The 56,755-nt window shown below is 68.2% G+C and carries 54 protein-coding genes and 1 pseudogene (1 of these 55 only partly in view); 39 read left to right on the forward strand and 16 right to left on the reverse strand.

Going from position 1 to position 56,755, the window contains the following annotated elements; all coding sequences use genetic code 11:
- Positions 1-60: 60 nt before the first annotated feature.
- The 6 genes from atpA to AC0VYP_RS04165 all read left to right on the forward strand — a co-directional run bounded on the left by atpA (position 61) and on the right by AC0VYP_RS04165 (position 5,431).
- The gene (gene atpA, locus AC0VYP_RS04140) at positions 61-1,704 is read left to right on the forward strand and encodes a F0F1 ATP synthase subunit alpha (protein ID WP_475472576.1); all 1,644 of its coding nucleotides are present in this window, start codon (positions 61-63) and stop codon (positions 1,702-1,704) included.
- A 3-nt stretch (positions 1,705-1,707) separates the two neighbouring features.
- The gene (locus tag AC0VYP_RS04145) at positions 1,708-2,625 is read left to right on the forward strand and encodes a F0F1 ATP synthase subunit gamma (protein ID WP_475472578.1); all 918 of its coding nucleotides are present in this window, start codon (positions 1,708-1,710) and stop codon (positions 2,623-2,625) included.
- 5 nt (positions 2,626-2,630) lie between these two features.
- Positions 2,631-4,073, forward strand: coding sequence for a F0F1 ATP synthase subunit beta (atpD, locus tag AC0VYP_RS04150; protein ID WP_475472580.1), 1,443 nt, complete (start codon positions 2,631-2,633; stop codon positions 4,071-4,073).
- A 95-nt stretch (positions 4,074-4,168) separates the two neighbouring features.
- Positions 4,169-4,570: a F0F1 ATP synthase subunit epsilon gene (locus AC0VYP_RS04155; RefSeq protein WP_475472581.1), complete on the forward strand. Its 402-nt coding sequence runs from the start codon at positions 4,169-4,171 to the stop codon at positions 4,568-4,570.
- Between the two features lie 22 nt (positions 4,571-4,592).
- Positions 4,593-5,078 carry a DUF2550 domain-containing protein gene (locus tag AC0VYP_RS04160; RefSeq protein WP_285761935.1) on the forward strand — a complete coding sequence of 162 codons (486 nt, stop codon included), beginning with the start codon at positions 4,593-4,595 and terminating at the stop codon, positions 5,076-5,078.
- Between the two features lie 56 nt (positions 5,079-5,134).
- Positions 5,135-5,431 (forward strand): MTH1187 family thiamine-binding protein, encoded by a 297-nt coding sequence (locus AC0VYP_RS04165; RefSeq protein WP_285761936.1) that lies wholly within the window; start codon positions 5,135-5,137, stop codon positions 5,429-5,431.
- 45 nt (positions 5,432-5,476) lie between these two features.
- Here AC0VYP_RS04165 and AC0VYP_RS04170 read toward each other — a convergent pair whose 3' ends face one another.
- On the reverse strand, positions 5,477-6,073 hold the full coding sequence (locus AC0VYP_RS04170) for a cob(I)yrinic acid a,c-diamide adenosyltransferase (protein WP_285761937.1): 597 nt from the start codon (positions 6,071-6,073) through the stop codon (positions 5,477-5,479).
- A gap of 457 nt (positions 6,074-6,530) precedes the next feature.
- Here AC0VYP_RS04170 and AC0VYP_RS04175 point away from each other — a divergent pair, with 457 nt between their 5' ends.
- Complete coding sequence (locus tag AC0VYP_RS04175; protein WP_285761938.1) at positions 6,531-7,484, forward strand: peptidoglycan recognition protein family protein; 954 nt, start codon at positions 6,531-6,533, stop codon at positions 7,482-7,484.
- A gap of 125 nt (positions 7,485-7,609) precedes the next feature.
- On the opposite strand, the gene AC0VYP_RS04180 is transcribed toward AC0VYP_RS04175, so the two are convergent.
- Together AC0VYP_RS04180 and AC0VYP_RS04185 are read right to left on the reverse strand one after the other, a co-directional pair.
- Positions 7,610-9,100 (reverse strand): carboxyl transferase domain-containing protein, encoded by a 1,491-nt coding sequence (locus AC0VYP_RS04180; RefSeq protein ID WP_285761939.1) that lies wholly within the window; start codon positions 9,098-9,100, stop codon positions 7,610-7,612.
- A gap of 33 nt (positions 9,101-9,133) precedes the next feature.
- Positions 9,134-10,468 (reverse strand): SLC13 family permease, encoded by a 1,335-nt coding sequence (locus AC0VYP_RS04185; protein WP_475472583.1) that lies wholly within the window; start codon positions 10,466-10,468, stop codon positions 9,134-9,136.
- A 143-nt stretch (positions 10,469-10,611) separates the two neighbouring features.
- On the opposite strand from AC0VYP_RS04185, the gene AC0VYP_RS04190 reads away from it, so the two are divergent.
- Positions 10,612-11,307, forward strand: coding sequence for a FadR/GntR family transcriptional regulator (locus AC0VYP_RS04190; protein WP_285761941.1), 696 nt, complete (start codon positions 10,612-10,614; stop codon positions 11,305-11,307).
- A 345-nt stretch (positions 11,308-11,652) separates the two neighbouring features.
- On the opposite strand, the gene AC0VYP_RS04195 is transcribed toward AC0VYP_RS04190, so the two are convergent.
- From AC0VYP_RS04195 to nucS, 3 genes are all read right to left on the reverse strand, one after another.
- Complete coding sequence (locus AC0VYP_RS04195) at positions 11,653-13,206, reverse strand: M20/M25/M40 family metallo-hydrolase (protein WP_349497234.1); 1,554 nt, start codon at positions 13,204-13,206, stop codon at positions 11,653-11,655.
- Between the two features lie 221 nt (positions 13,207-13,427).
- Positions 13,428-14,093: a DUF1707 SHOCT-like domain-containing protein gene (locus tag AC0VYP_RS04200; RefSeq protein ID WP_285761942.1), complete on the reverse strand. Its 666-nt coding sequence runs from the start codon at positions 14,091-14,093 to the stop codon at positions 13,428-13,430.
- Between the two features lie 341 nt (positions 14,094-14,434).
- The gene (gene nucS, locus AC0VYP_RS04205; protein WP_285761943.1) at positions 14,435-15,112 is read right to left on the reverse strand and encodes an endonuclease NucS; all 678 of its coding nucleotides are present in this window, start codon (positions 15,110-15,112) and stop codon (positions 14,435-14,437) included.
- Positions 15,113-15,242: 130 nt separating this feature from the next.
- Between nucS and AC0VYP_RS04210 the strand changes: the two genes are divergently transcribed.
- Positions 15,243-16,448 (forward strand): 3-hydroxyacyl-CoA dehydrogenase, encoded by a 1,206-nt coding sequence (locus tag AC0VYP_RS04210; protein WP_285761944.1) that lies wholly within the window; start codon positions 15,243-15,245, stop codon positions 16,446-16,448.
- A gap of 460 nt (positions 16,449-16,908) precedes the next feature.
- The gene (locus tag AC0VYP_RS04215) at positions 16,909-17,643 is read left to right on the forward strand and encodes an alpha/beta hydrolase (protein WP_285761946.1); all 735 of its coding nucleotides are present in this window, start codon (positions 16,909-16,911) and stop codon (positions 17,641-17,643) included.
- Between the two features lie 372 nt (positions 17,644-18,015).
- Here AC0VYP_RS04215 and AC0VYP_RS04220 read toward each other — a convergent pair whose 3' ends face one another.
- Positions 18,016-19,338 carry a DivIVA domain-containing protein gene (locus AC0VYP_RS04220; protein WP_475472587.1) on the reverse strand — a complete coding sequence of 441 codons (1,323 nt, stop codon included), beginning with the start codon at positions 19,336-19,338 and terminating at the stop codon, positions 18,016-18,018.
- Positions 19,339-19,903: 565 nt separating this feature from the next.
- Positions 19,904-20,332, reverse strand: a complete 429-nt coding sequence (mce, locus tag AC0VYP_RS04225) for a methylmalonyl-CoA epimerase (RefSeq protein WP_285761949.1) — start codon at positions 20,330-20,332, stop codon at positions 19,904-19,906.
- 86 nt (positions 20,333-20,418) lie between these two features.
- Between mce and AC0VYP_RS04230 the strand changes: the two genes are divergently transcribed.
- Entirely contained in the window at positions 20,419-21,606 is a 1,188-nt protein-coding gene (locus AC0VYP_RS04230) for an acetyl-CoA C-acetyltransferase (RefSeq protein ID WP_285761950.1), read from the forward strand.
- Positions 21,607-21,974: 368 nt separating this feature from the next.
- Here AC0VYP_RS04230 and AC0VYP_RS04235 read toward each other — a convergent pair whose 3' ends face one another.
- The gene (locus AC0VYP_RS04235; RefSeq protein WP_475472589.1) at positions 21,975-23,933 is read right to left on the reverse strand and encodes a glycosyl hydrolase family 18 protein; all 1,959 of its coding nucleotides are present in this window, start codon (positions 23,931-23,933) and stop codon (positions 21,975-21,977) included.
- 453 nt (positions 23,934-24,386) lie between these two features.
- Between AC0VYP_RS04235 and AC0VYP_RS04240 the strand changes: the two genes are divergently transcribed.
- The 6 genes from AC0VYP_RS04240 (at position 24,387) to AC0VYP_RS04265 (ending at position 29,424) form a co-directional block, all read left to right on the forward strand.
- Positions 24,387-24,899 carry a MarR family winged helix-turn-helix transcriptional regulator gene (locus AC0VYP_RS04240; protein WP_285761951.1) on the forward strand — a complete coding sequence of 171 codons (513 nt, stop codon included), beginning with the start codon at positions 24,387-24,389 and terminating at the stop codon, positions 24,897-24,899.
- Between the two features lie 198 nt (positions 24,900-25,097).
- A complete protein-coding gene (locus tag AC0VYP_RS04245; protein WP_475472591.1) occupies positions 25,098-26,042 on the forward strand; it encodes a co-chaperone YbbN in 945 nt (314 codons plus the stop codon).
- Positions 26,043-26,160: 118 nt separating this feature from the next.
- Positions 26,161-26,859: a cytidylate kinase-like family protein gene (locus tag AC0VYP_RS04250; protein ID WP_475472592.1), complete on the forward strand. Its 699-nt coding sequence runs from the start codon at positions 26,161-26,163 to the stop codon at positions 26,857-26,859.
- Positions 26,860-27,082: 223 nt separating this feature from the next.
- The gene (locus AC0VYP_RS04255) at positions 27,083-28,474 is read left to right on the forward strand and encodes an NAD-dependent malic enzyme (RefSeq protein ID WP_475472593.1); all 1,392 of its coding nucleotides are present in this window, start codon (positions 27,083-27,085) and stop codon (positions 28,472-28,474) included.
- A gap of 71 nt (positions 28,475-28,545) precedes the next feature.
- The gene (locus AC0VYP_RS04260) at positions 28,546-29,127 is read left to right on the forward strand and encodes a YqgE/AlgH family protein (protein ID WP_475472594.1); all 582 of its coding nucleotides are present in this window, start codon (positions 28,546-28,548) and stop codon (positions 29,125-29,127) included.
- A gap of 54 nt (positions 29,128-29,181) precedes the next feature.
- Positions 29,182-29,424, forward strand: a complete 243-nt coding sequence (locus AC0VYP_RS04265) for a DUF3039 domain-containing protein (RefSeq protein ID WP_285761957.1) — start codon at positions 29,182-29,184, stop codon at positions 29,422-29,424.
- Positions 29,425-29,474: 50 nt separating this feature from the next.
- Here the strand turns inward: AC0VYP_RS04265 and AC0VYP_RS04270 are convergent.
- The 3 genes and pseudogenes from AC0VYP_RS04270 to AC0VYP_RS04280 all read right to left on the reverse strand — a co-directional run bounded on the left by AC0VYP_RS04270 (position 29,475) and on the right by AC0VYP_RS04280 (position 32,419).
- Positions 29,475-30,296, reverse strand: a pseudogene (locus tag AC0VYP_RS04270) (HtaA domain-containing protein).
- 51 nt (positions 30,297-30,347) lie between these two features.
- Entirely contained in the window at positions 30,348-31,679 is a 1,332-nt protein-coding gene (locus AC0VYP_RS04275; RefSeq protein WP_475472596.1) for a cell wall protein, read from the reverse strand.
- A 32-nt stretch (positions 31,680-31,711) separates the two neighbouring features.
- Positions 31,712-32,419, reverse strand: a complete 708-nt coding sequence (locus AC0VYP_RS04280; protein ID WP_475472598.1) for a hypothetical protein — start codon at positions 32,417-32,419, stop codon at positions 31,712-31,714.
- A gap of 408 nt (positions 32,420-32,827) precedes the next feature.
- On the opposite strand from AC0VYP_RS04280, the gene AC0VYP_RS04285 reads away from it, so the two are divergent.
- The 13 genes from AC0VYP_RS04285 (at position 32,828) to AC0VYP_RS04345 (ending at position 47,139) form a co-directional block, all read left to right on the forward strand.
- Entirely contained in the window at positions 32,828-33,835 is a 1,008-nt protein-coding gene (locus AC0VYP_RS04285) for a heme/hemin ABC transporter substrate-binding protein (RefSeq protein WP_475472600.1), read from the forward strand.
- Positions 33,832-34,950 (forward strand): FecCD family ABC transporter permease, encoded by a 1,119-nt coding sequence (locus tag AC0VYP_RS04290; RefSeq protein ID WP_432707529.1) that lies wholly within the window; start codon positions 33,832-33,834, stop codon positions 34,948-34,950. The genes AC0VYP_RS04285 and AC0VYP_RS04290 overlap by 4 nt, the downstream gene beginning before the upstream one ends.
- On the forward strand, positions 34,941-35,801 hold the full coding sequence (locus AC0VYP_RS04295; RefSeq protein WP_432707530.1) for a heme ABC transporter ATP-binding protein: 861 nt from the start codon (positions 34,941-34,943) through the stop codon (positions 35,799-35,801). The genes AC0VYP_RS04290 and AC0VYP_RS04295 overlap by 10 nt, the downstream gene beginning before the upstream one ends.
- A 39-nt stretch (positions 35,802-35,840) precedes the next feature.
- Positions 35,841-36,644, forward strand: coding sequence for a class E sortase (locus AC0VYP_RS04300; protein ID WP_285761961.1), 804 nt, complete (start codon positions 35,841-35,843; stop codon positions 36,642-36,644).
- Positions 36,645-36,651: 7 nt separating this feature from the next.
- Complete coding sequence (locus AC0VYP_RS04305; RefSeq protein ID WP_475472603.1) at positions 36,652-36,849, forward strand: hypothetical protein; 198 nt, start codon at positions 36,652-36,654, stop codon at positions 36,847-36,849.
- A gap of 105 nt (positions 36,850-36,954) precedes the next feature.
- Positions 36,955-38,673, forward strand: coding sequence for a DEAD/DEAH box helicase (locus AC0VYP_RS04310; protein WP_285761963.1), 1,719 nt, complete (start codon positions 36,955-36,957; stop codon positions 38,671-38,673).
- Positions 38,674-39,033: 360 nt separating this feature from the next.
- Positions 39,034-39,975: a WxL domain-containing protein gene (locus AC0VYP_RS04315; protein ID WP_285761964.1), complete on the forward strand. Its 942-nt coding sequence runs from the start codon at positions 39,034-39,036 to the stop codon at positions 39,973-39,975.
- A gap of 212 nt (positions 39,976-40,187) precedes the next feature.
- Positions 40,188-41,309 carry an HtaA domain-containing protein gene (locus tag AC0VYP_RS04320; protein ID WP_475472605.1) on the forward strand — a complete coding sequence of 374 codons (1,122 nt, stop codon included), beginning with the start codon at positions 40,188-40,190 and terminating at the stop codon, positions 41,307-41,309.
- A gap of 113 nt (positions 41,310-41,422) precedes the next feature.
- Positions 41,423-42,769 (forward strand): WxL domain-containing protein, encoded by a 1,347-nt coding sequence (locus AC0VYP_RS04325; RefSeq protein WP_285761966.1) that lies wholly within the window; start codon positions 41,423-41,425, stop codon positions 42,767-42,769.
- A 110-nt stretch (positions 42,770-42,879) separates the two neighbouring features.
- Positions 42,880-44,037: a WxL protein peptidoglycan domain-containing protein gene (locus tag AC0VYP_RS04330; RefSeq protein ID WP_475472607.1), complete on the forward strand. Its 1,158-nt coding sequence runs from the start codon at positions 42,880-42,882 to the stop codon at positions 44,035-44,037.
- 2 nt (positions 44,038-44,039) lie between these two features.
- Positions 44,040-44,987 (forward strand): hypothetical protein, encoded by a 948-nt coding sequence (locus AC0VYP_RS04335; protein ID WP_475472608.1) that lies wholly within the window; start codon positions 44,040-44,042, stop codon positions 44,985-44,987.
- A 126-nt stretch (positions 44,988-45,113) separates the two neighbouring features.
- Positions 45,114-46,040 (forward strand): zinc metalloprotease, encoded by a 927-nt coding sequence (locus AC0VYP_RS04340; RefSeq protein WP_285761970.1) that lies wholly within the window; start codon positions 45,114-45,116, stop codon positions 46,038-46,040.
- Positions 46,041-46,128: 88 nt separating this feature from the next.
- Positions 46,129-47,139, forward strand: a complete 1,011-nt coding sequence (locus tag AC0VYP_RS04345) for a tryptophan--tRNA ligase (RefSeq protein ID WP_285761971.1) — start codon at positions 46,129-46,131, stop codon at positions 47,137-47,139.
- A 90-nt stretch (positions 47,140-47,229) separates the two neighbouring features.
- Here the strand turns inward: AC0VYP_RS04345 and AC0VYP_RS04350 are convergent, their stop codons facing one another.
- A complete protein-coding gene (locus AC0VYP_RS04350) occupies positions 47,230-47,802 on the reverse strand; it encodes a nicotinamidase (protein WP_285761972.1) in 573 nt (190 codons plus the stop codon).
- A 26-nt stretch (positions 47,803-47,828) separates the two neighbouring features.
- Positions 47,829-49,145: a nicotinate phosphoribosyltransferase gene (locus AC0VYP_RS04355; RefSeq protein WP_285761973.1), complete on the reverse strand. Its 1,317-nt coding sequence runs from the start codon at positions 49,143-49,145 to the stop codon at positions 47,829-47,831.
- 149 nt (positions 49,146-49,294) lie between these two features.
- Between AC0VYP_RS04355 and clpS the strand changes: the two genes are divergently transcribed.
- From clpS to AC0VYP_RS04390, 7 genes are all read left to right on the forward strand, one after another.
- Complete coding sequence (gene clpS / locus AC0VYP_RS04360; RefSeq protein ID WP_285761974.1) at positions 49,295-49,585, forward strand: ATP-dependent Clp protease adapter ClpS; 291 nt, start codon at positions 49,295-49,297, stop codon at positions 49,583-49,585.
- Positions 49,586-49,627: 42 nt separating this feature from the next.
- Positions 49,628-50,170, forward strand: a complete 543-nt coding sequence (locus AC0VYP_RS04365; protein ID WP_475472611.1) for a DUF2017 domain-containing protein — start codon at positions 49,628-49,630, stop codon at positions 50,168-50,170.
- Positions 50,171-50,248: 78 nt separating this feature from the next.
- Complete coding sequence (locus AC0VYP_RS04370; protein ID WP_285761977.1) at positions 50,249-50,662, forward strand: M67 family metallopeptidase; 414 nt, start codon at positions 50,249-50,251, stop codon at positions 50,660-50,662.
- 109 nt (positions 50,663-50,771) lie between these two features.
- On the forward strand, positions 50,772-51,050 hold the full coding sequence (locus tag AC0VYP_RS04375; protein WP_475472613.1) for a MoaD/ThiS family protein: 279 nt from the start codon (positions 50,772-50,774) through the stop codon (positions 51,048-51,050).
- 5 nt (positions 51,051-51,055) lie between these two features.
- A complete protein-coding gene (locus tag AC0VYP_RS04380; protein WP_285761980.1) occupies positions 51,056-52,003 on the forward strand; it encodes a PLP-dependent cysteine synthase family protein in 948 nt (315 codons plus the stop codon).
- Positions 52,004-52,118: 115 nt separating this feature from the next.
- On the forward strand, positions 52,119-52,925 hold the full coding sequence (locus AC0VYP_RS04385; RefSeq protein WP_475472616.1) for a thioesterase family protein: 807 nt from the start codon (positions 52,119-52,121) through the stop codon (positions 52,923-52,925).
- Positions 52,926-53,182: 257 nt separating this feature from the next.
- The gene (locus AC0VYP_RS04390) at positions 53,183-53,944 is read left to right on the forward strand and encodes an MBL fold metallo-hydrolase (RefSeq protein WP_285761982.1); all 762 of its coding nucleotides are present in this window, start codon (positions 53,183-53,185) and stop codon (positions 53,942-53,944) included.
- A 20-nt stretch (positions 53,945-53,964) separates the two neighbouring features.
- Here the strand turns inward: AC0VYP_RS04390 and AC0VYP_RS04395 are convergent, their stop codons facing one another.
- A complete protein-coding gene (locus tag AC0VYP_RS04395) occupies positions 53,965-54,564 on the reverse strand; it encodes a hypothetical protein (protein WP_285761983.1) in 600 nt (199 codons plus the stop codon).
- A gap of 235 nt (positions 54,565-54,799) precedes the next feature.
- Between AC0VYP_RS04395 and rph the strand changes: the two genes are divergently transcribed.
- Complete coding sequence (gene rph, locus AC0VYP_RS04400) at positions 54,800-55,519, forward strand: ribonuclease PH (RefSeq protein WP_475472618.1); 720 nt, start codon at positions 54,800-54,802, stop codon at positions 55,517-55,519.
- The gene (rdgB, locus tag AC0VYP_RS04405; RefSeq protein WP_285761986.1) at positions 55,516-56,139 is read left to right on the forward strand and encodes an RdgB/HAM1 family non-canonical purine NTP pyrophosphatase; all 624 of its coding nucleotides are present in this window, start codon (positions 55,516-55,518) and stop codon (positions 56,137-56,139) included. Before rph ends, rdgB begins: the two co-directional genes overlap by 4 nt.
- A 51-nt stretch (positions 56,140-56,190) precedes the next feature.
- Here rdgB and AC0VYP_RS04410 read toward each other — a convergent pair whose 3' ends face one another.
- Positions 56,191-56,755, reverse strand: partial view of an Nramp family divalent metal transporter gene (locus AC0VYP_RS04410; RefSeq protein ID WP_475472621.1) — the 3' portion only. Its footprint extends 686 nt past the window's final position; the window shows 565 of its 1,251 coding nt (coding positions 687-1,251); the start codon falls outside the window, past its right edge; its stop codon occupies positions 56,191-56,193.

Raw genomic sequence — 56,755 nt, forward strand, 5'->3', positions numbered from 1 at the left:
CGAGAGCTACGCGGCGCCGGCAGGTTGGCCGTGTAACGGAGAACAAAGGACATACGTGAGATGGCGGAGCTGACGATCCGACCGGAGGAAATCCGGGACGCGCTGCAGCGCTTCGTCCAATCGTACGAGCCGGATGCCGCCGCACGCGAGGAGATCGGGACCGTCACCTACTCCGGTGACGGCATCGCCCGCGTCGGTGGCCTTCCCTCTGCGATGGCGAACGAGCTGCTGGAATTCGAGGACGGCACTCTGGGTATCGCCCAGAACCTGGAGATCGGCGAGATCGGTGTCGTCGTCCTCGGTGACTTCACCAAGATCGCGGAGGGCCAGCCGGTGCGCCGCACCGGTCAGGTTCTCTCGGTGCCGGTAGGCGACGCCTACCTGGGCCGCGTGGTCAACCCCCTCGGCCGTCCCATCGACGGCCAGGGTGAGATCGAGACGTCACAGCGTCGCGAGCTCGAACTGCAGGCACCCACGGTCATGCAGCGCCAGCCGGTCGGCGAGCCGCTGCAGACCGGCATCAAGGCCATCGACGCGATGACCCCCATCGGTCGTGGCCAGCGCCAGCTGATCATCGGTGACCGCCAGACCGGCAAGACCGCGGTCTGCATCGACACGATCATCAACCAGAAGGCCAACTGGGAGTCCGGCGACCCCACCAAGCAGGTGCGTTGCATCTACGTGGCGGTGGGCCAGAAGGGCTCGACCATCGCGAGCGTGCGCGGTGCGCTGGCCGAGGCCGGCGCGCTGGAGTACACCACGATCGTGGCGGCTCCCGCTTCGGACCCCGCGGGCTTCAAGTACATCGCCCCCTACACCGGTTCGGCCATCGGCCAGCACTGGATGTACGAGGGCAAGCACGTCCTCATCGTCTTCGACGACCTGACCAAGCAGGCCGAGGCCTACCGTGCGGTCTCGCTGCTGCTGCGCCGCCCGCCGGGCCGTGAGGCCTACCCGGGTGACGTCTTCTACCTGCACTCCCGTCTGCTGGAGCGCTGCGCGAAGCTGTCCGACGAGCTGGGCGCGGGTTCGATGACCGGTCTGCCGATCATCGAGACCAAGGCCAACGACGTGTCGGCCTACATCCCCACCAACGTCATCTCCATCACCGACGGCCAGGTCTTCCTGGAGTCCGACCTGTTCAACCAGGGTCAGCGCCCGGCGATCAACGTCGGTGTGTCGGTGTCGCGAGTCGGCGGCGCCGCGCAGACCAAGGCCATGAAGAAGGTCTCGGGCACGCTGCGCCTGGGCCTGGCCCAGTACCGCGACCTGGAGGCGTTCGCCGCCTTCGGTTCGGACCTGGACGCCGCTTCCAAGGCTCAGCTCGAGCGCGGTGCCCGCCTCATGGAGCTGCTGCGCCAGGGCCAGTACTCGCCGTTCCCGATGGAGGAAGAGGTCATCTCCATCTGGGCGGGTACCACCGGCAAGCTCGACGACGTTCCGGTCGAGGACATCCGCCGCTTCGAGGGCGAGTTCCTGGACTACCTGCGCCGCGAGCACGGCAAGGTTCTCGACGGCATCCGTGAGAGCGGCAAGCTCGAGGACGGCGCCATCGACACGATCACCGAGTCGATCGCGGAGTTCAAGAAGGGTTTCCAGACCACCTCCGGTTCCATCCTCGGCAGCGAGGAAGAGACCGAGGCGCTGGAGCAGAGCAAGGTCGGCCAGGAGACCATCAAGGTCGCCAAGACCGGCGGGAAGTAACCCATGGGTGCACAGCTTCGCGTTTACCGCCGGAGGATTCGCTCGACGAAGTCGATGGCGAAGATCACCCGTGCGATGGAGCTGATCGCCGCCACGCGCATCACCAAGGCACAGCGCGCGGCCGAGGCGGCCGGGCCCTACGCGCGGGAGATCACCCGCGCGGTCTCGGCGGTGGCGGCTCGCGTCAGCGACCACCCGTTGCTGACCGAGGCACAGAATCCGGTCCGGGCCGCTGTCCTGGTCATCACCAGCGACAAGGGTCTTGCCGGCGGATACACCACCAATGCGATCAAGGAAGCCGAAGGTCTCTCCACGCTTCTGCGCGAGCAGGGCAAAGAGGTCCTGACCTACATGGTCGGACGCAAGGGCATCGGCTTCTACAACTTCCGTGAGCGGCCCCTGGCGGGTGCGTGGGACGGCTTCACCGAGCGTCCCACCTACCAGCACGCCAAGGAAATCGGCGCGGCCCTGATGGACAAGTTCATCCAGGACACCGCGGAGGGCGGTGTGGACGAGATCCACATCGTCTCGACCGAGTTCGTCTCCATGATCACTCAGCGGGCCGGCGCCTACCGGGCGCTTCCGCTGGAGGTCGAGGAGGTCAACGCGGAGGAGCTCGAGACCTCGCAGGGCGGCCCCGTGCCGTTGTACGAGTTCGAGCCCTCACCTGAGGAGGCGCTGGACCAGCTGCTTCCCCAGTACGTGACGAACCGGATCTACTTCGCGCTTCTTGAGTCGGCCGCGTCGCAGCAGGCGTCGCGTCGCGCCGCCATGAAGGCCGCGACCGACAACGCCGAAGAGCTTGTCAAGAACCTGACCCGCCAGGCCAACCAAGCCCGCCAGGCGGAGATCACCAACGAGATCAGCGAGATCGTCGGCGGCGCTGACGCGCTCGCTGGTGCCAGCGCGGGGAGTGAGTAAGAGAAGTGACTGCGACTGTTGAAGGGACGGCCGCGCCCGGTACTGTTACCGGCCGCATCGCCCGGGTCACCGGCCCGGTCGTCAACGTGGAGTTCCCCGTCGGCTCCCTGCCCCCGATCTACAACGCCCTGCACACCGAGGTCACGCTCAGCGGCGCGACCAAGACGATCACGCTAGAGGTTGCCCAGCACCTCGGCGACAACCTGGTGCGCACCATCAGCCTCGCCCCCCAGGACGGTCTTGTCCGGGGTGCCGAGGTCCGCGACACCGGCGAACCGATCTCGGTTCCGGTCGGCGACGTCGTCAAGGGACACGTCTTCAACACCCTGGGCGAGCCCCAGGACGTCTCCCTCGCGGAGCTGAACGTCACCGAGCGCTGGCCGATCCACCGCCAGGCCCCGGCCTTCGACCAGCTCGAGTCGAAGACCGAGATGATGGTGACCGGTATCAAGGTCATCGACCTGCTCACCCCGTACGTGCGTGGTGGCAAGATCGGTCTGTTCGGTGGTGCCGGTGTCGGCAAGACCGTGCTGATCCAGGAGATGATCACCCGTATCGCCCGCAACTTCGGCGGCGTGTCCGTCTTCGCGGGTGTGGGTGAGCGGACCCGTGAGGGCACGGACCTCTTCCTGGAGATGGGCGAGATGGAGGTCCTCCCGGACACCGCTCTCGTCTTCGGCCAGATGGACGAGCCCCCCGGCACCCGTCTGCGGGTGGCCCTGTCCGCCCTGACCATGGCGGAGTACTTCCGCGATGTTCAGAAGCAGGACGTGCTCCTCTTCATCGACAACATCTTCCGGTTCACCCAGGCGGGTTCCGAGGTCTCCACCCTGCTGGGCCGCATGCCCTCCGCGGTGGGTTACCAGCCCAACCTGGCCGACGAGATGGGCCTGCTGCAGGAGCGGATCACCTCGACCCGCGGCCACTCGATCACCTCGATGCAGGCGATCTACGTGCCCGCGGACGACTACACCGACCCCGCGCCGGCCACCACCTTCGCCCACCTGGACGCGACGACCGAGCTCTCCCGCCCGATCTCGCAGAAGGGCATCTACCCGGCGGTGGACCCGCTGGCCTCGTCCTCGCGCATCCTCGACCCGCAGTACGTGGGTCAGGAGCACTACGACGTCGCCCAGCGGGTGAAGGAGATCCTGCAGCGCAACAACGACCTGCAGGACCAGATCGCCATTCTCGGTATCGACGAGCTGTCCGAAGAGGACAAGATCATCGTGAACCGTGCGCGGCGCCTGGAGCGCTTCCTGTCGCAGAACATGTTCGTCGCCGAGAAGTTCACCGGCAACCCGGGGGTGTTCGTGCCGCTGGAGGAGACCATCGCCTCCTTCAAGGCCCTGTGCGACGGTGAGTACGACCACCTGCCCGAGCAGGCGTTCCTCGACGTCGGCAACATCGAGATGGCCGTCGAGAAGGCCAAGACGCTGCAGGGTTAGTAGCTGCGGGGACAGGGGTGCCGGTCGGTCGCGTATCGCGCCGGGCGGCCCCCGTTCTCCGCTGAAACAGCCCTCTACCTGAGGAGTATGTGGCAGTGTCGAAGAAGCTTTTCGTTGAGCTCGTCTCGCCCGAGCGTGAGCTTTGGGCCGGCGAGGGCGACATGGTGATCGTCAAGACCGTCAACGGCGAGATCGGTGTCCAGCCGGGACACGTGCCGGTGCTGGCGTTGCTCGCGCCGGGCGCTGTGGTGCGTGTGCTGGGGGCGAAGGCCGACGGTGAGATCCGCGCAGCCGTGCATGGCGGGTTCATCTCCGTCGCTTCCGGTAACCGGGTCTCGATCCTGGCCGAGATCGCTGAACTCGCCGATGAGATCGACGTCGATCGTGCCCAGACCGCGCTGACCGAGGCCGGTGCCGCCGGCCTTGAGGACGCCGAGGCGCGTGCGCGTGCAGCCCGGGCCCGCGGACGTCTGCGGGCAGCGGGAGAGGCCGCCTGACCGACGGCGTGCCGGGGAGACTTTGGGGGAGCAGCTGAACAGCGCGACGTGGTTCGATCTAGCCGAATGGCTGTTCTTCACGCTGCTCGCCCTGGCCCTCGTGGCGTTGCTCGGAGTGACCGTGCGCCGTTTCGCCCTGGAGCGTGGCGGCGGTGCGGTCGAGTGCTACCTGCGTCCAGCAACGGGCGGCCGGCATCCATGGCGGATGGGGTGTGCCCGTTACGGCAGCGAGGAACTGCGCTGGTATCGCATCTTCTCTTTGTGGCCGCGGCCGACAGCAGAGCTGTCGCGCCGCGGCCTCGTCGTTGTCGGCCGACGTGCTCCTGCGGGCGAGGACCTGCGTGAACTGACCGACGATCTCGTCGTCATCGAGGTCGCCTGGAGTGCGGCGGACGGTTCCGATCCCACGGAAGCCGTCCACGAACTCGCAATGAGCGAGGGTGCACTGACCGGATTTCTGTCCTGGCTGGAGTCCATGCCACCGGGCACGATCTGGCAGGCGGACTGAGCCGGGCCCGGGCGCTTCACCGGCCTTTCGAGGACCTCGACGACTACGATGGACCCATGATCGTCGCGTTTTCCGTGAGCCCTTTGGGCGAGGGCGAATCCGTCGCCCCCGCCGTGGCCAGAGCCGTCCAGGTCGTCCGCGAGAGCGGATTGCCCAATCACACCGATGCGATGTTCACCAGCATCGAGGGAGAGTGGGACGAGGTGATGGACGTCGTCAAACGCGCAACCGAGGCCGCGGGGGAGGGCGCGGGCCGGGTCACCCTGGTTCTCAAGGCCGACATCCGCGCCGGAGTCACCGACGGTTTGACCAGCAAGGTCGAGTCCGTCGAGTCGCTGCTGACCGAGGGGTAGCCCCCGGCCCGCGACGACCGGAGCCGGAAGCGTGCCTGCCGGTGGTCAGTCGCGCTGTCCGCCCGGCTTCCAGAGCACCTCGTCGCCGTCTGCCACCACTCGGCAGAGAATGAACAGCAGGTCCGAGAGCCGGTTCAAGTATTTGGCGGTCAGCGGGTTCACCGAGTCGCCGTGCGCCTCGATCGCGCTCCACGTGGTCCGCTCCGCACGCCTGGCCACCACCCGTGCGGTGTGCATCAGCGCCGCGATCGGGGGGCCACCGGGAAGGATGAAGCTGCGCAGCTTGGTGAGGCCGGCGTTGTAGTGGTCGCACGCCTCCTCCAGCCGGTCGATGTAGGCGGCCTCGACGCGAAGCGGCGGATATTTGGGGTCGGGAACCACCGGTGTGCAGAGGTCGGCGCCCACGTCGAAGAGCTCGTTCTGGACCCGGGACAGGAGCGCCCGTACGTCGTCGGCAACCTCGCCCAGCGACAGCGCGACACCGATTGCGGCGTTGGCCTCCTCCACGTCGGCATAGGCGGCCAGCCGTGCGTCGGTCTTGGCCGTACGGCTCATGTCCCCCAGTGAGGTGGAGCCGTCGTCGCCGCCCCGGGTATAGATCGTGGACAGGACCACGGGCTTGTCGGTATCGCGTTTGGTCATGGGGCTCACCCTAGCTAGGGGAGACGCAGGGCCGGCACGGGGCGATACCCGGACCGCCCCTCTGGGGAGCCGGCCCCGCTCTGGTCTCTTCCGGTGGCAGCGGTGGTGCTCCCCGCTGGGGTCCTCGTCTGTCGCCGGGAGAGACGTTCCCGTTGCGACCGGCTTGCGACCGGCCATTTTGTAGAGAAACCATGCGGGAATCCGTTTCTCCAGGCATCGTAGGAAGAGTGCGGAGAGTAGTTGATTCCCGACTTTGGGTCACAGTTTTCTCCGTGTCAGGTGGAACACGACACCACGGGCACCGTTCGCCCCGGTGTCCGTGTACCGCCTGCCGTGCGGGACGAGAACACAGCGGTGCGAAACCGGACGAGGTGAACGTGGCGCATCACCGCTGACGCAGGCACGGTCAACACCTTGAGTCCCTTCCCTTTGGGGCTCTTCAGCTTCTGGAGGTGCGGTGCCCCGACCCGAGAAGTACGTGTCCCGAGCCGATCTGGGCTGGGGGGAGAGCCCGGCCCAGGCGGCCGACCCCAAGTCCGGCTTGGTCATCCACTACGACTCCAGCAACCAGCGTTTGGCCGCCAAGGCACATGAGGAGTGCCTGGCCTACTGGCGGCGCACGAGAGATTTTCACACCGGGCCCAGTCGCGGCTGGGCCGACATCGGATATTCCTGGATGGCATGCCCGCACGCCTATGTCATCGAGGGACGCGGGCTGTTCCGGGTTCAGGCCGCCCAACCCGGCGGCAACTCCAGTCACTACTCGGTCACCCTGGCCACCGGCCCCACCGACGTCATCACCGACGGCCAGGTCAACGCCGTGCGTCAGCTCCGCCAGTGGTTGATGGAGCCGCGGTCCTCCATCGGCGGCACGGTGTTGGGCCACCGTGACTTCATTTCCACCTCGTGCCCCGGCGAACGCGCATACGCACTGGTCATCGACGGCACCTTCGCCAAGCCGCCCACCCCGACCCTCCAGGAGGACGACGTGCCCGGCCATCACCTGTTCAAAAAGACGACCGCCCAGCCGCTCGCCCCCGGCCAGTGGGCGTCGCTCCAGTTCACCGAACGCGACGGCATCTCCGGCGAGTTGTACGCCCTGGTCGGTGTGGACGAACCCAACGGAGCCCTCTACGACCTCTCGGTCGGGGTCACTGTCGAAGGTCTGGCCGCAGGAGAAGAGTTCCAACTGCGCGCCGTCGAGTACGAGAAGAAGGGGGACGCCTGGCAGCCGGTGCGCAACCGGCCGATCGACTCCCCGGTGCAGGCAGGGGGCAGCGGGCACTTCACCTATTCCTGGAAAGGCGATCTTGCCAAGGGGCGCCGCGTACGCATCCGGGTCGTCTCCTACGGCCGGACACCGGTGCGCGTCACCGATGCGACCGCCGACGTCTTCCACTGGGCGAGGTGACACGCGGTTGCCGAGCCCTTTGCGCCACCGCGCCCCGTTCCTCACGAGGAACGGGGCGCGGTGGTTCCTGAGCGCGTGTCGGACGACGTTCCACTGAGGCGGGTGCCTCCCGGATCGAGTCCGCCTCAGAGCCCCAGCCGGCGGTACCGGTCGTGTCGCGCGCGCAGCCGAGCGGCCTGCTCACGGTGGAACAGGATGGTCAGCTCGTACTCCAGTGCGGCGCCGAGGCGCCGGCAGAACGCCTCGGGTTCGTCGGCGGCGTCGTCGTGTTCGGCGACGATACGATCCACGATGCCGTTTGCGCGCAGTTCCACCGAGCGGACCCCCTGCTCGGCCGCCAGTAGCGGTGCTCTGTCCACGGTCCGGTGGACGATGGCGCTCGCGCCCTCGGGCGGCAGCGGGGACAGCCAGGCGTGTTGGGCGCAGATGACCCGATCGGCCGGTATCAGCGCCAGTGCCCCACCACCGGTCCCCTGCCCCAGGAGCACCGACACGGTGGGCGCCTCCAGAGTGACCAGTTCGGCCAGGCAGCGAGCGATCTGCCCGGCCATGCCGCGTTCCTCGGCGTCCTTGGACAGGGCCGCCCCCGGGGTGTCGATCAGGGTGACAAGGGGCAGCCGCAGCTCACGTGCGATGCGCATGCCCCGGCGGGCCTCGCGCAGCGCGGCCGGACCCATGGGGTGCTCGACACTCTGGCGGTTGCGGTCCTGACCCAGCAGTACGCACGGCGCCTTCCCGAAACGGGCCAGGGCGAGTAGGAGTCCCGGGTCGGACTCCCCGTCACCGGTGCCGTTGAGCGGGACGACATCGGTGGCGGCATGGCGCAGCAGCCTGCGCACACCTGGCCGGTCGGGTCGGCGCGAGCGCACGATGGAGTCCCAGGCGGCGATGTCGGGGATGTGCTCCTGACCCGGTTCGGGGGTGTCGGCGAGGGAGCGGGGGCGGGCCAACAGCACGTTCAGGGTGCGGTCGGCGATCGCCGGCAGGTGCTCGGCCTCCAACACCGCATCCACCAGTCCGCTGCGGTAGAGGTTCTCGGCGACCTGGACGCCTTCGGGGAACTCCTTGCCGTACAGCGCCTCGTAGACGCGCGGGCCGAGGAAGCCGATCAGAGCGCCCGGTTCGGCGACCGTCACGTGTCCCTGCGATCCCCACGAGGCCAGCACCCCACCGGTGGTCGGGTGGCGTAGGTAGACCAGGTAGGACAGCCCGGCGGCCTTGTGCGCGGCGATGGCCGCGGAGATCTTCACCATCGCCAGGAAGGCGAGAGTTCCCTCCTGCATGCGGGTTCCGCCGGAGGCGGGGGCGGCCAGTAGCGGCAGTCCCTCCTCGGTGGCCCGTTCGACCGCCACGACCAGGCGCTCGGCGGCGGCGGCACCGATGGAGCCGGCCAGAAAGGTGAACTCACTGGCGACGATCGCCACTCGGCGCCCGCGCAGCAGCCCCTCACCCGTCAGCACCGATTCGTCGCACCCGCTGCGTTCCCGGGCCCTGGCGAGGTCGGCCGCGTACCCCTTTCCGGGGCGGACGTCGATGGGGTCGGTGTCCCACGAGGTGAACGACCCCGGGTCCAGGGTGCGCTCGATCAGTTCGCGGGCGCTCTGCCGCTTGGCCATGTTCCTCACCGGCTTTCGTCTCTGTCTGGTCGGTCACAGCCAGTTCGGGAGGACCATCACGGCCCAGGCGAGAAGCGGCCCCGCGGCCACGACGATGGCACCGTAGGCCAGGATCTGCTTGTAGAAACGATCGGGATCGATGCCCTTTGCGTTGGCCAGGACCAACGCGCCATTGGTGGAGAAGGGGCTGACATCCACGACGGTGGAGGACACGGAGAGGGCCGCGATCATCCCGACGGCGCCGATGTCGCCGGCGAGGAGGAAGGGCACTGCGAGCGGGATGGTCACACCGAGGATGGCGGTGGAGGACGCGAATGCCGAGACCACGCCGCCGATGTAGCACAGCAGGAGGGCGACCAGCAGCGGGGCCCCCAGGCCGGCGACACTGTTGCCGACGAAGTCGATGGTCCCGGCTTCTTCCATCACGTGGACGAAGGTGAGGACACCGCCCAGCAGCAGGACGGTGGACCAGCTGATCTTGTTGACCGCGCCCTTCTGGGCCTTGGGGAACATGACGGCCAGTACGACGGAGACCGTGATGGCGACGAAGCCGACGTCCATCTTGAAGCCCAGGGCGAGCACACCCAGGGCGATGAGGCCGATGATGGTCATGAGCTGTTCGAATCGGAATCCGTTCGGCTGCTCGTCGGCGCCGGGCTCCGCGCCCTGGTAGGCGCCCGATCCGTGGCCCCGTACCGCTAGTCGTTCCGCACCGGGGGAGTGCTCGCCGACGCTCACGGTCTCGAACTCGCGCGAGTGCACCCCGATGAGGCGGTGTCCGCCCAGCACGATGAACAGGATGAGGGCGATGACGGTGTTGAACAACATGCTGGCCAGGAAGAGCGTCATGGGGCTGCTGTCCAGGTCGGTACCGCTGACGATGCCGTTGACGGTCGCACCGTAGATGCTGATCGGGGAGAAACCGCCGGCCTGTGCCCCGTGGACGACCATCATGCCCATCAGAAGAGGGTTGATCCGGTAGCGGGCGGCGAAGCCGAGTGCGATCGGGGCGATGATGGCGACCGCCGCGGGTCCCAGGGCCCCCATCGCGGTCAGCACACCGGTGATGGCGAACATGACCCACGGGATCGCTGCCACCCAGCCGCCGACCAGGCGTACGGCCCCGCGGACCAGGAGATCCACTGTCCCGTTGTTCTGTGCGATCGCGAACAGGTAGGTGATCCCGACCAGAATCAGGAACAGGTCTCCGGGGAAGCCGGCCAGGATCTCCTTGGAGTCCATGGAAAGCACCAGCGTGCCCAGGAGAAAGGCCGCAACGAAGGCCAGTGCGCCCATATTGATGGGCAGTACCGTTGCGATGACGAACATGGCCGCCAGGGCGACAATGGAGATGATCTCAGGTGACATTGCGTGGCCGTTCAATGAGGATCGTGGGGTGTGAGTCCAGGCACCGGCTAATGTGATCCAAGCTACTGGCTCAGTGGCCTAGCCAATACTCCACTGGCATGTCCTGTCAATATCCCGCCGGTAAAAATGGAGCGTCCGACGTAGTGAACGCCAGCCCTTCCCCCCGTCGCCTCGTCCGCCCCCGACTCTACGAACAGCTTGTCGAGCGTTTGTGCGAGTACATGCGAGAAGCCGGGCTCGCTGCCGGGGATCGACTCCCACCGGAACGAGAGCTGTCGGCGACCCTGGGCGTCAGCAGGGCGTCGCTCAGTCAGGCGCTGGTCGCGCTGGAGGTTCAGGGTGTCATCGACGTGCGCCATGGTGACGGGGCAATCGTGCGACGTACGGTGGCCGAGGAGCAGGTCCTGGCCCTGCTGCGGGATCGGCGCAACCGGCGTGCAGAGGTGATCGAGGCGCGCCAGGCGCTGGAGGTCAAGCTCGCCGAACTCGCGGCGCGCCGCCGCAACGATTCCGACATCGTCGCCATCGATGCCGCCCTCGACGTCATGCGCGCCGAGATCGCCGATGGCGGGCGCGGCGAATTGGGCGACGAGCGTTTCCATGCCGCGATCACCCAGGCCGCCTGTTCCAGGCTGCTCGGTCGGATGATGGACGAGATCGCGCCGATGATCACCGAGACCCGGATGGAGTCCTTGGCGCAGCCGGGGCGGCCCGCTGATTCGCTTGCCGGTCATGAGCGGATCGCCGACGCGATCAGGGAGGGCGACGCGGAGCGTGCGGCGGCGGCGATGCATGCCCACCTGGTGTTGGTTTCCGATGTCGAGTCGCTGCGCGAGTAGCGGTGGCGTCTTGGGGTGGACGGTTCGGTTGGGCCCGCGCCGTCCACCCCGGGCCGTCGGTCGTCGTAGCTGGGTCGTCTCGCGATTGCCTCGACCGGTTCCGGTGGCCCCCGAAACCACACCGGACTACATCGAAATCACGCCAATGACCTGCAACTACTACGAACGGTAGCCGGCCTGTTTCTAACGGTAGCACCAGGCTGCTCGATTATGACGGCCCGATACGCAACGGTTACCCGGCCTTCCGCGCCAAACGCGCGTGACCGCGGCGGGAGATCCCGCCGCGGTCACGCAAACCTGCTTATTCGGTTCCGCCGGCAAAGGCAGAGCGTCGAGCGGTTGACGTCAACGGACCCAGTACGAGCCCACGCGGTCGAAACCGCTGCTGGACTGCGTGCCCAGGCTGAACGGCGCGACGCCGTTCACCGGGAGGGTGCTCTGCGCGAACGTCTCCACCGAGTAGGCGATCCCGCCGCTCAACTCGGTGACGCTGTCCCAGTTGATGTTCTCGATGGTGTCGTCGGGGGTGTGGTAGTTGCGGTCGAACTGCACCCCGGCGGTGCCGCCGTAGTGCGCCACCTGCGCTTCGGTCTTGATTCCGTCGGCGCCGCTGAACAGTCCGCCCGAGGGGATTCCGGCCAGCATGAACGCTTGATAGTCGGAGCGTCCGCTGAACTCGGTCGGCTCTGCCACGAGTCCCTTGGCGGAGAAGTAGTTCTCGAAGGTCCGCTGGATCGCTCCGGATCCCGAAGGCGGAGCCACCGAGCCGGGAAGTTCGCCACGGCCGTCGTAGATCAGGCGGGCGTAGTTCTCCGAGCCGATCATGTCGAAGTTCAGGTAGAGCGCGATCCGCTCCAGTTCCTTCTCGCTCAACGCCTCCACATACTTGGTGGAGCCGACCAGCCCGACCTCTTCGCTGCCCCAGAAGGCGAAACGCACCTTGTTCTCAGGGGTGCCGAGCTTGGGCAGCTGCTTGGCAACCTCAAGGATCGCCGCCACGCCGCTGCCGTTGTCGTTGATCCCGGGCCCTTCCTCGACGCCGTCGAGGTGGGCGCCGACCACGACCACGTTGTCCTTCTTACCGCCCTTGGTCTCTGCGGTGATGTTGTACGAGTTGGACGTCACGATCTCCGCGTCCACCCGCACCCGGAGTTCGAGCTCGTCGCCCGCGGCCACGAGGGCGGCCCCGACCTCGGGCGAGGCGCCCAGGACCGGGATGTCCGCGAGGTCGGTCACCGTGCCGTTGATCGGTCCGGTGTCGCTGGGGTCGGTGGTGGCACCGTGGTTGAACACGATCACCGCCCCGGCGCCGGCCTCGGCCGCGTTGGTCGCCTTCTGCGAGAAGGGGCACGTACCGCGCTTGACGATGGCGACCGCCCCGGCCGGGAAGCCGGCGAATTCCGACGCCGCGCAACCGCTGGTGGCGCTGTCGGCGTTGACCGGGACACCCGGTGCGGTCACGTCCCCTGAGCCGGAGTAGGACATCGCCAAGAAGTCGGCGTCCAGACCGGAGGCGTACTCGACGGCTTCCGGAGCGGTCTGGGCGAGGACGGGCTCGCTGTTCTCGACCCACTCGGAGAACTCGTAGGTATGCTTCACCGGCTGGTATCCGGCTCGCTTCAGCTGGTCGATCACATACTTGGCCGCCACGTCGTACCCGGGAGTTCCCGTAGCCCGGTTGCCGCCGTTGTACTCGGCGATCGTCGTCAGGTTCTGCAGGTGCTGCTTGATGGCGGCGGTCCGCACCAGCGTCGGCAGCTGCGCTTCGTCCACGGGGGTGGTGGCCTGGGCTGCGGGGGCACTGCCCAGACTGAGCACCATGACTGCGGCAGCGCCGACGGCGAGTCTTCGCTTGGCCGTGCCGGCCTTACGCGGGGATCGGCCCGATGATGTGCGCACGATCGTCCTCCTCAATAGCGCGTCCGCCTACCTGGGGTAACGGTATAGACGCGAACGGTGCGGGGGTCGGAGTGCAGCTTGTCACCTGCCCGTGGCGCAGAGCAAGGAGAAAGCGGACGGTTGCCACATCCAGCCAAAATCTTCCTAAGGCAGGTCAAGGCATGGTCCTATAGACGGTTGCCGTCGATATCGAGTTGACGGTCCTGAGGCGGACGCCGGAGCTATTCCTCGATTTCTTTCGTGGCCTGCTTCTGGTGCTTGCGCTTTTTGCGGATCACCACAACGGCGCCCATCAGCCCCACGCCCATGACCCGTACCACCGGTGTGCCGGGTTCGAGCACGCTGCTGGGGGCCTCCCCCTCGGCGCCGTAACCGCCCATGATCCCCACTCCGCTCACCCGGACCTCGATGTCGTCGGGGACGACGATCTCGATGCCGCCCATGAGCGCGTTGGCGACGATCGTTGTCTCCTGGGCGGCGAACCGTGCCTCGCGCAGGTCGATGCCGATGCCGCCCATCAGTGCCAGCGCGTGGTAGGTCTTCGGGACCACCCAGTTCCCGCCGCGCTCGGCCCCGCCCATCAGCGCCAGCGAGAACCACCCGCTGGGCGAGCCGTTGGTGACACGCGTCCGGCCGTAGACCGGCCGCGGTGAGTCGAAGGCGCGCTGATCGGGCAGGGAGGAGTCCTGGACGGCGGGAAGATCACTGGTGATTGGCACCAGTTCGCCCAGGGTTCTGGAGTTGTAGACGGAATCCAACCGTTCGGAGTGCTCGTCCGGGGTGATCCGGCCCTCGGCCAGGGCGTCGCGCAGTCGCGCGGCGACCCGGTCGCGGTCGGCGTCGGAGGCACGCATCTGGTTCGGTCCGGGGACGGGGGAGTCATTCATGGCATCGACCATATTGTGAGTCTTCCCCCGATTGACCGGGAAGGGAACAGGGAACTCCCCTGACCCGTCCCTGAGACGCGTCGCCGCCGCTTCAGGGGCCCGGTTCGGGGGCCCGGCCGCCGCCCGACCTTGTCGGACAGCAGCCGCGCGGACCCGAGTGCACACCTTGCGGCCACAGGCGGCCACCCGGGGAGGCATTTTGATGCGCCGTGCCGTACGCCCTCCGGACCGCGGACCTGCGCTGCTGACGGACCGCCCATGGCGACCGGCGCGGGGCAGGACAGCGGGTCTCCCCGCCGCCTGGAACAGGGCGCTGTCCAACCGAGAACCGTACCGGGCGATCAGAACAGACGCATGACGTCCGAGTCCGTTCCGCGCAGGGCTTCGTAGTCCAGGGTCACGCAGGAGATCCCACGGTCGGTCGCCAGGACCCGCGCCTGCGGCTTGATCTCCTGGGCGGCGAAGACCCCCCGAACCGGCTTGAGGGTGGAGTCACGGTTGAGCAGCTCCAGGTACCTGGTCAACTGTTCGACCCCGTCGATCTCCCCCCGACGCTTGATCTCCACGGCCACGGTCGCACCCGCGGAGTCACGGCACAGGATGTCCACCGGACCGATCGCGGTGGGGAACTCCCGGCGTACGAGGGTGTAGCCCTCGCCGAGCGTGGTGATGTGTTCGGCGAGCAACTCCTGGAGGTGGGCCTCCACGCCGTCCTTCTGTAGGCCGGGGTCCACCCCGAGCTCGTGGAACGTGTCGTGCAGGACCTTCTCGATGGTCAGTACGAGCTTCTCCCCGGATTTTCCGTGGGTCACGGTCCATACGGCCCCACCGTCGTCCCCGGCGACCTCGCGTACCGTGCAGGGCGGGTTCATCCAGTTCAAAGGTTTGAACGCACGGTCGTCGGCGTGGATCGACACGGATCCGTCGGCCTTGTGGATGATCAGGCGGGTCGCCATTGGCAGGTGGGCCGACAGCTTGCCCACGTAGTCCACTTTGCAGCGAGCGATGACAAGACGCATAACGGCAAGCTTTCCACAGCCCGGACCCCCTCCGGTGCCCCTCGTGGGTCTTCACCGGCGTGACCGATCAGGAGCGTGCGACGGGGGCGGTGTCCCGGCCCGCTGGGATCAACCCTTTATGGTGGGCCGCATGGTCCAGGAATTCAGCAAGGTCGGAGTGGTGGGGCTCGGAGCGATGGGCTCCGGCATCGTCGAGGTTTTTGCCCGGGCGGGCTTCAACGTCACTGGTGTCGAGGTCGATGACGCCGCGCTGGAGCGAGGGCGCACGCACCTGGAACGCTCCCTCGCCAAGGCAGTGGCAAAGGGCAAGCTCAGTGACACCGAGCGGCAGACCGTTCTCGACCGGGTCACCCTCACCACCTCGCGGGACGACCTTGCCGACGCCGACTTCGCCATCGAGGCGGTTCCGGAGCGGCTCGACGTCAAACGGGACGTCTTCGCCGACCTCGACCGGGTCCTGCCGCCCGGTGCCATCCTGGCCACCAATACCTCATCGCTCTCGGTCACCGAGATCGCCGCACTCACCAACCGGCCCGGAAAAGTCATCGGGCTGCACTTCTTCAATCCCGCCCCGGTCATGCGGCTCGTCGAGATCGTCGGCACGGTCGTCACCGAACCCGGCGTACTGGCCGTGGCCACCGAAGTCGCCAAACGATTGGGCAAGACACCGGTCGCGGTCACCGACCGCGCCGGATTCGTCGCCAACGCGCTGCTGGTCCCCTATCTCAACGACGCCGTCGGACTCTACGAGCGCAAACTCGCCTCCCGCGAGGAGATCGACGGTGCCATCACCAAGGCCGTCGGCCTGCCGATGGGTCCGCTCGCACTGATCGACCTCGTCGGCCTCGACGTATGTCTGGCCGTCATGGACGTACTGTGGGCGGAGTTCCGTACTCCGCGTTACGCGGCCGCGCCGCTACTGCGCCGCATGGTCGCCGCCGGACTGCTCGGACGAAAGAGCGGCCGCGGCTTCTACGACCACTCGCGCCCGGAACAGCACCCCGAAGCGTTGCCCGGCGGTCCGTTGGCCGATCGGGTCCGCGACGGTGCCACCGGACTCGACATCGCCGGGCTGCTGCTCGCCCCGCACATCGACGACGCGCTGCGCATGGTGGGCGACGGTTACGCCAGCGCGGACGAGGTGGACACCGCGATGCGGATGGGCTGTGGCTACCCCCAGGGGCCCGTCGAACTCCTGGACGGACGCGGTGTCGAATGGGTCACCGGCGTTCTCGCCGAGTCCGCGCACATGGGGCTTCATTCCTCCTTCGCCCCGGCGCCGCTGTTGCTCCACCTTGTGCAGAAGGGGCGCGACACCCTGCGCGACCACAACTGATCCCCTGGCGCAACGGGATCGCTGTCGGCTTCCACCAATCCGGCGGTTGCACCTGGGGCCGCAGGTTCGGGCGTCGGGGCAGGGGTGACTCTCTCTTAGGCTTGGGGGGTGAGTCCGCGCCGCAACGCCCCCCGCCGCCGAAAAGGGGGTTCACCTAAGCCCGACGACGGGACCTCCTTCATGGAACGCATCACCGGGGGAGAACGCCGCGAGAGCGGCCCCGACGGTGAGTGGGTCACCCGGCGGATCAGTGGTTCGTCCGCGGCCAAGGCGTATCGCTGTCCGGGCTGTTACCAGGAGATCCCCCCGGGAGTCCCGCACGTGGTGGCGTGGTCCTCTGCAGGCGACGGTGACGACCGACGCCATTGGCACAGTTCCTGCTGGGACAAACGCGCACATCGTTCGGTCCGCCATCCGCGGTACTGACCGCCCCACCCGACCCCGAACCATCCGAGGAACCATGGACATCCGCGCCAGTACGGTGCTGCCCGCCCGGCGCCGGCCCGTCACACTGCACACCGCCGACGGTCTGGCCCTGGTCGGTGAACTCGCGCTTCCCGCCGAGGCCGATCCGGTCGCCACGCTGGTCTGCCTGCACCCCCTGCCCACGGCGCAGGGCATGATGGACAGCCACGTGCTGCGCAAGGCCGCTTTCCGGCTGCCGGCGCTGGCCGGCGTCGCGGTCCTGCGCTTCAACACCCGGGGGACGACGTCCCGGCACGGAACCAGCGAGGGTGTCTTCGGCGAGGGCGAGTCCGAACGCTACGACGTCGCCGCGGCCATCGAGTTCACCGAGTTCGAGGGCTTGCCCGCCCCTTGGCTCGTCGGCTGGTCCTTCGGCACGGAACTAGCGCTCAAATGGGGGTGCGACCCGGAGGTCGTGGGCGCGATCCTGCTGTCGCCACCTCTGCACCGGGCTGTTGACGCCGACCTGGACGTCTGGGCGGACTCGGGGAAACCTTTGGTGGCCCTGGTTCCCGAGTTCGACGACTACCTTCGCCCGGCCGAGGCCGAGAAGCGTTTCGCCCGGGTCCCTCAGGCCGAGGTCATCGGGGTTGACGGTGCCAAGCACCTGTGGGTGGGAGAGCCCTACGTGCGCACCGTGCTCAACGAGGTGACCAGACGGGTTGCGCCCACCGCCCACCCGTTGCCCACCGAGTGGGACGGGCCCTACGAGAAGGACACGTTGCAGTAGTCGTCGTTCCAAACGCTGTGGTGACGGACCCGAGCGTGCCGTCGCGGAGTACACCGGCCGGTCCAGGACGAGTTCCGGAGTCGGAAATGCTCGCGCAGCGGGCAAAAAATCAAGACTGATTGGGGGGAAGCGTTCCGTTCTGCCCCGGATGCGCCTAACCTTCAGGAGTATCCATATCGTGGCTCACCGCGTTCGCGGTGTCGCACAGGGTACAGGGCGGGTTCGCTTGCTGCGGAGCAAACCTTCCCCGCCCGCGTCCTGACCACGCCCTCCCTTCCCCAAAGGGCGAGGCGGGACTACACGACAAAGGAGCCCGATCCGTCCACGGACCGGGCTCCTTTCTTTGTACGGCTGTCGAGCCGGCGGCGTCTACTACTCCTGCCACCAGTCCTCGTCGTCGGAGCCCTTGCCGGACTTGGCGGCTACGGGCTGCTTCTGGGCGCCGGCCGGCGGACGAGACGCCGACTTGGCCTCGATCGCGTGCGGCTCCTCTGCGGCAGGAGCAACCTGCGGCGCAGCCGGGGCCGGGGGCACAGCGGCGGAGAAGTCCCCGCCACCGCCGCCGCCCAGCAGCTGACGCAACTGCTGGAGGTGGGACTGAATGCTGTCGCGCTGGCGCGTGAGCTCGTCCACCTCCTGCTGGGCCTTGGTCATGATCCGGTCGGCCTCGGCCTTGGCATCGCTGACCAGGTGCTGGGCCTTGGACTTGGACTCGGCGAGGTACTGGTCGCCGTTCTTCTTGGCGTTGGCCACGACCTGCTTGGCGTGCTGTTCTGCATCGCGGCGGGTCTGGTCGGCCTGCGAGCTGGCCTTGGTGGCGCGCTGCTCGGCGCTTGCGGCGCGCTCCTCGGCCTCCGACACCAGCTTCTGCGTGGCGGCCTGTGCCGCGACCAGGCGCTCGGCGTCCTGGCGCTCGGCCTCCTCGCGGCGGCTGGCGAGCTGGATCTCGAACTCGGCCTCGTCCTGGGCGCGCTTGGCCTCGCTCTCCTCCGTGGCGCGCTGGGCCTGTGCCCGCATCTCGTCGGCCTGGCGCTTGGCGGCCTGGATGGTCTCGTCGCGCTCGCGCTTCGCCGAGGCGCGTGCCTGGGCGCACTCACGCTCGGTGGTGGTGCGCAGTTTGGCGATCTCGCCCTCGAAGGTCGCCCGCTTCTCGGCGATCTCGTGGTTGACGGTGGACCGCTTCTTCTGCACCTCGCGCTCGGTGGTCGAGGTGAGGTCGTCGGCCTCGCGACGCGCGGAGGTCCGGACCTCTTCGGCGTCGTTCTCGGCCGAGCTGCGCATCTCGTCGGACTCGCGCTGCGCGCTGGCGCGCAGGTCCGTGGCCTCGTTCTCCGCGGCGGCGCGCATCTCTGCGGCCTCCACCTTGGCGCGGGCCACGACGTCGTTGGCGTCGGCGTGCGCGCCCTGGACGAGTTCCTGAGCCTGCTCTTCCGCTAGACGCAGGAGCTGCTCGATGCGCGCGCCCAGACCTGAATAGGTGGGGCGTTCCTGCTCCTGGAGCTGGCGCTTGAGGTCGGAGAGCTCCTTGCGGCGCTTGTCGGCCTCCTCCCGCGCCTGTCGGCCGTCGCTCTTGAGCTGAGCGACGTAGGTGTTGACCTGGTTCCGATCAAAGCCGCGCAGGACGACGTCGAACTCGGGGGGCTGGTTGTTGTCTTCGAAGAAGTTGCTGAGCTGGGCGTCAATATCGGACGACATGTGGCGGAATCCTGAACAGGTGACGAGACGGCTACATTACGGATGTTTTCGTTTCGAGTTGGGGTACTGGCGTCACAGCGTCCGGCTGAGGCCACGATGATCACGCCTCAATCCGGCGGTTGCTCCCTGGGAGCGTACTCCGCGACGAGAAATCGCGTGGTCGAGTTCACTTCATTGATACGGGCTGCCGTATACGAAGGCGATGACCTGATTCGCGGCCAACTCGATCCGAAAGCGTGAATCGGCGGGGGCTAGGGGACGCACCAAGAGACCTTGGCGGCTAGCAGACTTTATCAAGCTACCGTGCAGTCGGTAGAGGGTTTGGGTACAGAACTCAGGTTTTCATCCCCTCTGCGCCTGCCAGACGTGGGGGGACGTGAAAGATGACGGTTCCATTACATATTTGGCAATTATGGCTGTCCGGAACCGAGGAGGCCGGTTGGGGAGAGCCCTTCGGCTGCTGACGCGTGGAGCCGTGCGGTGCGACGGAAGCCGTCGTAGCGGGCCTGCCCCGTCCGTGCGCGGGCGGTGGAAGCCGGCACCGCCCACCGGAGGTGAACGGTGCTCAGCGCCGATCGGACGCCTGGACGATCTCGGTCAGGACACCGCCGCAGTCCTTCGGGTGCAGGAAAGCGATCCGGGATCCCATCGACCCGGCGCGCGGCTGGGCGTCGAGCACCCGCACGCCGTGCCCGCCGATCGCCCCCGCCGTGCCTGCCACGTCCGAGGTCCCGAAGGCGATGTGATGCACCCCTTCGCCGTTTCGGGCGAGGAACTTGGCTACTGGCGAGTCGTCACGGGTCGGTTCCAGCAGTTGCAGGTAACTCGCTTCGCCGTCGTCGGTGCCGTTGACCCGGAGCATCACCTCGCGCACCCCCTGCTCCTCGTTGACCTCTTCGTGGGCCACCTCGAACCCGAAGGTGTCCCGGTAGAAAGCCGTCGTGGCCGCCAGATCGTGACAGGCGATACCGACGTGGTCGATGCGGGTGAGCATGGGGTCCAACCTCCCGGGAAAGTAGTGGAACCGCGTCTATGTATGGTGTCAGACCAGGTGGAGACCAACACATGGAGGGCTGTGCAATGCCTGGATCCGTCATCGTCAGCGGCGCGCGCACACCGATCGGGAAGCTGCTCGGATCGCTCTCGGGCCTCGCGGCAGTGGACCTCGGGGCCACCGCGATCAGGGCTGCGCTGGAGCGCGCCGGGGTCGCGGGGGACCAGGTGGACTACGTCGTGTTCGGCCAGGTCCTCCAGGCCGGGCAGGGGCAGATTCCCTCCCGCCAGGCGGCGGTCAAGGCAGGGGTCCCCATGAGCGTGCCCTCCCTGACCATCAACAAGGTCTGCCTGTCTGGCCTGGACGCCATCGCGCTTGCCGACCAGCTCATCGCCGCGGGCGAGTTCGACGTGGTGGTCGCCGGCGGAATGGAGTCGATGACCAACGCTCCACACCTGTTGCCCAAGGCGCGTCAGGGCTACAAGTACGGTTCCATCGAGGTGCTGGACGCCACCGCGCACGACGGACTCACCGACGCCTTCGACGACGAGCCCATGGGCCTGTCCACCGAGCGCCACAACGCCCGTCTGGGGATCGGCCGTCCCGAGCAGGACGCCTTCGCCGCGCGTTCCCACCAGCGCGCCGCCGCCGCGATCGCGGCCGGACTGTTCAAGGACGAGATCGTCCCGGTGGAGATTCCCCAGCGCAAGGGTGCCCCGGTGGTCGTTGACACCGACGAGGGGGTGCGTGCGGACACCACCCGGGAGTCCCTCGCCCGGTTGCGTCCGGCCTTCGACGCCGAGGGCACCATCACCGCGGGTTCGTCATCCCAGATCTCCGACGGCGCCTGCGCGGTCGTGGTGATGAGTCGGTCCAGGGCCGAGGAACTGGGATGCGAGATCCTCGCTGAGATCGGCGCGCACGGCAACGTCGCGGGGCCCGACAACTCGCTGCAGTCCCAACCCGCCAATGCGATCAGGCACGCGCTGGCAAAGGCGGGCCGAGTGGTGACCGATCTCGACCTGGTCGAGATCAACGAGGCGTTCGCCAGTGTCGCCGTGCAGTCGGTGCGCGACCTCGACATCTCCGAGGACATCGTCAACGTCAACGGCGGGGCGATCGCCCTGGGGCACCCCATCGGCGCGTCGGGGGCGCGGATAGCGCTGCACCTGGTGCACGAATTGCGCCGCAGGGGTGGCGGCCTGGGAGCGGCAGCGTTGTGCGGGGGAGGCGGTCAGGGCGACGCCCTGCTGTTCTCCGTGCCCGCGCCCTGACGCCGGTCGGACGGTTGTGCTCCCGCAGCGAAAAGAGGGCGGCGGACCCGCCGCACCGGGTCCGCCGCCCTGGGAAACCGGGGGCGGATGCCGCACCCGGGAAAAGGTCCGTGTGCCGCTTCCCGGATGCGGGGGCATCGGGGCGACACTTTCTATTAAGAAACTTAACTAATTACTCCGGGAGGGTCAACAGAGTGTCGCGGCAAATCTGCTCCGGGTAATCGCGGGCCCTTCCCCCTCCGGTGACCGCTGTCCGCGGCCCTCGTTGCCTGCCGGGCACACGAAAATCGCGGGAACGACGAAGGCCCCGCTTTCGCGGGGCCTTCGCCCTGGTCCTCCCGGGAGCAGCATCGACGGCTGTTACATCGCTAGCTGCCCAGGGCCGTGTCGATGGCGGTGATCAGGGTTCCGTTGGAGTCGTCGCCGTCCAGGGACCAGATCATGACCCCGCCCAGTCCCTCGGCCCGGGCCCAGTTGACCTTCTCCGTCATGGAGACGGCGTCGTCGAACTGCCACCAGGTGGTGCCGTTGTACAGCCACGCTGTTCCCGCATCGCGGTGCAGCGTGTAGCCGGAGAGGTTCTTCAGGTTCTTGAAGTCCTCGATCCCCGCCTCATAAGGACCGGGGGCCGGCCCGCTGGCGGTTTGGAAGAGTCCGTCGCCGTTGGGGCCGGGGGCCACACCGGTCCAGCCACGACCGTAGAAGGGCACGCCCAACACGATGTCGGCCGGGTCGGCGCCGCGCGAGGTCCAGGCGTCCAGCGCGATCTCGCTGCTGTAGATGTTCTCGTCGGGGTTGTCGGCAACCGCGGTGATGTTGGACTGGTGGTTGGTGCTGTTCTGCCATGCCCCGACGTAGTCGTACCCCTGGAGCGTGATGAAGTCGAAGTCCTCCATGATCTGGGGGACCTCGTAGCCGACCCCGACCTTCTCGGGGTCGGCCGGCATGAACGAGCTCAGCTCGTATTCGCGCCCGTTCTCGGCGCCCAGTGCGTCCAGCTTCTCGCGGAAGAGCTTCACCACGGCGGTGAAGTTCTGCTTGTCCTCGGGGCGGAAGACGTTCTCCTCGTAGCCGGCGGAGGCCGGCCACTCCCAGTCCAGGTCGATGCCGTCGAACACTCCCGCACCGGAGCCCGGGCCACCGGCGCCGTCGAAGACCGGCAGATTGCCGCGCAGGTACAGGTCGATGCAGGAGTCCACCAGGCGCTCGCGCGACTGGGGGGTCAGAACGGCGTCGGAGAAGTTCTTGGACCAGCTCCAGCCGCCGATGGAGATGTTCACCCTCAGGTCGGGGTGCTTCTCCTTGAGTTGGCGCAGTTGGTTGAAGTTGCCTCGCAGGTCCTGGTCCCAGGAGTCGGCCTGGCCGTTGACGCTCTGGGCCGCGGTGAAGGAGCGCCCGTAGTCCGCCCAGGCGTCGCCCTGTCCGGCCTGGTTGACGATGAAGCACTCGCCGTTGGGGCTGATGTTGGCGAACGCGTAGTTGATGTGGGTCAGCTTCTCGGCGGTGCCGCTGTCGTCCATGTTGTTGACGAGGTAGCCGCGGTCGTAGATACCCCACTGGGTGAAGTAGCCCACGCGCCGGTCGCCCGCGGACGGGTCGGGCGGGTTGGTGGTACCCGCCAGCGTGCGCACCGAGATCTCCGAGCTGGCCTCGGACTTGTTGCCGGCCGCATCGTAGGCGCGTACCCGGAACGCGTAGGAGGTGTCGGGCGTGAGGCCGCCCACGGTCGCACTGGTCGTGGTGCCCACGACGTTGCGCACCACGTTGCCCTCGGCGTTGATGATCTCGTATCCGGTCACCCCGACGTTGTCGGTCGCCGCCGTCCAGCTCAGCGTGGCTCCGGAGGAGGTCACGTTGGACGAGGTGAGGCCCCCGGGCTTGCTGGGCGCCTCGGAGTCGGGGGTGCCGGGAGTCCCGTCGCAGGGGTCGCCGTTGACGGTGCAGCCGGTCGGCTGGGTCGCGCCGCTGCTCCCGCCGACTCCGTTGAAGCCGATGCTGTAGCTGCCGCCCGCCGGCACGCTGGCACCCCAAGCGGGAGGGGTCAGTGTGTAGGTGGCGCCCGACCGGGCCATCTGCGCGTTCCAGAGGCTGCTGATGCTCACTCCGGAGGGGAGTGTGATCGCGATGTTCCAGTCGCTGAGCGCGGTGGCGCCGGAGTTGTTGATGGTGAACTGGCCGCTGTAACCGGACCCCCAGTGGGAGCCCTCGCTGTAGACGACGGTGACGCCGGTCGCCGCAAGGGCGGGGGGCGCGACCACTGCGGTGGAGGCGAGAAGAAGACCGGTGGCGCAGGCAGCCAGCCAGCCCCGTCTGTTGGTGGTTCTCACGGTTGTGCGTCTCCCACTTCATGAGCAGGTGCGGGGGATTGGCAGGAATTTCGCGGGCGGTGCCCGCGGGCGGCCTGCCGGATCGGACGGTGCGCGTGATGGACCGGAGGGTCGATCTAAAGCGGAGTGCGAGTGTCGTGGTCGGTCGGAGCCGCGAACCGCGTACGTCCCCGACCCCGGCGGTGGCCAGGAGAAAACTGCGCCCCGACCATCGGCGACCAATTTTTAGGAAACTTAACTAATAATTTCAGAAGGGGTCAATATTCCAGCGCGGGCCATTCGTTCCTGGCCGGGCCCGGCCGTCGGTGCGGCTGTTGCTGGTACGGGTATGCGAGCTGGGATTTCCCGGCGATGTGTGACCGACATCAACCGCGTGGCCGGATCCGGCCACCGTCAGGGCTTGACGTGATGATGCTTCCGCGGCGGCCTGCTGGATATCGATAGAGTGGACGGGTGGGTAACCCGCTGAATCTTCCCTTCGACCCAATCGAGCGCGCGCACGACAACTGGACCGGTCGGTGGGGCGCGTCCCCGGCGATGGCCGCGGTCACGTCGATCATGCGGGCACAGCAGATCCTGATCGGCCAACTGGACGCCACGCTCAAGCCCTACGAGCTGACGTTCGCCCGCTACGAGGCCCTCGTGCTGCTCACCTTCAGCTCCTCGGGCGCGCTGCCGCTGGGCAAGATCGGCGAGCGTCTCATGGTCCACCCGACCAGCGTCACCAACACCATCGACCGTCTGGAGCGCCAGGGGTTCGTGCGGCGCAAGCCCAACCCCAGCGACGGCCGCGGCACCCTCGCCGAGATCACCGACCCGGGCAGAGAGGTCGTCGAGCATGCCACCCGTGACCTCCTGGCGATGGACTTCGGCCTGGACTGCTACTCCGACGACGATCTCCGGCACATCCACCGCCTGTTCAAGGACCTGAGGGTCGGCTTCGGGGACTTTCCCGCCGAGGCGTGAGTCCCGGCACAGCGCCCGGGGCGGGACCGTTCCGCGCGTCGGTGGAGCACCCGGCGGGTCGTGTCATGTCAACCGGCATATCTGGTATTTGTCCAGGTCTGCCCATTCGCCGGCCCGGGCGGTGGACAACGGGCCGATTTCCGACCCCGACGCAGCACGGTTCACCGTGTCCACACGGCATACGGCAGGATGGAAGGCATGCAGCCTTCGGATTTCTCCATGAACAGTGCGGTCAACCTAGGGGCGCGTAAGGCAGCCCTGGAGCGCGAGGCCAAGCGGCAGGCCGAGACCGCCTCGGGTACCGCCAACCCCTATGCGATCGATGTCACCGAGGAGAACTTCCAGAGTGACATTCTGGAACGCTCTCTCCAGGTTCCCGTGGTCCTGGTCCTGTTGGCGTCCTGGTCGGGCGAGGCAAAGCAGGTGGAGCAGTCCCTGGACAAGCTGGCCGTCGAGGCCGGCGGCCAGTGGCTGCTGGGCAAGGTCAACGCGGAGGCGAGTCCCCAGCTCGCCCAGGCACTGCGCGCCCAGGGCGTCCCCGCCATCTACCTCACCATCGGTGGCCAGATCCAGCCGATCGCTGCCGGCGCGGCCAACGAGGAGCAGCTGCGCGATCTGCTCACCCAGGTCTTCGCAGCATTGCGCCAACAGGGTGTCCTGCCCGAGGACTACGCCGGCGTCGGCGAGGCCGGGGACGGGAACGAAGTGCCCGCCGAGCAGCAGCCCGATCAGGACCCCGTGCGCGCCGAGGCTGCCGCCGCCGTCCACAACGGTGACTACGCCGGCGCCGAAGCCGTCTACGCCAAGGCGGTGGAGGCCAACCCCGGCAACGAGGAGCACCGGCTCGGTCTGGCCCAGGTGCGTCTGGTCGCCCGACTCCAGGACCTCGACGCCGGTGCGGTGCGCACGGCCGCCGCCGACGACCCCGGCAACGTGGACGCCCAGTGCAAGGTCGCCGACATCGACATGTACGGCGGAAAGTTCGACGACGCCTTCCAGCGTCTCGTGGACACCGTGCGTCGCACCGCTGGCGACGACCGCGACGCCGCCCGCCGCCACCTGTTGGGCCTTTTCGAGGTTCTGCCCGCGGGTGACCCCCGTGTCGCCAAGGCCCGGCGTGCGCTGACCGCCGCGCTGTTCTAGGTCGCCGCCGACCCCGGAGATACCTCCGTGCCGCTTTGCACTCGCGGATTTTCGGCTAATTCGCGCGGCACGGGGGTAGACCCTGGGGTAGGGAGCGAAAAGAGCCGGGGAGGGCCGGATGGCGCACGTCGTGACGATCTCAGCGACCTACGGCGCGGGCGGCAGTCTGATCGGCCCCGCAGTGGCGGCCAGACTCGGTGTCCCCTTCCTCGACCGCGCCATCCCCGGCCGTGTCGCCCAGCAGATCGGTTGTTCCCTGGAGGACGCCCTCGAGCACGATGACCGTGCGCCTACCGGGCTGGACCGCCTCCTGGCCAGCGCGGCGCGGTTGCCCAGTGTCACCCTCGGCAGTATCGACGCCACCTTCATCGGTGCCACCGACGCGGACGGCCGTCTGCTCTACGACCAGGAGTTCGTCGAGCACACCGAGCGGGTCATCGCCAAGGTCGGGGAGAACGGCGGCGTCATTTTGGGGCGGGCGGCCGCGATCGTGCTCGCCGACCATCCCGGCGCCCTGCACGTGCGGCTCGACGGTCCCAAAGACCGCAGGCTGCGGCGCGCGGTCGAAATGAGCGAGTCCGGCTGCGCCGAGTCCCTTATGCGCGGAGCAGAGGAGGCCGACGACTGGCGGCCGCCGTCCTCGCGTGAACTCGACGCCAACGACCGGGCGAGGGCCGCGTACGTGCGCCGTTTCTACCGGGCGGACGCCACCGACCCGAAGTTCTACCACCTGCTCCTGGACACCACCCTCGTCAACCACTCGACCTGTGTCGATATCATCGAGCGCCTGGCGCGGGAGCGTGCTCGCCCCAACTGATCGCGGTCGGTCCGCAATGTTGTGGTGATTTTCACCCGGGTGAAACACGCACACTTCTTCACAGCGCCTGGAATCATTTGTAATCCGGCGACAACGGGATGTCAGCGGCGGTTCCGCCGTGCCCCGTTGCCATCGGACGGCGCGCGGGCCGGGCGGGGCCGGTGACACGATGGCGATGACGCCTGTCCATGCGCGGTCAATCCGTGAAAACGAGGAGCTTTACGTGGCCACCCTTCCCAGTGTTTCCTACTCGATTACGGTCCGGCTGGAGCTCGACGGACACGGCAGTGCCGTGAGCAGCCTCACCAACGCGGTCGAGCACGTGGGGGGAGTCGTCACTGCGCTCGATGTGAACTCCGCGGGCCACGAGCGTCTGCGTATCGACGTCACGTGCGCGGCCCGCGACACCGATCACGCGCAAGCCATCGTTGACGCGCTCGGTTCGATCGAGGGCGTCACCGTCCACAAGGTCAGCGACCGCACCTTCCTGATGCACCTCGGCGGCAAGATCGAGATGAAGTCCAAGGTGCCGTTGCGCAACCGCGACGAGCTCTCGATGGCCTACACCCCGGGCGTGGCACGCGTGTCCTCCGCGATCGCCGCCAACCGGGAGGATGCCCGCCGTCTGACGATCAAGCGCAACAGCGTCGCGGTGGTCACCGACGGTTCCGCCGTCCTGGGCCTGGGCAACATCGGCCCGGAGGCCTCCATGCCCGTCATGGAGGGCAAGGCCGCCCTGTTCAAACGGTTCGCCGACATCGACGCCTGGCCGATCGCCCTGGACACCCAGGACGTGGACGAGATCGTGCGCACCGTCCAGATCATCGCCCCCGGCTTCGGCGGCATCAACCTGGAGGACATCTCCGCCCCCCGTTGCTTCGAGGTCGAGGCCCGCCTGCGCGAGCTGCTCGACATCCCGGTCTTCCACGACGACCAGCACGGCACCGCGATCGTCGTGCTCGCCGCGCTGAAGAACGCGCTGCGCGTGGTGAACAAGGACCTCTCCGAGGTCCGCATCGCCATGTCGGGTGCCGGAGCCGCCGGTACCGCCATCCTCAAACTCCTGATGCACGCCGGGGCCAAGGACGTCATCGTCTGCGACGTCCACGGTGCCGTGCATTCCGGCCGCGGCAACCTCGACCCCAACCTGGAGTGGATCGCGGCCAACACCAATCCGGCGGGCTACGTCGGCGACCTCAAGGGCGCGGTGCGCGGGGCCGACGTGTTCATCGGTGTCTCGGCCCCCAACCTGCTCGACGGTGACGACATCGCCGAGATGAACGAGGACTCGATCATCTTCGCGCTGGCCAACCCCGACCCGGAGGTCAACCCCGAGATCGCGCACCTCCACGCCGCGGTCGTGGCCACCGGCCGTAGCGACTACCCCAACCAGATCAACAACGTCCTGGTCTTCCCGGGGGTCTTCCGCGGCCTGCTGGACGCCCAGAGCCACACGGTGAATTCCGACATGATGGTGGCCGCCGCCAACGCGCTCTCCGAGGTGGTGACCGACGACGAGCTCGGGCCGCACTACATCATCCCCAGCGTCTTCCACGCCGGCCTCTCCCAGCGCGTGGCCACCGCAGTGCGTGACGTCGCACTTCAAGAAGGGTGACCACCGCCGCGGCGCGCCCGCCCGGTCGTCCGCGCCGCGGTTAACCCGCTCCAGTGGGTAAGAGGTCTGGCATGGAGTTGCCGAGCCTGACCGGGGTCCTGCTCGTCGCCAGTCCGCTGCTGGCCGACCCGAGCTTTCGCCGTGCCGTCGTCTTCGTCATCGACGACGACACGGTCGAAGGGTCCCTCGGGGTGATCGTCAACCGGCCGCTGGAACTCGGGGTCGGTGAGGTCCTCACCGGCTGGGACGGATACGCCAGCGAGCCGGCGGTGATGTTCTCCGGAGGGCCGGTCGGCGCCGAGGCCGGGGTCGCACTGGCGGTGCCCACTGCGGCCGGCCCGCCCGGCTGGCGGTCGCTGAACGACATGGACACCGCCGTCTGGCCCACCGGTATCGGAACCGTCAACCTGGAGACCCCGCCGCAGATCCTCGGCGACGCACTGCGCAGGCTTCGCGTCTTCGCCGGGTATGCGGGATGGGGAGTGGGGCAGCTCGCCGCGGAGATCGAAGCGGGCGCCTGGTACGTCCTTCCCGCTACCGCGGACGACGTGTTCAGCAGCAGCCCAGAGGGCCTGTGGTCGCGGGTACTGCGTCGTCAGGGCGGGGATCTCGCCTTGGTATCGACCTTCCCCGAGGACCCGACGCTGAACTGATCGGGGCCGTCCCCCGGATACCGTGGATGCTGATCGAGGAGGTGCGAGGGCACAATGACCATGGATGTTGTGAACAAGGTGCTTCCGGACAGCGAGACGCGTCCGGATATTTCGCATGATGACGGCGACCGGGAACGGTTTGCCCATTACGTGCAGAAGGACAAGATCACCGAGAGCGCCGTCACCGGCGCACCGGTGATCGCGCTCTGCGGCAAAGTGTGGGTGCCCAACCGTGATCCCAAGAAGTTCCCGGTCTGCCCCGAGTGCAAGAAGATCTACGAGGAGATGACGCGCTAACGGGGGTGGGCACCATCAGGTGCCCACCCCGTCCGCGTACCGGTTCGCGTTCAGGCAGTGCGTTCACGGCGCGCATGCACGATGGCCGCCGCGCCCGCACCGAGCAGCGCGAGCGCGCCCAGCGTCAACGGGGCCAGGTCCCGCCCGGTCGAGGGCAGCGCGCCGCTGACGTTGGTGCCGCTGCCGGACGCTTGTGCGCCGTCCCCGCCCGCTGCACCTGAGGAGCCATCGCCGGTGCTGCCCCCGTCCTCGTCCGGGCCGTCGCCCGACACCTGGATGGTGACCGGGCCGAGAGGGTCGCCGACCGCGTAGAAGTCCGCGAAGGCCGGGACCCCTTCGGGGGTAAGCGTGGCCGGAACGTCCGTCCAGGTCACGCTGCTGGTGGTGTCGTCCTACCGGGCAGTGGTCCCGGACAGGTCCAACGCGGCCGGAGTGACGTCGGGGTAGTCAACGAGTTCTCCCGCGTCCAGGGCCTTGCTCACCACGTCCGCCGACAGCGTCCCGGTGGTGCCGACGATCTCCACCCGCGGTTCGCGCAGCGTCAGCTGCAACAGGGGCGCGCCCCCACCGTGGTCGTGCCCCTGGAAGAGGACCCCGCCGCCGAACGAGACGGTGGTGTCGCCGGTGGCGACATCGTGCTCGCCGGAGAGCACCGGGAACACGAAGGTGCCGTCGGTGGCGCGCGTCGCCCCGCCGGTGGGCGTGCTTTCATCCTTGGCGATGGGGCCGCTGATGTAACTGCGAAAGGACTCCTTCACCCCGCACGTGCCGTTGCCCCCGGTGACGGCCGAGGCATCGGCCAGGGCTGGTGAGGCCGGGGCCGGTCCATAGCGGGTGCGACCTTTCGGGGGAGGGACGTGCCCGGTGCGCACGCCGAAAAGTTTCTGGCGGGGGCACCGGGCACGGGACGGCAAGGGGCGGGGTCAGCCCGCTGCGGTTGCGCCGCGGCGGAAACGGATCATCGCTGCGAGTCCGGCGCCCACCAGTGCGGTCGCTCCAAGCGCGAAGGGAAGCAGGTCCAGGCCGGTCTTGGCCAGGGTTCCGCCGCCCGCCCCGGAACCACCGGCCGAGGAACCACCGGCCCCGGAACCACCGGCCGAGGAACCACCGGCCGAGGAACCACCGGCGGGAGGCGTCGCGTTCGCACCGGCACCGTCGTTCCCGCCGCCCGTACCGCCGCCCGTTCCACCACCGCCGTCCTGGCCGGTGAAGGTGACGGGGACGAAGACGTCCTGGCCGCGGTCGCTGGTGCGGGTGTGGTCGTTGCGGCTGATGACGGCGCATTGCACGCCGTCGGCGAGGCAGTCGGTGAACTCGTCCTTGGCGCGCAGGGTGAGCTGGATGGTGAAACCGCCGTCGGCGCCGGTGCCGTCGTAGGGGGTGGCCAGTCCTTCGCCGTAGGGCGGGGGGTTGGAGGAGATCCATGCGGAGGAGCCGCTGGCGCCCTCCATGTCCACCCCGCCCACGCACGGACTGGGCGGGGAAGAGGCCCCGGCGTTCGCGGTGTCGCAGAAGGCCACGTAGATACCCTTGGCGGTGTCGTAACCCGAACCGGTCACCGTCACGGACTCGCCTTCGGGGTTCAGCCCCGACGTCTTCGACACGGTCAGTTTCGCCGACCCGGACCCGCTGCTCACATCGGCCGGAGCGGCGTTCTGCGGTGCGGCCCCCGCACCGGTCTGCGGTCGGGCGACGACTGCCTGAGGAGCGGCGAAGGTCAGGGGCAGCCTGCTGAGCTGCACGAGCGGTTCTGCGGAGGCAGTAGCCGTGGCGGTCGAGAGGGACCGGTGCCCTGGGTCCGTTGCGGCTGCCGTCGCGGAGCGCAGCTCGAACCGTGTGGTTGCCGGTACCAGTCCGGCCGTGTCGGCGAACTCGGTGCCCACTGTGATCGTGGTGCTGAACGAGCCGTTCTCGGTGACCGCTGCGGTCACCGTGTTGGCCTCGTCGGACAGTTCCGCTGCGTTGTCCACTGCCCAGGTCGCCACCGTCGCGATGCTTCCCGGGGCGTAGCCCGTTCCGGTCACGGTGACCGCTTCGCCTTCGGGATCCAGCCCGGACGTCTTGTCGGCCCGGGTCACCACGGGGGCGGTGCCGGGCTGTGAGGAAGGTGCCCCGGGCGTGGTGTCCAGCGCAAATGCTGCCGGGGCTCCGATGAGGCACAGGCCCGCCAGCGCGGGCAGGAGCCCGCCGGCCAGCAGCACCGCTGCGCGGCGGCCCGGGCGGGCAGGCCCGCCGGGTGCGAAGGGTCGGGTCATCACGTTCGGACTTTCTACTGGGTGGGGAGATGTCAGCGGCGGGAGCGTCGGCGCAGCAGGGCGGCGAGTACGGCGACGGTGGCGCCGACCAACACGGCAAACCCCCCGACCAGCGCCGCTGTGGGGACGGAGGAGCCTGTTTCCTCCGCTGGTGCGGGGGGCGCGGTATCGGCGGGCTCCGCAGGACCGGTTGACCGACCCGCGTCGTCGGTGAAGGTGACGGGGACGAAGACGTCCTGGCCGCGGTCGCTGGTGCGGGTGTGGTCGTTGCGGCTGATGACGGCGCATTGCACGCCGTCGGCGAGGCAGTCGGTGAACTCGTCCTTGGCGCGCAGGGTGAGCTGGATGGTGAAACCGCCGTCGGCGCCGGTGCCGTCGTAGGGGGTGGCCAGTCCTTCGCCGTAGGGCGGGGGGTTGGAGGAGATCCATGCGGAGGAGCCGCTGGCGCCCTCCATGTCCACCCCGCCGATACACGGGGTCGGAGGCGTGGTGCTTCCGCTCTCCGAGCCGGAGATGTCACACAGCGCGACGTAGATTCCGCGCGACGTGTCGAACCCCGAACCGGTGACGGTCACGGTCGCGCCGTCCGCCGAGAGGTCCTCTGTCGCGGACACGGTGAGGGACGGCCCGTCGGTTCCGTCCGCTGCGAGGGAGGGAGAAGCCGTCGATACGGCTGCTGCCGCGAGCAGCGCTGCCACGGCCGTGCGCACGGCCGTGAGCGGGAACTCTGTCTGCGTCATGGGAGTTGACCTTCTGCGAACCGCGTTGCGAACAGGAGCGCGGTGCCGGACGGGGGCGGCGGCGATCGATGGCCAGGAGGCCCGCCGGCAATACCGGTATATGCGGATGAAAAGGGCATCGAATGGCGTAGCTGTCCACTGCTGGTTGTTCGGGGGGCGTTAGGCTAGCCTGACTTCAATGTGCTTAGCCTAACCTAAGCTCTTCTGTTCGGTAGTGCATCATTGCCGTCCCTCATTGTCAACGATTTGACGACGTGTTGTCATAATCATTGGCGCCGTGAGGCCGCTGGGGATCGGTCGCGCCACCGTCCTGCCGTCCGCACTCCCTGGAACAGGCTTTTCATGTCTCTACGCGATCTTGTCCCGCCCCGGGCCGTTTGTCGCGGACCCCGAGTCCTCACTGCCGCTGTGCTCGCTCCCGCCCTGCTGCTCGCCGGGTGCGCGGCACCAGGACCGTCGGCCTCCGAAGTCATACCCGACCTCGCGGAGAACCGCCTTCAGCCACTGGAGGGGGCCGCGGAGCCCCGACTTCCCGTCACCGTCAACTCGATCGTCCCGGTGGAGTACCGCACCAGCGACACCGAGGACTCCTACGAGAAGGTCGAAGTCGCCGACGTCAGCCGCATCCTGCCGCTGACCGGTGCCATAGCCGAGGTCGTCTACACCTTGGGCCTGGGCGACAACGTCGTGGGCCGCGACGTCACCGCCACCTTCGACGAGGCCGCCGATCTCCCGGTCGTCTCCCAGGGGCACGAGGTCTCAGCCGAGGGAGTGCTCGCCCTGGAACCCACGCTCATCCTCGCCGACACCTGGACCGGCCCCTACGAGACAGTGCAGCAACTGCGCGCCAGCGGTGTAACGGTGGTCATCGTCAACCAGGTGTGGTCCCTGGACGAGATGTACCCCCGCATCAATCAGATCGCCGAACTCCTGGGAGTCCCCGAACGCGGGGAGCAGCTCGTCGAGCGCACCCAGCAGCAGATGGCCGACGTCCGCGAATCCGTTCCCGACGCCGCGAGCGGTCGTACGATCGCCTTCCTCTACCTGCGCGGCAGCGCCGGTGTCTATCTGCTGGGCGGCCCCGGATCGGGTGCGGACGCACTGCTGGCGGAACTGGGCGCGAAGGACGCCGGCACCGAGTCGGGCCTGGACAAGGCGTTCAGCCCCATCACCACCGAGGCGCTGATCGCCGCCCAGCCCGACGTGATCCTCGTGATGAGCAAGGGCCTCGACTCCGTGGGCGGCCTCGACGGCATCGTCGAGATCCCTGGTATCGCCCAGACCCCGGCCGGCCGGAACCGGCGCGTCATCGACTACGAGGACGGCCTTCTCCTCAGCTTCGGCCCCCGAACCCCCCAGGTGCTCAAGGCGATGGGCGACGACCTGGCCGCCCTGTACGAGGGGGAGGGCGCGTGACCCTCACCGACCGGGGCAGCACCGCCCCACCGTCAGAGGGCGCTCCGCGTGCCGCGCGCGAGGGCGCGCACGCCCGTCGTGCGGCCGCCGTGCGCGGAGGGCTCCTTATCCTTCTCCTCGCCGTGGCACTGGTCGTCATGTCACTGCTGGCAGCAGGGATCGGTGCCTACTCCGTTGCGCCGATGGAGATCATCGGCTCCATCCTGCACCGCCTGGGAATCGAAGCAGGACCTGTCCCCGACACCGTCGGCGAACAGGTCCTGTGGAACGTGCGGTTCCCCCGTGTCGTCCTCGCCATGATCGTGGGCTCCACGCTGGCCCTGGCCGGCGCGATGATGCAGGGCGTCTTCGGCAACCCGCTGGCCGAGCCCGGTGTCATCGGCGTCTCCTCCGGTGCCGCGGTCGGCGCGGTCATCGTCATCGCCCTGGGGGTCTCCGTCCTCGGCTACTGGACGGTCATCGGCGCAGCGTTCGTCATGGGCATGGCGACCACGATGATGGTCTACGCCCTCTCCCGCGCGAGCGGCCGGGCAGAGGTAGTCACCCTGCTGCTCACCGGGATCGCGGTCAACGCCGTCGCCGGCGCGGTGATCGGGGCGGCCACCTTTTTCTCCGCCGATGCCGAACTGCGCTCCATCACGAGTTGGCAGATGGGCAGCGTCGGAGCGGCGACCTGGCCCAAGGTGCTGGCGGCGCTGCCCTTCGCCCTCGTCGGGATCGTCGCGGCCCCGTTCTTCGCCCGTCGGCTCGACCTCCTCGCCCTCGGCGAGAGCGCGGCCCGACATCTGGGGGTGGACGTGGAGCGGTTGCGACTCGCGCTGATCGTGGTCATCGCGTTGCTCACCTCCTCGGCCGTCGCCTTCGCGGGGATCGTCAACTTCGTGGGGCTGGTCGTGCCGCACATGGTCCGGATGATCGTGGGGCCAGGGCACCGGGTCCTGCTTCCGGCAAGCGTCCTCGGCGGGGCGCTGGTCCTGGTCAGCGCCGACCTCGTCGCGCGCACCGTTGTGGCCCCCCAGGAAGTCCCATTGGGCATCATCACCGCTTTCATCGGCGGCCCCTTCTTCTTCTGGCTGTTGCGCCGGACCCGGTCCCGACAGGGGGGATGGGCGTGAACGCGCTCACGAGATCGCTTCGGTCGCTGGCCGCGGCGTCAGGGTTGCGCCGCGGGGAACTCCCCGAACGCGGCGGCCGGGGCGCGACCGCCCTGCGCGGCACCGACCTGGTCAAGTCCTACGGAACACAGCGAATTCTGGACGGGGTCCACCTGGACGTCCGCCTGGGCGAGGTGCTGGCGTTGGTAGGGCCCAACGGGGCGGGAAAGAGCACACTGCTGTCGGTCCTCACCGGCGACGTCGCCCCCGACTCCGGAGCGATCGAGGTCCAGGGACGCCCGTTGGCCGAATGGACTCCGGCCGAGCTCGCACTCCGCCGCGCCGTCCTGCCACAGCATTCCGCCGTCAGCTTTCCGTTCACCGTGGTGGACGTGGTGCACATGGGGCGGGCCCCCTGGGCCACCACCGCTGCCGCCCGCGACGACGACCGAGTGGTCGCCGAGGCGATGGAACTGACCGACGTCACCCGGTTCGCCCAGCGGCGCTTCCCCTCCCTGTCCGGGGGAGAACGCGCGCGGGTCATGCTGGCCAGGGTCCTCGCCCAGCAGGCCCAGACGATGTTGCTGGACGAGCCGACCGCCGCCCTCGACATCCGTCACCAGGAGTTGGTGCTGCGTATCGCGCGCGACCGGGCACGCGCCGGCGACGCGGTTGTCGTGGTTCTCCACGATTTAGCCCTCGCGGCTGCTTATGCTGATCAGGTCGCGGTACTCTCCGGTGGAGAAATCGCGGCATTTGGGCCTCCCGCGGAGGTGTTCACCGCGGAATTGCTCAGCGACGTCTACTCATACGAGATCGAGATCCTGTCGCATCCGCGCACCGGTGTTCCGCTGGTCGTGCCCATGAGGTAACCAACTCCGGCGCGGGGCGACCCCTGACGGGTAGGACATATGGTTTCCACTTCCGAACGGCGCGGTGGGCGGCGACGGCGCAGCTCCGGCGGCCGTCGCCGCGCCGCACCGACCAGACGGCGGGTCCGCAGCAGCGGTGACATCGTGCGCGGCGCGGTTCGCACCATCGGTGAGCTGCTGTTCACCGCGGGCCTGATCATGCTGTTCTTCGCCGCGTTCCAGATCTGGGGCAAGCAGTTCCAGACCGATGCCGAACAGGGCCGACTCGATCAGGCCATGGCCGAGCAGTGGGAGCAGCCCGAGGAGGTCGGCCCCGACTCCGAACCGCTGCCAGGGTCGGCCAACAGTCGGATGTACATTCCCAAGACCGACCAGGCGTGGGTCGTCGTCAGCGGGGTCGAGCCGGACGACATCAGGTACGGACCCGGTTGGTACCCCAGGTCCTGGACCCCCGAAGGCGCGGTGCCCTCCGCGCGTGCGGGGCAGCCCGGCAACTACTCCATCGCCGGCCACCGAGTCGCCGCCGTCTTCTGGGACCTCGACCAACTGGTTGACGGGGACGAGATCGTCTTGGAGGACAAGGACAACTTCTACACCTACAAGGTCGTCTCCAACGAGATCGTCCTGCCGGACGCGGTCGAGGTCACCGCGCCGGACCCCTTCGACCCCGAGGCCACCACCGATCCGGAGAAGGCGTACCTGACCCTCACCACCTGCCACCCCAAGTTCCAGAACTCCCACCGGTTGATCGTGCACGCCGAGCTCACCGACACCCGATCCAAGGACCAGGGCATGCCCGACAACATCGCCCAGATGGCCCCTGACGACCAGCAGGAGGGGTGAGGCACGCGTGTACGGCTTGATCTGGCACATTCTCCCCGGCCCCGGACCCGTGAAGGCCCTCATCTTCCTGGGGCTGGTCGCGGGGGTCGCGGCATTGCTGTGGTACGTGGTCTTCCCCTGGGCCGACCCCTATCTCCCGTTCAACGATGTCACCGTCAACGGGGGCGCCGGTGCCCCGGCTCCGGACGGTCCCCCGGATCAGTGACCTGGATCGCAGTGCGGCGAAGGCCGGGCACGCCGCCCGGCCTTCGCCGCTTCACGGGCCGGGTCCGGATACCCTCAAGCAAGTGAATACCCGAGGATTCGTGCGATGACGCTTGTCGAGACCACCAGCACCGATCGCCTGCGCGGCCTGCGCACCTGGCAACGGGAGGCGTTCACGGAGTACTTCCGGCGCGACCCGAGGGACTTCCTCGCAGTGGCGACCCCCGGCGCCGGAAAGACCACGTTCGCGCTGACGCTGGCCAGTGAGCTGCTCGCCCGCCATGTGGTCCGTTCGGTCACCGTGGTGTGCCCCACCGAGCACCTCAAGAAGCAGTGGGCGGAGGCCGCGGCCCGGTTCAACATCCCCATCGACCCTGAGTTCAAGAACGGACAGGGGCCGCTCGGCAAGCACTTCCTCGGCGCGGCCATCACGTACGCCCAGGTCGCCGCGCACCCGATGCTGCACCGCAACCGCACCGAGGCGCGCCGCACCCTGGTCATCTTCGACGAGGTCCACCACGCCGGCGACGCATTGTCCTGGGGTGAGGCCGTGCGCGAGGCGTTCGACCCCGCGGCACGCAGGCTCTCCTTGACCGGCACGCCCTTTCGCTCGGACGTCAATCCGATCCCCTTCGTGGACTACGTCCAGGATCACAACGGCGTGCGCCGCTGCTCCTGGGACTACAGCTACGGGTATGCCCCGGCCCTGGCCGACGGGGTGGTCCGTCCGGTCATCTTCATGGCCTACTCCGGTGAGATGCGCTGGCGGACCAAGGCGGGCGACGAGTTGGCCGCCCGGCTCGGCGAACCGTTGACCTCCGATGCGCTGTCGCAGGCATGGCGCGCTGCGCTGGACCCCAAGGGCGACTGGATCAAGAAGGTCCTGGCCGCGGCCGACCGTCGGCTCAGCGAAGTCCGCAAGCACAGCCCTGACGCCGGCGGACTGGTCATCGCCACCGATCACGAGACGGCGCGCGCCTACGCGCGGATCCTGCGCCAGATCACCGGGCGCGGCGCTACTGTCATCCTCTCCGACGATCCCACCGCCAGCAAGAAGATCAGCCAGTTCGCCGCATCCGACGACCGGTGGATGATCGCGGTCCGAATGGTGTCGGAAGGGGTGGACGTCCCCCGGTTGATGGTGGGCGTCTACGCCACCTCCACCAGTACGGCGCTGTTCTTCGCCCAGGCGATCGGACGTTTCGTGCGGGTGCGCCGCCGGGGCGAGATCGCCTCGGTGTTCCTGCCCTCGGTGCCGGTGCTGCTGGAATACGCCGGAGAGATGGAGCGCGAACGCGACCACGCGCTGGACCGTCCTATGAACGAGGACGGGTTCGATCCTGAACAAGACCTGATCGACGAGGCGCGCAAGAAGCGCGACACCCCCGATGCGGGGGACGAGCTTCCCTTCGAGACCATGGAGTCCGCCGCCGAGTTCGATCGGGCGCTCTACGACGGCGGGGAGTTCGGCGGCGGGTCGCCCGACTCGCCCGAGGAGGAGGACTTCCTCGGACTGCCCGGACTGCTGGAGCCCGACCAGGTGGCCAAGCTGCTGCGCAAACGCAAGTCCGAGCAGTACACCAGTCGGATCAAGGCCCCCAAGCCCGAACCCGAGGAGGCTCCGGCGCACGAGGTCATGGCCGAGTTGCGCAAGGAGCTCAACGGGCTGGTCGGCGCGTGGCACCATCGCACCGGGCAGCCGCACTCCACGATCCACACCGAACTCCGTCGTGCCTGCGGTGGTCCGCCCATCGCCCAGGCCACCCCCGATCAGGTCCGCCGCCGTATCGCCAAGCTTCGTGCCTGGGCGGTCGGGGGGGACTAGCCCGGCGGCTCGTGAGGGCTGTGCGGCGTACCGAGCGGAAGCGAAGGCCCTGCGCCCGTTCCCGCTCGCCGGCCCCCTGTACCCGGTGAGCCGGTGTACCGGCCCCAGGCGCCATTGTCATGACCCGGCCTCGTCCGGTTGCGGTCCACGCCCTGCCCAGCAGGGACGGACCGTAGCCGGGCGATTTTTTGTGACAAGTTGTCGCCAAATGGCGGTCAAAGGGTGCATATATCGACCATTTTGGAATAAGGTTAGCCTCACTTCACTTGGCGTCCGTGTCGTTTCCGGCCGCGCCTTCTGTCCCGGGTCGAATCCACCCTGTCTTCCCCGGGATACGTCCCCCACCGAGATGAGGACCCTATGCAGCGCAAACGTGGCCCGATGCGGCTCGCAGCGGTGATCGGAGCGAGCACGCTCTTCGCCGCGCCCCTCGCCCTCGCCGCCGGTTCGGCCCACGCCGACACCGCCCCCGGCCTCACCGTCTCCCAGACGGTGGGCCTCGACCCCCAGGGGCAGCAGGTCATCGTGCACGGCACCGGCTTCACGCCGGGGCAGGGCTTCTATGTCGCCCAGACCGCCGAACCCCAGTCGGCGGACTCCTATCCCTCCAGTTACGGCAATCCCCAGTGGCTCCGGGGTGGGGCGGACGAGGACGGCGGCTTCGAGGTCGCCATCACGCTCGCCGGTCAGTACACCCCGCGTGGCGCCGATCCCGTGGACTGCATCGCCCAGCAGTGCTACCTGGCGGTCTTCAACGATCACACCGACATCAACAATCGTGCGCAGGACGTCTGGGTGCCCATTTCCTTCTCGGTTCCGGGTGGGGTGAGTGCGGATCAGGAGATTGTGGCCGAGGTTGCCGGTGGTCCGTTGACGTTGTCGGTTGCCGGGGACACGGTTGTTCTGACGGGTTCTGCGGTTTCTGGTGCGGGGTTGAACCAGAGGGCGTCGGGTGAGTTGAACACGGCGACCGTGTCGGATCTGCGTGGGACGGGTGCGGGGTGGAATCTGGTTGGTCAGGTGAGTGACTTCGCTGGTGCGACCGGTTCGATTGCGGCGAGCAATCTGGGGTGGACGCCTTCGGCTGCTGTGGTGGATGACGGTCTGGGTGTTCCTGGTCGGGTGGCGCCTGGTGCGGTTGTGCTGCCGGGGCAGGGGTTGGGTTCTGCTCGTACGCTTGCGGGTTCTCCTGCTGGTTCTTCGGCTGGGACGTTCACTGCTGGTGCGGGGCTTGAGTTGGGTGTTCCGGCTGATGTGGCTCCCGGGTCGTATGCGGCCACCCTCACCCTCACCCTCAGCTGATCCGGGCCGGTGGAAACGGGAGCGGGAAATTTATCGACGTTGTGTCGTGAAAACTTCCCAATCTCCTGGTGTTAGGTTAGCCTTTCCTTGCCTGCGGGTTTCGTTGTCGAGCCCGTCCAGCGCATCTCCGGGGCGCATGACGAGAACGGCGCCCACCCCCATCCCCCTGCCCCGCTGGTACGCCGAGCCGGGGCAGCCACCCGAGGAGACACATGAACCTGGGCACTCACCGCATCACGCGCGGGGCCGTCGCGGTCCTCGCCGCGGCGGGCCTTGCCGTGGGCGCGACCGCGCTTCCGGCGTCTGCGGCATCCACCGCCATCACCGGTGGCGACGCCGACTGGGGCGTGAAGCTGTCGTTCCGCAACTACATCAACGGCCCCATCGCCCACGGCACCACCACGTTGACCGACGGTGTCACCCAGAACTCCGACGGCACCTACAACTGGCCGGTCGTCTCCGGCTCCTACGACTCCGTCACCGGTGACACCACGGTCGCCTTCGGTGGGAAGGTCGCCTACGACGGCCACGGCGGGCTGCTCCAGCTCGCCATCGAGAACGTCCGTGTCGAGATCTCCGGTGGACAGGGCGACCTCTACGCCGACCTCACCAGCAAGTCGCTGTCCAGCGGCGAGGTCGAGGACTTCCCCGACACCAACCTCGCCGACCTCGACCTCGGTGGCGGTGCGCCCGTGCTCAGCGGCGGCACCCTCACGCTGGCCCCCGTTGCCGCCACCCTGACGGAAGAGGGGGCGCCCGCCTTCGCCGGCTTCTACACCGCGGGCACGGCACTCGACCCGATCGGCTTCTCCGCGACCGTCAACGGCGGTCCGGGTTCCGGTCCGGTTCCGGGTGGGGTGAGTGCGGATCAGGAGATTGTGGCCGAGGTTGCCGGTGGTCCGTTGACGTTGTCGGTTGCCGGGGACACGGTTGTTCTGACGGGTTCTGCGGTTTCTGGTGCGGGGTTGAACCAGAGGGCGTCGGGTGAGTTGAACACGGCGACCGTGTCGGATCTGCGTGGGACGGGTGCGGGGTGGAATCTGGTTGGTCAGGTGAGTGACTTCGCTGGTGCGACCGGTTCGATTGCGGCGAGCAATCTGGGGTGGACGCCTTCGGCTGCTGTGGTGGATGACGGTCTGGGTGTTCCTGGTCGGGTGGCGCCTGGTGCGGTTGTGCTGCCGGGGCAGGGGTTGGGTTCTGCTCGTACGCTTGCGGGTTCTCCTGCTGGTTCTTCGGCTGGGACGTTCACTGCTGGTGCGGGGCTTGAGTTGGGTGTTCCGGCTGATGTGGCTCCCGGGTCGTATGCGGCCACCCTCACCCTCACCCTCAGCTGATCCACCTGCGTGCAGTCGGCGCTGCCCGAACGTCTCCGCGACCCGAAGCCGTTCGGGCAGCGCCCTTCGCGCCCGCTGCCCACGTCCGTCACCCGCACCCATTGGCACAGGTCATGTTCTTCTCTCGCCTCCCGCACCGGCGGCACGCCTCCTCTGTGGTGGTGGGAACCGCGCTGGTACTGGGACTGGCCGGACAGCTGCCGGCAGCCCACGCCGAGGACCGGTCCCCCTTCCCGGGGGTCGGGGCGGCCGAAGGGGATCGTTACGCCTTCCACCCGGTTGACGGTGCCGGGTACCTGTTGCGCCTGCCGGAGACGGCCGGTTCCCTTCCGGAGCCGGTGTTCGCCGAGCCCGGAGCGCGGTCCGAACCGGCCGCGGAGGGCAATCCCCGCCAAGGACTGTTCGCCGTCCACCCCCCTGCCGACCCCGATGGCGCCGCTTCGGTCCTGGTGCCGTTGGCCGAGGCGCCGCTGACCGGGGTCCCCGATCTTTTCGCGGTCGGGCCGGACGGTTCGCTCTATGCAGTGCACCCGGCCGAGCCTGCCGCGATGCTGGTCGTCTACCGCCCGCCCGCGCCTGTCGTGGTCGGAGCCGAGGCGGAGGAGGCCGCGGCCCCCGCCTACTCCACCGAGGTCCACGAACTTCCCACCGAACTGGACCCGGCCGCGATGCGCTCCAGCGAGGCGGGAGTCTTCCTGATCGACGCTGAGGGCGTCGTCTACCGCGTCGAGGAGGAGCCGGACAGGGTGCGGCTCGTGGTGGGGGGCGACCCGCCTCCGAGCCCGGAGCCATGGCGGCCCCCCGAGAGTGCGACCACCCCCGGGGCCCTCCCGAGTCCGCCTCCCGGATCCGAGGGGGCCGGGCCCGACCCCTTTCCCGGCGAGCAGGGGGGCGGGGCAGCTGTACCCGCGCATCCCGAAACCGCAGAGGCACCGCCCGCGGTTTCCGGCCCGGCCCCCAGGGAAACCGCGACAGGTACAGCCGACCAGTTGATCACCGCTCAGATCACCCGCGGGCCCCTGACCATGTCGGTCGCGGGAACCCCCGTGCACCTGGACCGCAGCGGGCTGCCCGGCACTGCCCTGAACCAGAGCGCCGTGGGGGAGCTCAACACCGCCATCGTCACCGACCTGCGCGGCACCAATGCCGGATGGAGCCTGGTCGGCCAGTCGAGTGACTTTCGCAGCGGCGACGGCGGTGTCATCGACGCCGACCTTCTCGGCTGGACGCCCAGCGCGGTCGTGCTCGATTCCGACCTGGCCACAGCGCTGCCCTCCGAGGTGCGCCCAGGGGCGCACCTGCCGCCGGGGGAGGGGCTCGCGGTTCCACGGACCCTGTGTGCGGGACGGGAAGGGGCGAGCGCTGGGCTGTTCGGCTGCGATGCGGGGCTGGAACTCGGGGTCCCGGCGGGAGCAGGCGCCGGTTTCTACGCCGGAGTCCTCACCCTGACGTTGAGTTGACCGGAGCGCAGGCGCCGCATCGCGCCCTCCGGGGTACCCGACGGGCATCCGGCCAGCTACTATCCCTTTTGTCTTTTAGGTTTGCCTAACCTATTTCTGGAGTTCGTTCCGTGTCAGCCCACCGCCCGACCCGATACGCACGCCTCGGCGCGGTCGGCTCCCTGTCGTTGGCCCTTCTCGCCATCGCCCCGCCCGCGGACGCGGATCCCCTCCCCAGCCCGTCGCCCTCCCCGAACGGGGAGGCCCGGGGCCCGGAGTACGACCAGAGCTTCCGCTGGTCGGTCGCCCCGTCCAACGAGGACGGCGAAACCGGACGCAGCTACTTCGTCTACGACGTCATCCCCGGCCAGGTCATCGAGGACTGGGCCGCGGTCACCAACTACGGCACCGATCCGATGACCTTCGCGGTCTACGGCGCGGACGCCTTCAACACCCCTGACGGCTCCTTCGCCCTCGACGCAGCCGATCAGGAACCCGACGAGGCCGGGACCTGGCTGGAGTTCACCTCCGACGACGCCACCCTGACCGTCGAGCCCGGCGCGACGGAGTTGGTGCCTTTCACCATGACGGTGCCTGACAACGCCGAGCCCGGCGACCACGCGGCCGGCGTCGTCACCTCCATCACCCAGGACGCCGTCAACGACCAGGGACAGCTCGTCCAGGTGGACCGCCGCATCGCAGCGCGCGTCTACCTCCGGGTCGACGGCCCCGTGCGCGCAGGACTCCAGGTCGAGGCGGTCTTTGTCGACTACGGCCACACCTGGTGGAACCCCTTCGCCGCTGGGGAAGCCACCATCCGCTACCAGGTGCGCAACGCCGGCAACCTGCGGCTGGCAGCCGACGGCGCGGTCCAGGCCAAGGCGCCGTTCGGTATCGCACTGGGGGAGGCCGTCGAGGGGGAGATCCCGGAAATGCTGCCCGGGACCAGCTACGAGTACGTCCAGACCATCCCCGACCTCTACCCCGTCTTCCTGCTCACCGGAGAGGTGACCGCCACCCCCAAGGCCGCTCCCCAGGCAACCGACCTGGCGGACACCACGCCGGTCGTTCGTTCGGCGTTGACGTGGGCCGTTCCCTGGGTCCTCGTCGCCGCTGCCGCCCTGCTCCTCGGAGTGCTCGCCGTCCAAAGACGCCTGCGCAAGAAACGGATGCGAGCGGCCATCGACAAGGCGGTCGCCCGTGCCACCGCCCAACAGGGCGCAGAAAAACCACCGGGGGTCCACGAGGAGTCCGCCGCGACGCCCGCCGATCCGGGCAAGGACGCCTGACAGTGGCGCGCCACCGGCCCATCGCCGTTCTCGCCCTCGCCGTGTCCACGCTCCTCGCCCTGTCCCCTCCGGTGGCCGCCGACACCACGCCTACGGGACAGGGGGCCCCGCCCGCACCACAGGTGAGCCTGGACAGTGCCTCGGGTGGCGTCGGAGACACCGTCGTCGTGCGGTTGTCGGCCTGGCCCATCGGTACCACCACCGTGCGGGTGTGCGGAGGCGGTGACTACGTCGGCTCCGCCGACTGTGCGTTCTCCGATGCGGTCACCGTGGTCGCCGATGCAACCGGTGCCGGGGCGGGCGTCCTCACGCTCAGCGAGCCGCCCACCGCATGCCCCTGCGTGGTGCAGGTCTCCGACGTCACCGGCCGTTACCGGGTGGATGTCCCACTCGCCCTGGACGGGGTCCCCACCCTCACCCCCCAACAGCAGCAGGAGCGTCTCGACACCCTCAATCCAGCCGGCGTGCTGCGGATGCTGACCGTCACCGATGCGGCCTTCCTCCCGGAGGGCGGCGACTGGTGGAGCGGGTGGCCCGCCTGGCTGGGCGTCCCCACCCAGCGCGTCGTCCGGATCACCATCGAGAACACCGGCCTGGAACCGGTGGAGGACCCCGCTGTCAGCATCGCGGTCGGCCGGGACACGGCTCCGACCGGGCTCGTCTACCCGCCGCGGATCCACCGGTTGGAACCCGGCCAGGTCGCGTTCTACGACGTCGCGGTCAACCTGCCCGCGCCGTTGTTCGGCACCTATGTCGTCCGGGGCGAGATCGTCGGCCTGGACGCTCCGGTCGCCTTCGAGGCCAGTACCGCCAGCCAACCCTGGGTGCTGCTCGGTATCGGCGCCCTGCTCGTCGGATTCGCCGTGATGTGGTTGCTCCTGGGAGCGGTGGTCCGCATCGTCGCGGCGGGCGCCCGGGTCGGCAGGTGGCTTTCCCGCAACCGCTCCTAGCGCACCCCTGGTCAAGGCCCCCATCTGCCAAAGATCCGTCGGGTGGAACTTCCCTCGCGGGAAATAGTGAGACTTGCGCTGGGAACGCACCGGATCTGCGTCGCAGATTAGTTACATTCCGTAGTCATGAAGACGAATGGGAACCTCTGGCGCACCCTGTCCACCTGCGGCGGACTAGTGGCCAGTGCCACCGCTCTGGTCACTCTCCTGGCGATGCCGGACGCCCCCGCACGGGAGCGACTGTGCGCACCGGGGCACAGCGCCGCCCGCGTCTCCGACGTCGCCGTGCACGACCCCAACACACTCACCCCCGAGGACGCGGCCGAACTCGACCGCCAACTCCAGGCGGCGGCCGTCCCGCAGAAGTCCCCCGACCCGCAGAACCCCGTCACGATCCCGGTCGTCTTCCACGTCATCTCCGCCGAGAACGGCACGGGAGATCTTTCGACGGAGACGATCACCGAACAGATCGCCGTCATCAACAAGGCATTCGGCGGACAGTACGGCGGAGTGGACACCGGACTGCGGTTCGTCCTCGACCGGGTCAGTCGTACGGTCAACGACCGCTGGTTCTCCGACTTCGCCACCTTCGAGGACTCCGCCAAGACCGAACTGCGCCAGGGCGGGGCCGGCACCCTCAACATCTACTCGGTGAACCTGGGAACCGGCCTGCTCGGCCGCGCTACATTCCCCCAGGACTACAAGAAGAACCCCAAGGCAGACGGGGTCACCATCGACTACCGAACGGTTCCCGGGGGAGGTCGGGAGAACTTCGACCTCGGACACACCACCACCCATGAGACCGGGCACTGGTTCGGGCTCTTCCACACCTTCCAGAACGGCTGCGACGAGCCGGGGGATTACGTCGAGGACACGCCGTTCGAGCGCGAACAGGCGACCGGCTGCCCCGAAGGCCGCGACACCTGCCCCGACAAGGCCGGTACGGACCCCATCCACAACTACATGAACTACAGCAACGACCCCTGCCTCAACCAGTTCACGCCGGGCCAGGCCGAACGCATGACCCTTGCCTGGACGGCCTTCCGCACATGAGCGGGCCGGCGCCCGGCCACGGGACACGTGGCGCCGGCCTCCTCGGGGGGGACGGGGAAGGGCAGCCGGCACCGATACGCTTGTCGGCATGGCAGCGACCAAGACCTATCTGACCGGTGTGAAGCCCACCGGTGAGCCGCACCTGGGCAACTACCTCGGCGCACTCAAGCCCGCACTGGAGGCGGCGCGCGACTACGACGCGTACTACTTCATCGCCGACTATCACGCCCTCACCACCGTTCGCGATCCCGAAGTGATGCGGCACAATATCCGCTCGGTCGCCGCCACCTGGCTGGCCTGCGGGCTCGACCCCGAACGCACGGTGCTCTACCGCCAGTCCGCGATCCCCGAGACCTTCGAGCTCGCGTGGGTCCTGTCCTGCGTCACCGGCAAGGGCCTGATGAACCGCTCGCACGCCTACAAGGCCGTGCGCGACCGCAACGCCGAGGCCGGTGTCGCCGACCTCGACTCCGGGGTCAACATGGGGTTGTTCAACTACCCCATCCTTATGGCCGTGGACATCCTCATCATGGAGACCGACCTCGTCCCGGTCGGCCGGGACCAGGCCCAGCACGTCGAATACGCCGCAGACATCGCCGGCTCCTTCAACCATCTGTTCGGCGAGGGCTACGCACTCACCGTCCCCAAGGGCGTCTACCCCGAGGGCGACGCCAGCGTCCTGCCCGGCATCGACGGCCGCAAGATGAGCAAGTCCTACGACAACCACATCCCGCTCTTCCTGCCGGAGAACAAGCTCAAGAAGCTGGTCCGGCGCATCCCCACCGACAGCGTTCCGGTCGAGGAACCCAAGGACCCCGACTCCTCCGTCGTGTTCCAGCTGCTCACCCAGTTCGCCTCCGCCGAGCAGGCCGCTGACGTCCGAAAGCGCCTGGAGGCCGGCGGCATGGGCTGGGGAGAGCTCAAGAACGAACTGTTCGAGGCGATCAACACCGAGGTCGCGCCCAAACGGGAGCGCTACGAGCAGTTGATGGAGCCAGGCAGCGAGCTCGACGACGTACTCGCCGCGGGGGCAGTCCGTGCCAGGGAACGCAGTCGCCGCGTGCTCTCCGGAGTCCGCACCGCCATCGGCATCGACTAGCCGACCCGCATCTGCCCGTGGAACGGGGCCGTGACCTGACCGGTTCGGGTCACGGCCCCGTTCGTCGCAAGGACAAAAACAGCGAAGCGTCTAGGCCATGACCGGTTCGCCCTCAAGGACGACCTTCGCTTCGGACAGTTCGGCCAGAGCACGCTCGGCAGTGGGGCGGGCCACCGCGGCGGTCAGGCTCAGCAGGACCCGTACGTCGAACCCGGCACGCGCGGCGTCCAACGCAGTGGCCCGCACGCAGTGGTCGGTCGCGATCCCCACAACATCCACTGAGGTCACGTCGCGTTCGTGCAGCCAGTCGGCCAGGCCGTTGCCTTCGGCGGTGGCACCCTCGAACCCGCTGTAGGCGGCCGTGTAGGCACCCTTGTCGAAGACCGCCTCCACCGCGTCGGTCTCCAACCGGGGGTGGAACTGTGCGCCGGGAGTCCCCGCCACGCAGTGCGGCGGCCAGGAGTCCACGAAGTCCGGCGACTCGGAGAAGTGCGATCCCGGGTCCACGTGGTAGTCGCGCGTGGCCACGACGTGTGCGTAGTCGGCATGCTTGGCCTCGATGTAGGCGGAGATGGCCGAGGCCACGTCCGTCCCACCAGGCACTGCGAGTGCGCCGCCCTCACAGAAGTCGTTCTGCACGTCCACGACGATCAGTGCCTTCATGGTCCTCGACGTCCCTTCGCGGGCTGCTAGGTCAGCGCCCTCTGCTCGAAAAGTGTGGGGATCGCGGGCTCACCACGTGACATCTGCCGAGCAGTCATCGGAAGCTCGGCGACAGCACGGGAGTGCCGCTCGCGCGCCGCCCCCAGCGTCTCACGGCCCACGGTTTCGCCCCCCGCCACCAACGGCACCAAGAGCGGCCGCTCCAACCGGCCGAGCTCCGGTTCGTAGTCGTATACCAGTTCCGCGCCGGCCTGACCGTGCTCGTCGAGGCGGCGCGCTCCCCACTTGCGTCCACCCCTGCTCGGCTTGCCCACCGATCGCTTTGCCACCGGTGACAACGGACTCGTCGGGTCATCACCCTGCGCGCGGGCCACCAGTTTGTAGACCAGCGATGCGGTCGGGGTACCCGAGCCGGTAACCAGAGAGGTACCCACCCCGTAGCCGTCTACCGGCGCCACGGCCAATGCCTGGATGGCGTGTTCGTCCAGGTCGCTGGTCACCACGATGCGGGTCTCGGTCGCGCCGTGCTCGTCGAGCAGTTTGCGCACCTCCGATGCCAGCACGCCGAGGTCACCGGAGTCCAGACGCACCGCTCCCAAAGAAGGGCCGGCCAGTTCCATCGCGGTGCGCACCGCACGCACCACGTCATAGGTGTCCACGAGCAGGGTCGTACCCGCTCCCAGCGCCGTCAGTTGCGCCTCGAAGGCGTGCCGCTCGTTGTCGTGGAGCAAGGTGAAGGAGTGGGCGCTGGTGCCTGCCGTGGGCACCCCGTAGCGCCGTCCCGCCTCCAGGTTGGAACTGGTGGCGAACCCGGTGATGTAGGCCACTCGTGCCGCGGCCACCGCGGCTTCCTCATGGGTGCGCCGCGACCCCATCTCGATCATCGGGCGCCCGTTCGCGGCCGATACCATCCGCGAGGCCGCGGCCGCGATCGCGCAGTCATGGTTGTAGATGGACAGCGCCAGGGTCTCCAGTACCACGCACTCGGCGAAACTGCCCTCGACCACCAGGATGGGGGAGCCGGCGAAGTAGCACTCGCCCTCGGCGTAACCCCAGATGTCTCCGGAGAACCGATAACTCGACAGCCACTCCAGGGTAGGGTCGTCCACGACTTTGGCGTCGGCGAGATGGTCCAGAGTCGGGGTGTCGAACCGGAACCGCTCAAGCGCGTCCAAAAATCGCCCGGTTCCGGCGACGACGCCGTACCTCCGGGATTCCGGCAGCCGTCGGGCGAACATCTCAAAGACCGTAGGGCGCTCCGCGGCGCCGCTGCGCAGCGCCGCCTGCAACATGGTCAGCTCGTAGTGGTCGGTGAGGAGCGCAGTGCTCCGGGACTCGGTCATGACACCCCACCCTAGTTTGTGCCTATCGGGAACAAAATCAACAGGGTATGTCTATCCGCCCACGTCCCACCCCATGGGGGATGGGACGACACGGCGCGGGTACGTCCCCGCGAGGCGGCAGCGCCGCGGCCAGAGAAGGTGATCGATTCATGACGACCATGCCGGTCGAGCTCGACAATCCTGTGCCGGAGGAGGACGTCCGACCAGAACTACCCTGGATCACGATCGTCTGGAACGACCCCGTCAACCTGATGACCTACGTCACCTACGTCTTCCAGACCGTTTTCGGATACTCCAAGGAAAAAGCGCACAAGTTGATGCTGGACGTGCACTTCGAGGGCCGGGCCGTCGTCTCCAGCGGCAGCCGTGAGGAGATGGAGCGCGACGTCACGATCCTGCACGACTACGGTCTGTGGGCCACGCTCCAGCACGACCGGTAACGCAGACGGCACACCAGAGGACAACGGGGTTTCCCACAGATCATGACCACCGGATTTCACAGCGCACCCAGGGGCGGGGCGTTCATCCAGATCGACGCCGGCGAGGCCGGGCTGCTGCGCTCCATGGCCGCACTCGTCCTCCAGCTCGTCGAGGCGCCTGAACCGCAGGACGACTTCGCCGCACTCGTGGGGATCGGGACCAGCAGCGTCAAACCCGAGGACCCGGTCCTGGCGCGGCTCTTCCCCGACGCCTATTCCGACGACGCGGAGGCCGCTGGGGATTTTCGCCGTTATACCGAAGACGACCTGCGTCAACGTAAGCGAGAGAACGCCCAGGGCGTCCTCGACCAGATCCCGCCCAGGGGCGGTGAGATCACCTTGGACCTCGCAGACGCGCATGCCTGGCTCAAAGTCCTCAATGACGTTCGGCTCGCCCTGGCCACCCGACTGGGCATCAAGGACGACATGCCCGCGGTCGAACTGGACGACGAACTGGCCGCCGACGAGAAGGCCGGCGCGCTGAGCGTCTACAGCTGGCTCACCGGCCTGCAGGACAGCCTGCTCCGGGCGTTGACGGGCGAGTGAACACGGAGGCCGCACCCGCCCGACACTAGTCATACCCAGCGGGTGGGTAGGAATATCTGCTCGGCTACGCTAAGGACCATGCTGAGGATTGATCGCTCGATCTATGACCAGATCGTCGCCCACGCCCGCCGCGACCACCCCGACGAAGCATGCGGTGTTGTCGCCGGCCCGGAGGGCTCCGACCGGCCCGAGCGGTTCATCCAGATGGTCAACGCCGAGCGCTCGCCCACGTTCTACCGGTTCGACTCTCTGGAGCAGCTGAAGGTCTGGCGCGGGATGGACGACCGGGACGAGGTCCCCGTCGTCATCTACCACTCCCACACGGCAACCGAGGCCTATCCTTCGCGCACCGACATCAGCTACGCCTCCGAGCCGGAGACCCACTACGTCCTCGTCTCCACCCGTGACGCCGACACCATCGAGTTCCGCTCCTACCGCATCATCGACGGAGTCGTCACCGAGGAACCGGTCGAGATCACCGGCGCGGGCTGACCTGCCCGGACCAGCGCCCGCGGAATCCGCGCGCGACCGCACACGTTGCATATTGCGGGCCCACGGGCCCGCCGTCAATCGCACACAGACTTCTTACGGAGAAACGCTCATGGCCATCGAGGTCCGCATCCCGACCATCCTGCGCAACCTCACCGACGGGGCCAAGGCGGTCAACGGCGAGGGCAGCACCCTCTCCGAGCTCATCACCGACCTTGACAAGAAGTACCCGGGTATCGCGGCCCGTCTCGTCGACAACGGTCAACTGCGCCGTTTCATCAACATCTACCTCAACGACGAGGACGTCCGCTTCCTCGGTGGAATCGACTCCCCGGTCGCCGACGGCGACACCGTCACCGTCCTGCCGGCCGTCGCCGGCGGCATGCGCTGACCGCCATGCGGTTCGATTCCCTTCTGGACTCCCTGGGCCACACCCCGCTGGTGGGCCTGCCGAGTTTGTCCCCGAGCCCCGAGGTCCGGTTGTGGGCCAAACTCGAAGACCGCAACCCCACCGGGTCGATCAAGGACCGGGCCGCGTTCTTCATGATCGAGCAGGCGGAGAAGGACGGCCTGCTCAGCCCCGGCTGCACCATTCTCGAACCCACGTCGGGAAACACCGGGATCTCGCTGGCCATGGTCGCCCGCCTGCGCGGCTACAAAATGGTGTGCGTCATGCCGGAGAACACCTCGGCCGAGCGCAGCCAGCTCCTCGCGATGTGGGGCGCCACCATCCACTACTCCCCGGCGGAAGGCGGTTCCAACGAGGCGGTCCGAGTCGCCAAGACGATGGCAGCCGAGCACCCGGACTGGATCATGCTCTACCAGTACGGGAACCCCGCCAACGCCCGTGCCCACTACGAGACCACGGGGCCCGAGCTCCTGGCGGACCTCCCCGAGATCACGCACTTCGTGGCCGGCCTGGGCACCACCGGGACACTGATGGGGGTCGGGCGCTACCTGCGCGAGCACCGTCCCGGGGTGCGGATCGTCGCCGCCGAACCCCGCTATGGGGAGCTCGTGTACGGCCTGCGCAACATCGACGAGGGCTTCATCCCCGAGCTCTACGACGAAACCGTGCTCACCACGCGTTTCTCCGTGCCCGCTGAGGCGGCGCTCAAGCGCACCCGAGAACTCCTCGACAAGGAGGGGATCTTCGCCGGCATCTCCACCGGGGGTGCACTGCACGCGGCCCTGGGCATGGCGGCCAAGGCCGCCAAGGAGGGGGAACGCGCCGACATCGCGTTCATCATCGCCGACGCCGGATGGAAGTACCTCTCCACCGGTGCCTACGAGGGAACGCTGGAGGAAGCCGAGGACCGGCTCGACGGCCAACTCTGGGCCTGACCGCCACCCCGGCCAAGGGACGCGGGGCACGCACCTGCGTCCCTTGGCCATCCCCCATCGGGCCAAGGCACCCCTGCCCGCGGTGCCCCTCCGCCCGTTCGCTTCAATGGAACGCATGACGCGATTCGACGACGCGACCACCGTGCGGCGTACCGACGAGGGTCACTATGCGGCCGACCTCGACTCCGGTTACCTGATCGGTTCGGCGCTCAACGGCGGCTATCTCATGGCCGTCCTCCAGCGGGCCGTTCTCGCCGAATCCGACCACCTTCACGCGGTCTCCTCCTCCTACACGTTCCTGCGCCCCGCAGGGCCGGGCCGGGCGCTCGTCCATGCCGAGGTACTCAAACCGGGGCGCACGGTCACGACCGTGCGGATCGGCCTCGAGCAGGACGGCAAAGCCATCGTCACCGGCACGGTCGCTACCGCGACCCTGGACCGCCAAGCCGTTCCCGACTACGAGTCGGTCCCGGCAGAGGTGGCGCCCATCGGCCGCTGCCGGAGTTTCGACCCGCGCGCGGATCCCTCCGCCGCGATGGAATTCGCCGACCGGATCGACCTGCGTTTCGCCCCCGACTCCTATGCCGCACTGGCGGGGCAGGAGCCTGCCACGGGTCCCGACCTGCGGGGCCACCTCGACCTCAGTGCGGTCAACGGAGGACCGGTCGCCGACCCCCTCACCTTCCTCCCCCTCGCCGTCAACGCCCTCCCGCCTGTGGTCAGCGTGCTCTCCTCATGGAGCTGGGCTCCCACCGTGCAGCTCTCCTGGCAGTTGCGCGCACTGCCAGAGCCGGGGCCCTTGGCCTTCCACGCCCGTGCCGACCTGGTCGCGGACGGCTGGTTCGACGAGAACGTCAACCTGTGGGACGTCAAAGGCCGCCTTGTCGCCCAAAGCCGCCAGCTCGCCCGGATCGGACGGTGAACGTCGATGTGACACGTTTCCCACCAGGTGCGCCAAAGGCGGGCGAAAAGACCAGCAGTGAATACTTTGACCTGGCAATACGGCATAAGGTGGATTGTGTGATCGCCTCACGTGTGATTCACATCGCCTGAGGCGCCAGCCACAATGCGTACCGCCGTACCGGTCATTGGGGTAGACCCGTATCCACCCGGAAAAGTTGGAGACAGCGCCCTGAGCCGCGGTCTCCGGAGCCAACTCACCGAAAAGGCTTAGACGACGTGCGACTCACCATCATCGGCTCATCCGGGAGCTTCCCCGGCCCGACCAGCCCCGCGTCCTGTTACCTGATCGAGGCCGGCGGTTTCCGGCTGCTTCTGGACCTCGGAAACGGAGCACTCGGTACGCTCCAGCGCTATACCGACATCTACGCCATCGACGCGGTCTACCTCTCCCACCTGCACGCCGATCACTGCTTCGACCTGTGCTCCTACTGGGTCGCCCGGACCTTCCCCGAAGGTGGCCCCAAGCCCCGGATCCCTGTCTACGGGCCGCCCGGTGTCGCCGAGCGCATGGCGGAGGCTTACGGGCTCGACCCTCGGCCGGGCATGAGGGAGACCTTCGACTTTCGCGAGATCGCGCCGGGCCGCCGCGGAATCGGTCCCTTCACCGCTGCTTTCGACCACGTGAACCACCCGGTCGAAGCGTTCGGGATCCGCTTGGAACACCACGGCTCCTCCTTCGCCTACTCCGGTGACACCGGAGCCTGCGACGAGCTCGTCGAACTCGCCCGCGACACCGACCTCTTCCTGTGCGAGGCGTCCTTCCAGGACCACAAGGAACATCCCAAGGACATGCACCTCACCGGAAGCGAGGCCGGCGAGCACGCCAGTCGCGCTGGTGCACGCAAACTGCTTCTCACGCACCTCGTGCCCTGGAACGACAACGAGCGCACCCTCGCCGAGGCGCGCGGCACCTACAACGGCCCTCTCGGTCTGGCACAAAGCGGTGACGTCCACATGATCACCGCCCCGACACGCTGACGCAGCAGCCGCGGAGCCGGTCAGGCCGGTAGGTCGCCAGCTCCGGCCACAACGATCTCCACGAGCTGCTCCTGGGCCAGTCCCAGCCCCACCGAGGTCGCGGCCACGCTGACCCCCGGCAGGTACAGCACAGCATTTCGTCCCTGTGTGCCAAGGTCCACGTACTGCAGCTTGCCGCCGAGTGCGTCGGTCACGGGCGTCGTGTAAAGACCCATCGTCGCCTCCGCCTCCGGATCGGCCCCTTCCGGATCGGCAAACGTCTCACCCGTCTGGAACTGCACGAACAATCGCTTGCCGGTGTCTGGTTTCCCCCAGCGACAGGTCAGTACCGAACCTTCGGCGGTCTCCCCGAACGGTAGACCCCGAACGTGGGGTGCCGCCGCGTCGGCGGCGGCCGACCCCTCGCACGCCTGCGGGAGCCCCTGGGCCAACGGCTCCCGCGCCGGTGACGCCGACGCGGACGGTAGCGCCTCCCCGTGCCGACCCGATGCCGTTGCGGTCGCAGACGGCTCGTCCGGCGGCTGCTCTCCGGAAGCCGTCGAGCCGCAGCCGGTCAGAACGGCGGTCAGCACACCGGTAACGAGCGCGCTCGCCATCGGGGCACACGGGTTCAGGTTCATGGTGGCGAGGTCCTCGCGATCAGTGGGCAAAGACGGCCGCCCCGCGCCAGATGAGGACGGGGCGACGCGCAGGCGGTTCCCCTATCGTGGCACCCCTGCCCGCCGTCCCGACTTCCTGCAAGGGGAGATTCCATCCCGGATGCGCTTCCCCCGTGGTCGGACGCGTCCGACCGGCTGCGGATGGTGACACCCCGAACGGCGGTGCACGGCCGTTCGCCCGGATAGGCTCGATCGCATGCCTCGACCCGACGGACGTACTCCGAACGAACTCCGCCCCGTGACCATCACCCGCAACTGGCTCAGGCACGCGGAAGGCTCCGCCCTCGTCGAATTCGGCGACACCCGCGTCCTGTGCGCCGCCACAGTCGAGGACGGCGTCCCCCGCTGGAAGCGCGGGACGGGAGAGGGCTGGGTCACCGCCGAATACGCGATGCTGCCCCGCTCCACCGATACGCGCGGTGCCCGCGAGTCAGTCAAGGGCAAGATCGGCGGTCGCACCCACGAGATCTCCCGCCTCATCGGACGTTCCTTGCGCGCGGTCGTCAACTTCAAGGCGATGGGCGAGCACACCATCACCCTCGACTGCGACGTCCTCCAGGCCGACGGCGGGACCCGCACCGCGGCGATCACCGGTGCCTACGTCGCCCTCGCCGACGCGGTCAAGTACCTGCGCAAGCGTCGCAACCTCAAGAACAATCCGCTGACCGGTTCCGTCGCCGCCGTCAGCGTCGGCGTCATCCAAGGGCAGCCCCGCCTCGACCTCAACTACCTTGAGGACTCCGTCGCCCAGACCGACATGAACGTCGTCGTCACCGGCACCGGAGAATTCATCGAGGTTCAGGGCACCGCGGAGGGCGCGCCCTTCGACCGGGCGCTGCTCGACTCCCTGCTCGACCTCGCGGTCGGCGGGTGCACGCAACTCACCGACATCCAGAAGAAGGCGCTCGCGGGATGAGCCGGATCAGCACGCTGGTACTCGCCACGCACAACGCCAAAAAAGTCCCCGAAATGCGGGCCATTCTCGCCGAGGCAGGACTCGACATCGACGTCGTCGGCCTCGATGACCATCCCGGAGCACCGGACGTGGCCGAGACCGAGAGCACGTTCGCCGGTAACGCGCTGCTCAAGGCCAGGGCCATCGCCGCCCACACCGGCCTGCCTGCGGTCGCCGACGACTCCGGGCTGCGCGTGGACGCGCTGAACGGGATGCCCGGGGTGCTCTCGGCACGCTGGTCAGGCAGGTTCGGCTCCGCCACCGGGGACAAGGATGCCGCGAACCTCGCTCTCGTCCTCGACCAGTTGGCCGATGTTCCCGAAGAGCGGCGCGGCGCCGAGTTCGTCTCCGCGGCCGCCCTGGTGCTGCCTTCGGGAGAGGAGCACGTCGTCGAGGGGGCCTTCCGGGGAACTCTCACCACCGAACCCCGCGGCACCAACGGGTTCGGCTACGACCCGGTCTTCGTCCCGGAGGGACACAGCCGCACCGCCGCTGAGCTGAGCCCGCAGGAGAAGAACGCGATCAGCCATCGGGGCATCGCTTTTCGTTCCCTCGCAGTGAAGCTGCGGGAACTCGGGTGAGCATCGGGTGTCCCGGCCCCGGGGAGGGCCGGGGCGCCCTCCTGTCCATCCCTAGAACAGACCTGAGACCATCCCGACCAGTTCGTTGCCGCTGACGATCAGGAACAGCAGGCCCGCCAGTGCCAGGCCCGTATTGCTCAACCAGCCGTTGCGCCACTCGGCCGGCGTCCGGCTGGAGTTCAGCAGCCACATCAGCGTCAGTGCCAGGAACGGCATGAAGAACGCGCCCAGGGCTCCGTAGAGCAAGACCAGTTCGAACGGTCGGTCGAAGAACAGCAGCGCCATCGGCGGGAACGTCAGCCACAGCAGGTAGCCGCGAAATTCCACGCTCTCCTCGCGTTCCTCCACCGGGCGGTTCGTTTTGCCGCGGAGATGTCCCAGGAAGTCGGCGAACATCAGGCTCACGCCGTGCCATACCCCGAGGATCGAGGAGAAGGCCGCGGCGAAGAAGCCGATCAGGAACAGCACCGCGATCGGCCGGCCGAAGCGCTCGCGCAGAATCTCCGAGAGGTCCAGCAGTCCCCGGTCGCTTTCGACCAGCGCGATGTTGGCGGTGTAGAGGAGCTCTGCGCCGACCACCAGCATGGCGATGACGAAGATACCGGTCATGACATAG

Source organism: Nocardiopsis sp. iso_186 (assembly GCF_056173365.1).

Excerpts from the sequence above, each read along its gene's own strand:
- AC0VYP_RS04385 (WP_475472616.1), top strand. The coding sequence starts at position 52,119 with ATGACGCGATTCGACGACGCGACCACCGTGCGGCGTACCGACGAGGGT.
- rph (WP_475472618.1), top strand. The coding sequence starts at position 54,800 with ATGCCTCGACCCGACGGACGTACTCCGAACGAACTCCGCCCCGTGACC.
- AC0VYP_RS04145 (WP_475472578.1), top strand. The coding sequence starts at position 1,708 with ATGGGTGCACAGCTTCGCGTTTACCGCCGGAGGATTCGCTCGACGAAG.
- AC0VYP_RS04345 (WP_285761971.1), top strand. The coding sequence starts at position 46,129 with ATGGCAGCGACCAAGACCTATCTGACCGGTGTGAAGCCCACCGGTGAG.
- AC0VYP_RS04355 (WP_285761973.1), bottom strand. The coding sequence starts at position 49,145 with ATGACCGAGTCCCGGAGCACTGCGCTCCTCACCGACCACTACGAGCTG.
- AC0VYP_RS04170 (WP_285761937.1), bottom strand. The coding sequence starts at position 6,073 with ATGACCAAACGCGATACCGACAAGCCCGTGGTCCTGTCCACGATCTAT.
- AC0VYP_RS04320 (WP_475472605.1), top strand. The coding sequence starts at position 40,188 with ATGAACCTGGGCACTCACCGCATCACGCGCGGGGCCGTCGCGGTCCTC.
- AC0VYP_RS04280 (WP_475472598.1), bottom strand. The coding sequence starts at position 32,419 with ATGACGCAGACAGAGTTCCCGCTCACGGCCGTGCGCACGGCCGTGGCA.
- mce (WP_285761949.1), bottom strand. The coding sequence starts at position 20,332 with ATGCTCACCCGCATCGACCACGTCGGTATCGCCTGTCACGATCTGGCG.
- AC0VYP_RS04315 (WP_285761964.1), top strand. The coding sequence starts at position 39,034 with ATGCAGCGCAAACGTGGCCCGATGCGGCTCGCAGCGGTGATCGGAGCG.
- AC0VYP_RS04210 (WP_285761944.1), top strand. The coding sequence starts at position 15,243 with ATGGTCCAGGAATTCAGCAAGGTCGGAGTGGTGGGGCTCGGAGCGATG.
- atpA (WP_475472576.1), top strand. The coding sequence starts at position 61 with ATGGCGGAGCTGACGATCCGACCGGAGGAAATCCGGGACGCGCTGCAG.
- AC0VYP_RS04300 (WP_285761961.1), top strand. The coding sequence starts at position 35,841 with ATGGTTTCCACTTCCGAACGGCGCGGTGGGCGGCGACGGCGCAGCTCC.
- rdgB (WP_285761986.1), top strand. The coding sequence starts at position 55,516 with ATGAGCCGGATCAGCACGCTGGTACTCGCCACGCACAACGCCAAAAAA.
- AC0VYP_RS04375 (WP_475472613.1), top strand. The coding sequence starts at position 50,772 with ATGGCCATCGAGGTCCGCATCCCGACCATCCTGCGCAACCTCACCGAC.
- AC0VYP_RS04370 (WP_285761977.1), top strand. The coding sequence starts at position 50,249 with ATGCTGAGGATTGATCGCTCGATCTATGACCAGATCGTCGCCCACGCC.
- AC0VYP_RS04325 (WP_285761966.1), top strand. The coding sequence starts at position 41,423 with ATGTTCTTCTCTCGCCTCCCGCACCGGCGGCACGCCTCCTCTGTGGTG.
- AC0VYP_RS04275 (WP_475472596.1), bottom strand. The coding sequence starts at position 31,679 with ATGACCCGACCCTTCGCACCCGGCGGGCCTGCCCGCCCGGGCCGCCGC.
- AC0VYP_RS04250 (WP_475472592.1), top strand. The coding sequence starts at position 26,161 with ATGGCGCACGTCGTGACGATCTCAGCGACCTACGGCGCGGGCGGCAGT.
- AC0VYP_RS04245 (WP_475472591.1), top strand. The coding sequence starts at position 25,098 with ATGCAGCCTTCGGATTTCTCCATGAACAGTGCGGTCAACCTAGGGGCG.
- AC0VYP_RS04200 (WP_285761942.1), bottom strand. The coding sequence starts at position 14,093 with ATGAATGACTCCCCCGTCCCCGGACCGAACCAGATGCGTGCCTCCGAC.
- clpS (WP_285761974.1), top strand. The coding sequence starts at position 49,295 with ATGACGACCATGCCGGTCGAGCTCGACAATCCTGTGCCGGAGGAGGAC.
- AC0VYP_RS04180 (WP_285761939.1), bottom strand. The coding sequence starts at position 9,100 with ATGGCCAAGCGGCAGAGCGCCCGCGAACTGATCGAGCGCACCCTGGAC.
- AC0VYP_RS04295 (WP_432707530.1), top strand. The coding sequence starts at position 34,941 with ATGGGCGTGAACGCGCTCACGAGATCGCTTCGGTCGCTGGCCGCGGCG.
- AC0VYP_RS04310 (WP_285761963.1), top strand. The coding sequence starts at position 36,955 with ATGACGCTTGTCGAGACCACCAGCACCGATCGCCTGCGCGGCCTGCGC.
- AC0VYP_RS04165 (WP_285761936.1), top strand. The coding sequence starts at position 5,135 with ATGATCGTCGCGTTTTCCGTGAGCCCTTTGGGCGAGGGCGAATCCGTC.
- AC0VYP_RS04350 (WP_285761972.1), bottom strand. The coding sequence starts at position 47,802 with ATGAAGGCACTGATCGTCGTGGACGTGCAGAACGACTTCTGTGAGGGC.
- AC0VYP_RS04260 (WP_475472594.1), top strand. The coding sequence starts at position 28,546 with ATGGAGTTGCCGAGCCTGACCGGGGTCCTGCTCGTCGCCAGTCCGCTG.
- AC0VYP_RS04380 (WP_285761980.1), top strand. The coding sequence starts at position 51,056 with ATGCGGTTCGATTCCCTTCTGGACTCCCTGGGCCACACCCCGCTGGTG.
- AC0VYP_RS04340 (WP_285761970.1), top strand. The coding sequence starts at position 45,114 with ATGAAGACGAATGGGAACCTCTGGCGCACCCTGTCCACCTGCGGCGGA.
- AC0VYP_RS04365 (WP_475472611.1), top strand. The coding sequence starts at position 49,628 with ATGACCACCGGATTTCACAGCGCACCCAGGGGCGGGGCGTTCATCCAG.
- AC0VYP_RS04215 (WP_285761946.1), top strand. The coding sequence starts at position 16,909 with ATGGACATCCGCGCCAGTACGGTGCTGCCCGCCCGGCGCCGGCCCGTC.
- AC0VYP_RS04230 (WP_285761950.1), top strand. The coding sequence starts at position 20,419 with ATGCCTGGATCCGTCATCGTCAGCGGCGCGCGCACACCGATCGGGAAG.
- AC0VYP_RS04265 (WP_285761957.1), top strand. The coding sequence starts at position 29,182 with ATGACCATGGATGTTGTGAACAAGGTGCTTCCGGACAGCGAGACGCGT.
- AC0VYP_RS04395 (WP_285761983.1), bottom strand. The coding sequence starts at position 54,564 with ATGAACCTGAACCCGTGTGCCCCGATGGCGAGCGCGCTCGTTACCGGT.
- AC0VYP_RS04220 (WP_475472587.1), bottom strand. The coding sequence starts at position 19,338 with ATGTCGTCCGATATTGACGCCCAGCTCAGCAACTTCTTCGAAGACAAC.
- nucS (WP_285761943.1), bottom strand. The coding sequence starts at position 15,112 with ATGCGTCTTGTCATCGCTCGCTGCAAAGTGGACTACGTGGGCAAGCTG.
- AC0VYP_RS04185 (WP_475472583.1), bottom strand. The coding sequence starts at position 10,468 with ATGTCACCTGAGATCATCTCCATTGTCGCCCTGGCGGCCATGTTCGTC.